At 74.8% G+C, this 57,671-nt stretch carries 45 protein-coding genes and 1 rRNA gene (1 of these 46 running past the window's edge); 35 read left to right on the forward strand and 11 right to left on the reverse strand.

Annotated features, from left to right (window positions below; all coding sequences use genetic code 11):
• The 9 genes from rrf to AB0O91_RS32315 form a co-directional block, all read left to right on the forward strand.
• Nucleotides 1-91: ribosomal RNA gene (gene rrf / locus AB0O91_RS32275) — 5S ribosomal RNA — on the forward strand; the annotation flags it as partial.
• Between the two features lie 215 nt (nucleotides 92-306).
• Nucleotides 307-1,716 carry a histidine kinase gene (locus AB0O91_RS32280; protein ID WP_363440801.1) on the forward strand — a complete coding sequence of 470 codons (1,410 nt, stop codon included), beginning with the start codon at nucleotides 307-309 and terminating at the stop codon, nucleotides 1,714-1,716.
• Nucleotides 1,668-2,333, forward strand: coding sequence for a response regulator transcription factor (locus tag AB0O91_RS32285; protein WP_363440804.1), 666 nt, complete (start codon nucleotides 1,668-1,670; stop codon nucleotides 2,331-2,333). Before AB0O91_RS32280 ends, AB0O91_RS32285 begins: the two co-directional genes overlap by 49 nt.
• 198 nt (nucleotides 2,334-2,531) lie before the next feature.
• Entirely contained in the window at nucleotides 2,532-4,148 is a 1,617-nt protein-coding gene (locus AB0O91_RS32290) for a DUF2637 domain-containing protein (protein WP_363440806.1), read from the forward strand.
• A gap of 116 nt (nucleotides 4,149-4,264) precedes the next feature.
• Nucleotides 4,265-5,554 carry an aldolase/citrate lyase family protein gene (locus tag AB0O91_RS32295; protein ID WP_363440808.1) on the forward strand — a complete coding sequence of 430 codons (1,290 nt, stop codon included), beginning with the start codon at nucleotides 4,265-4,267 and terminating at the stop codon, nucleotides 5,552-5,554.
• Between the two features lie 163 nt (nucleotides 5,555-5,717).
• Nucleotides 5,718-6,374 carry a YigZ family protein gene (locus AB0O91_RS32300; RefSeq protein ID WP_363440810.1) on the forward strand — a complete coding sequence of 219 codons (657 nt, stop codon included), beginning with the start codon at nucleotides 5,718-5,720 and terminating at the stop codon, nucleotides 6,372-6,374.
• A 230-nt stretch (nucleotides 6,375-6,604) separates the two neighbouring features.
• Complete coding sequence (locus AB0O91_RS32305) at nucleotides 6,605-8,464, forward strand: hypothetical protein (RefSeq protein WP_363440813.1); 1,860 nt, start codon at nucleotides 6,605-6,607, stop codon at nucleotides 8,462-8,464.
• Nucleotides 8,465-8,578: 114 nt separating this feature from the next.
• Nucleotides 8,579-10,282: a restriction endonuclease gene (locus AB0O91_RS32310; protein WP_363440816.1), complete on the forward strand. Its 1,704-nt coding sequence runs from the start codon at nucleotides 8,579-8,581 to the stop codon at nucleotides 10,280-10,282.
• 479 nt (nucleotides 10,283-10,761) lie between these two features.
• Entirely contained in the window at nucleotides 10,762-11,526 is a 765-nt protein-coding gene (locus AB0O91_RS32315; protein ID WP_363440819.1) for a ZIP family metal transporter, read from the forward strand.
• Nucleotides 11,527-11,640: 114 nt separating this feature from the next.
• Here AB0O91_RS32315 and AB0O91_RS32320 read toward each other — a convergent pair whose 3' ends face one another.
• Nucleotides 11,641-12,558: a LysR family transcriptional regulator gene (locus AB0O91_RS32320; RefSeq protein WP_363440822.1), complete on the reverse strand. Its 918-nt coding sequence runs from the start codon at nucleotides 12,556-12,558 to the stop codon at nucleotides 11,641-11,643.
• A 108-nt stretch (nucleotides 12,559-12,666) separates the two neighbouring features.
• Here AB0O91_RS32320 and AB0O91_RS32325 point away from each other — a divergent pair, with 108 nt between their 5' ends.
• The gene (locus AB0O91_RS32325; RefSeq protein WP_363440937.1) at nucleotides 12,667-13,608 is read left to right on the forward strand and encodes an EamA family transporter; all 942 of its coding nucleotides are present in this window, start codon (nucleotides 12,667-12,669) and stop codon (nucleotides 13,606-13,608) included.
• On the opposite strand, the gene AB0O91_RS32330 is transcribed toward AB0O91_RS32325, so the two are convergent.
• Nucleotides 13,499-14,041, reverse strand: coding sequence for a MarR family transcriptional regulator (locus AB0O91_RS32330; RefSeq protein WP_363440825.1), 543 nt, complete (start codon nucleotides 14,039-14,041; stop codon nucleotides 13,499-13,501). The two genes, AB0O91_RS32325 and AB0O91_RS32330, sit on opposite strands and share 110 nt — an antisense overlap.
• 168 nt (nucleotides 14,042-14,209) lie before the next feature.
• Here AB0O91_RS32330 and AB0O91_RS32335 point away from each other — a divergent pair, with 168 nt between their 5' ends.
• Nucleotides 14,210-14,560, forward strand: a complete 351-nt coding sequence (locus AB0O91_RS32335) for a DUF2218 domain-containing protein (RefSeq protein ID WP_363440828.1) — start codon at nucleotides 14,210-14,212, stop codon at nucleotides 14,558-14,560.
• 5 nt (nucleotides 14,561-14,565) lie between these two features.
• On the opposite strand, the gene AB0O91_RS32340 is transcribed toward AB0O91_RS32335, so the two are convergent.
• Together AB0O91_RS32340 and gabT are read right to left on the reverse strand one after the other, a co-directional pair.
• Nucleotides 14,566-15,195, reverse strand: a complete 630-nt coding sequence (locus AB0O91_RS32340; RefSeq protein ID WP_363440831.1) for a phosphatase PAP2 family protein — start codon at nucleotides 15,193-15,195, stop codon at nucleotides 14,566-14,568.
• Nucleotides 15,196-15,708: 513 nt separating this feature from the next.
• On the reverse strand, nucleotides 15,709-17,049 hold the full coding sequence (gabT, locus tag AB0O91_RS32345; protein WP_363440834.1) for a 4-aminobutyrate--2-oxoglutarate transaminase: 1,341 nt from the start codon (nucleotides 17,047-17,049) through the stop codon (nucleotides 15,709-15,711).
• Nucleotides 17,050-17,289: 240 nt separating this feature from the next.
• Here gabT and AB0O91_RS32350 point away from each other — a divergent pair, with 240 nt between their 5' ends.
• From AB0O91_RS32350 to AB0O91_RS32360, 3 genes are all read left to right on the forward strand, one after another.
• The gene (locus tag AB0O91_RS32350; protein ID WP_363440837.1) at nucleotides 17,290-19,362 is read left to right on the forward strand and encodes an ATP-binding protein; all 2,073 of its coding nucleotides are present in this window, start codon (nucleotides 17,290-17,292) and stop codon (nucleotides 19,360-19,362) included.
• A 150-nt stretch (nucleotides 19,363-19,512) separates the two neighbouring features.
• Entirely contained in the window at nucleotides 19,513-21,078 is a 1,566-nt protein-coding gene (locus AB0O91_RS32355; protein WP_363440840.1) for a PucR family transcriptional regulator, read from the forward strand.
• 177 nt (nucleotides 21,079-21,255) lie between these two features.
• Nucleotides 21,256-22,698, forward strand: a complete 1,443-nt coding sequence (locus AB0O91_RS32360; protein WP_363440843.1) for an aldehyde dehydrogenase family protein — start codon at nucleotides 21,256-21,258, stop codon at nucleotides 22,696-22,698.
• A 96-nt stretch (nucleotides 22,699-22,794) separates the two neighbouring features.
• Here AB0O91_RS32360 and AB0O91_RS32365 read toward each other — a convergent pair whose 3' ends face one another.
• Nucleotides 22,795-23,463 carry an NAD(P)H-binding protein gene (locus tag AB0O91_RS32365; protein ID WP_363440846.1) on the reverse strand — a complete coding sequence of 223 codons (669 nt, stop codon included), beginning with the start codon at nucleotides 23,461-23,463 and terminating at the stop codon, nucleotides 22,795-22,797.
• 69 nt (nucleotides 23,464-23,532) lie between these two features.
• On the opposite strand from AB0O91_RS32365, the gene dxr reads away from it, so the two are divergent.
• The 5 genes from dxr (at nucleotide 23,533) to AB0O91_RS32390 (ending at nucleotide 29,284) form a co-directional block, all read left to right on the forward strand.
• Nucleotides 23,533-24,762 (forward strand): 1-deoxy-D-xylulose-5-phosphate reductoisomerase, encoded by a 1,230-nt coding sequence (gene dxr, locus AB0O91_RS32370; RefSeq protein ID WP_363440849.1) that lies wholly within the window; start codon nucleotides 23,533-23,535, stop codon nucleotides 24,760-24,762.
• A 120-nt stretch (nucleotides 24,763-24,882) separates the two neighbouring features.
• The gene (locus AB0O91_RS32375; RefSeq protein WP_363440852.1) at nucleotides 24,883-26,187 is read left to right on the forward strand and encodes a site-2 protease family protein; all 1,305 of its coding nucleotides are present in this window, start codon (nucleotides 24,883-24,885) and stop codon (nucleotides 26,185-26,187) included.
• A gap of 145 nt (nucleotides 26,188-26,332) precedes the next feature.
• A complete protein-coding gene (ispG, locus tag AB0O91_RS32380; RefSeq protein WP_030290407.1) occupies nucleotides 26,333-27,493 on the forward strand; it encodes a flavodoxin-dependent (E)-4-hydroxy-3-methylbut-2-enyl-diphosphate synthase in 1,161 nt (386 codons plus the stop codon).
• Between the two features lie 226 nt (nucleotides 27,494-27,719).
• Nucleotides 27,720-28,595 carry a GNAT family N-acetyltransferase gene (locus AB0O91_RS32385; protein ID WP_363440939.1) on the forward strand — a complete coding sequence of 292 codons (876 nt, stop codon included), beginning with the start codon at nucleotides 27,720-27,722 and terminating at the stop codon, nucleotides 28,593-28,595.
• Nucleotides 28,596-28,705: 110 nt separating this feature from the next.
• A complete protein-coding gene (locus tag AB0O91_RS32390) occupies nucleotides 28,706-29,284 on the forward strand; it encodes a GNAT family N-acetyltransferase (RefSeq protein WP_363440856.1) in 579 nt (192 codons plus the stop codon).
• Between the two features lie 33 nt (nucleotides 29,285-29,317).
• Here AB0O91_RS32390 and AB0O91_RS32395 read toward each other — a convergent pair whose 3' ends face one another.
• Together AB0O91_RS32395 and AB0O91_RS32400 are read right to left on the reverse strand one after the other, a co-directional pair.
• Nucleotides 29,318-30,247: an aminoglycoside phosphotransferase family protein gene (locus tag AB0O91_RS32395; protein WP_363440859.1), complete on the reverse strand. Its 930-nt coding sequence runs from the start codon at nucleotides 30,245-30,247 to the stop codon at nucleotides 29,318-29,320.
• Nucleotides 30,248-30,732: 485 nt separating this feature from the next.
• Nucleotides 30,733-31,719, reverse strand: a complete 987-nt coding sequence (locus tag AB0O91_RS32400) for a ferritin-like domain-containing protein (RefSeq protein ID WP_363440862.1) — start codon at nucleotides 31,717-31,719, stop codon at nucleotides 30,733-30,735.
• A gap of 304 nt (nucleotides 31,720-32,023) precedes the next feature.
• On the opposite strand from AB0O91_RS32400, the gene rimP reads away from it, so the two are divergent.
• The 10 genes from rimP to AB0O91_RS32450 all read left to right on the forward strand — a co-directional run bounded on the left by rimP (nucleotide 32,024) and on the right by AB0O91_RS32450 (nucleotide 45,418).
• Nucleotides 32,024-32,563, forward strand: coding sequence for a ribosome maturation factor RimP (rimP, locus tag AB0O91_RS32405; protein WP_363440865.1), 540 nt, complete (start codon nucleotides 32,024-32,026; stop codon nucleotides 32,561-32,563).
• 53 nt (nucleotides 32,564-32,616) lie between these two features.
• Entirely contained in the window at nucleotides 32,617-33,618 is a 1,002-nt protein-coding gene (gene nusA / locus AB0O91_RS32410) for a transcription termination factor NusA (RefSeq protein ID WP_363440868.1), read from the forward strand.
• 95 nt (nucleotides 33,619-33,713) lie between these two features.
• Entirely contained in the window at nucleotides 33,714-34,007 is a 294-nt protein-coding gene (locus AB0O91_RS32415; protein WP_188306572.1) for a YlxR family protein, read from the forward strand.
• 230 nt (nucleotides 34,008-34,237) lie between these two features.
• The gene (gene infB, locus AB0O91_RS32420; protein ID WP_363440871.1) at nucleotides 34,238-37,387 is read left to right on the forward strand and encodes a translation initiation factor IF-2; all 3,150 of its coding nucleotides are present in this window, start codon (nucleotides 34,238-34,240) and stop codon (nucleotides 37,385-37,387) included.
• Between the two features lie 150 nt (nucleotides 37,388-37,537).
• Complete coding sequence (locus AB0O91_RS32425; RefSeq protein ID WP_030311386.1) at nucleotides 37,538-37,834, forward strand: DUF503 domain-containing protein; 297 nt, start codon at nucleotides 37,538-37,540, stop codon at nucleotides 37,832-37,834.
• Nucleotides 37,835-37,985: 151 nt separating this feature from the next.
• Nucleotides 37,986-38,426, forward strand: coding sequence for a 30S ribosome-binding factor RbfA (rbfA, locus tag AB0O91_RS32430; RefSeq protein ID WP_350517778.1), 441 nt, complete (start codon nucleotides 37,986-37,988; stop codon nucleotides 38,424-38,426).
• A gap of 2 nt (nucleotides 38,427-38,428) precedes the next feature.
• Nucleotides 38,429-39,532, forward strand: coding sequence for a bifunctional oligoribonuclease/PAP phosphatase NrnA (locus AB0O91_RS32435; RefSeq protein WP_363440875.1), 1,104 nt, complete (start codon nucleotides 38,429-38,431; stop codon nucleotides 39,530-39,532).
• Nucleotides 39,533-39,632: 100 nt separating this feature from the next.
• A complete protein-coding gene (gene truB, locus AB0O91_RS32440; RefSeq protein WP_363440877.1) occupies nucleotides 39,633-40,562 on the forward strand; it encodes a tRNA pseudouridine(55) synthase TruB in 930 nt (309 codons plus the stop codon).
• A 206-nt stretch (nucleotides 40,563-40,768) separates the two neighbouring features.
• Complete coding sequence (locus AB0O91_RS32445; RefSeq protein ID WP_363440880.1) at nucleotides 40,769-44,413, forward strand: S1C family serine protease; 3,645 nt, start codon at nucleotides 40,769-40,771, stop codon at nucleotides 44,411-44,413.
• A gap of 63 nt (nucleotides 44,414-44,476) precedes the next feature.
• A complete protein-coding gene (locus tag AB0O91_RS32450; RefSeq protein ID WP_363440883.1) occupies nucleotides 44,477-45,418 on the forward strand; it encodes a bifunctional riboflavin kinase/FAD synthetase in 942 nt (313 codons plus the stop codon).
• A 69-nt stretch (nucleotides 45,419-45,487) separates the two neighbouring features.
• On the opposite strand, the gene AB0O91_RS32455 is transcribed toward AB0O91_RS32450, so the two are convergent.
• The 3 genes from AB0O91_RS32455 to eccE all read right to left on the reverse strand — a co-directional run bounded on the left by AB0O91_RS32455 (nucleotide 45,488) and on the right by eccE (nucleotide 49,945).
• A complete protein-coding gene (locus AB0O91_RS32455) occupies nucleotides 45,488-47,707 on the reverse strand; it encodes a MinD/ParA family protein (protein ID WP_363440886.1) in 2,220 nt (739 codons plus the stop codon).
• Nucleotides 47,708-47,837: 130 nt separating this feature from the next.
• On the reverse strand, nucleotides 47,838-48,605 hold the full coding sequence (locus AB0O91_RS32460; protein WP_363440889.1) for a hypothetical protein: 768 nt from the start codon (nucleotides 48,603-48,605) through the stop codon (nucleotides 47,838-47,840).
• A complete protein-coding gene (eccE, locus tag AB0O91_RS32465) occupies nucleotides 48,605-49,945 on the reverse strand; it encodes a type VII secretion protein EccE (RefSeq protein WP_363440892.1) in 1,341 nt (446 codons plus the stop codon). The genes AB0O91_RS32460 and eccE overlap by 1 nt, the downstream gene beginning before the upstream one ends.
• A 224-nt stretch (nucleotides 49,946-50,169) precedes the next feature.
• Between eccE and AB0O91_RS32470 the strand changes: the two genes are divergently transcribed.
• The 6 genes from AB0O91_RS32470 (at nucleotide 50,170) to AB0O91_RS32495 (ending at nucleotide 56,215) form a co-directional block, all read left to right on the forward strand.
• A complete protein-coding gene (locus tag AB0O91_RS32470; protein ID WP_363440895.1) occupies nucleotides 50,170-51,903 on the forward strand; it encodes a type VII secretion protein EccB in 1,734 nt (577 codons plus the stop codon).
• Between the two features lie 181 nt (nucleotides 51,904-52,084).
• Nucleotides 52,085-52,387, forward strand: a complete 303-nt coding sequence (locus AB0O91_RS32475) for a WXG100 family type VII secretion target (RefSeq protein ID WP_363440897.1) — start codon at nucleotides 52,085-52,087, stop codon at nucleotides 52,385-52,387.
• Between the two features lie 114 nt (nucleotides 52,388-52,501).
• Nucleotides 52,502-52,795, forward strand: a complete 294-nt coding sequence (locus AB0O91_RS32480; RefSeq protein ID WP_363440900.1) for a WXG100 family type VII secretion target — start codon at nucleotides 52,502-52,504, stop codon at nucleotides 52,793-52,795.
• A gap of 98 nt (nucleotides 52,796-52,893) precedes the next feature.
• Entirely contained in the window at nucleotides 52,894-54,126 is a 1,233-nt protein-coding gene (gene mycP, locus AB0O91_RS32485) for a type VII secretion-associated serine protease mycosin (protein ID WP_363440903.1), read from the forward strand.
• 156 nt (nucleotides 54,127-54,282) lie between these two features.
• Nucleotides 54,283-54,825: a SigE family RNA polymerase sigma factor gene (locus tag AB0O91_RS32490; RefSeq protein WP_363440906.1), complete on the forward strand. Its 543-nt coding sequence runs from the start codon at nucleotides 54,283-54,285 to the stop codon at nucleotides 54,823-54,825.
• Between the two features lie 100 nt (nucleotides 54,826-54,925).
• Nucleotides 54,926-56,215 (forward strand): hypothetical protein, encoded by a 1,290-nt coding sequence (locus AB0O91_RS32495; protein WP_363440908.1) that lies wholly within the window; start codon nucleotides 54,926-54,928, stop codon nucleotides 56,213-56,215.
• 83 nt (nucleotides 56,216-56,298) lie between these two features.
• Here AB0O91_RS32495 and AB0O91_RS32500 read toward each other — a convergent pair whose 3' ends face one another.
• Nucleotides 56,299-57,671, reverse strand: partial view of an APC family permease gene (locus AB0O91_RS32500; protein ID WP_363440911.1) — the 3' portion only. It continues 31 nt past the right edge of the window; the window shows 1,373 of its 1,404 coding nt (coding positions 32-1,404); the start codon falls outside the window, past its right edge; the stop codon is at nucleotides 56,299-56,301.

A 57,671-nucleotide genomic window follows, 5' to 3' on the forward strand; every position in this document is an offset into this window, starting at 1 on the left:
GCCCGGTTACATTCCGAACCCGGAAGCTAAGCCTCACAGCGCCGATGGTACTGCAGGGGGGACCCTGTGGGAGAGTAGGACGCCGCCGAACAATCTTTCAGAAAAGGCCCACCCGGGTTACCGGGTGGGCCTTTTCGCGTTTCCGCGTCTCCACGGTTCCGGACGACCCGAGCGGCCGGGTGTTGCTCCTGCCACCGACAGGTGGACCTAGGTCCACCTCGGAATCGGGGTGCCATGGCCAGTGTCCGGAGCGGGTCGTTCGTGAACACTGATGGAGGAGGATCGGTACCGGCATCAGGAGCTTGCGTGACCACAGAGACTCGTACGAGCGGCACGTCCGTGCGTGCGCAGACCCAGGCGGCCTTCCAGGCCGGCGGCCAGGGGCTGGCCCGGCTGGTGCAGGTGATGCTGGCCGCGGTCCCGGGGTTCGTGATCCCGGTCGTGGCGGCCGTCTTCGCGGGAGTCGTGACGGCCCAGTTCCTGGAGTTCTACTACCCGGCGGCCCTGGTGGCCCTCGTGGCGGCGGCGCTCGTGGGCGGGTCGGTGGCCGCGACCTTCGTCCGCTCGACGGCGGACCGGACCCGTCGGATGCTGGAGAGCTGGTACAGCATCCGTCTGCCGGCCGTCTACCAGCCGTTGCCGGGGCTGGAGCCGGACGACCGCGGGCACTGGTGGACGGGCTACTCCTACCACCGCTCCCGGACGGTCGCGAAGTACGCGCAGCTGGTCCACTGGGGCCTGCGGGACCGCACCACCCGGGCCGAACTGCTCTGGCTGGTCGTGAACCCGCTCCTCGCCGCGGTCCTGGGCGGCGCGGTCGCCCTCCTGCTGGTGCTGGGCACGGGGTTCGCCCTGGGCGGGGTGGTGCCGGCGGACGCCTTCGGCCCGCTGAGCCCGCGGGTGATGCGGGTCACCCTGAGCCTGTTGCTGGGGGTCGGCATGGTCCTCGCGGGGATACTCCTCGCCCCGCACGCGGTGCGGGGGTACGTGGAGGCGGCCCGTCGGGTGCTGGACCAGGACGGTCGGGCCACGCACGCCCAGCTGACCAAGCGGGTGGCCGAGTTGACCGAGACCCGGGCCGACGCGGTGGGCAGCCAGGCGGCCGAGCTGCGGCGGATCGAGCGCGACCTGCACGACGGCGCCCAGGCCCGGCTGGTGGCCATCGGGATGACGCTGGGCACCATCGAGCACCTGATGGAGACCGACCAGGCCGCCGCGCGGGAGCTCCTCTCCGAGGCGCGACAGTCCTCGGCCCGGGCGTTGCAGGAGCTGCGCGACCTGGTGCGCGGCATCCACCCGCCGGTGCTCGCCGAGCGCGGACTCGGTGACGCGGTGCGTGCGTTGGCACTGGACAGTGCGCTGCCGACCGAGGTGGTCGTGAGCCTGCCGGACCGTCCGCCGGCGCCGGTCGAGGCGGCCGTCTACTTCAGCATCAGCGAGCTGCTGGCCAACGCGGCCAAGCACTCGGAGGCGGAGCAGGTGTGGGTGGACATCCTGTACCGGGCCGGGTCCCTCCGGGTCACGGTGACGGACGACGGTGTGGGTGTGGCGGATCCGTCGCGGGGCACGGGGCTGCGCGGGATCGAGCGCCGATTGGGTACCTTCGACGGTGTCCTCGCCATCGACAGCACGTCGGGCGGTCCCACCACCATCACCTTGGAGCTGCCGTGCGAGTTGTCCTCGCCGAGGACCTCTACCTCCTCCGTGAAGGCCTGATACGCCTGCTGGAAGCCCACGGTTTCACCATCGCGGCGGCCGTCGAGACCGGCCCCGAGCTGCTGGAAGCGCTGTTGACCCACCGCCCCGACGTGGCCGTGGTGGACGTCCGACTGCCCCCGACACTCACCGACGAGGGACTCCAGGCCGCACTCAAGGCGCGTCGGGAGATCCGGGGCCTGCCGGTCCTGGTGCTCTCCCAGCACGTCCAGCAGCTGTACGCGCGGGAGTTGCTGGCGGACGGGACGGGTGGGATCGGGTACCTCCTGAAGGACCGGGTGTTCAACGCCGGGCAGTTCATCGACGCGGTCCGTCGGGTGGCCGCGGGCGGCACCGCGATGGATCCGGACGTGATCGCCAAGCTGATGGAGACCACCTCGCGCCGCCCGGGCCCGCTCCTCGGGCTGTCCCCGCGCGAGCGCGAGGTGCTGGAGCTGATGGCCGAGGGCTGCTCCAACTCCGCGATCGCCGCCCGCCTCTCGGTGAGCGACGGCGCCGTGGCCAAGCACATCGCCAACATCTTCAGCAAGCTCGACCTCGCTCCGGACGAGGACGCCAACCGGCGGGTGATGGCGGTGCTGGCCTACCTCAACGGCACGGCGGAGCAGAGCCGCTGACGGTCCGACCGGTTGGTCGGCGCGGGCGGCGGGCCCGTACAGTGACACTCCAGGCTGCGGAAACGCTGAAACACGCGTACGAGTAAACTCCGGTGGGCCGAGCCCGGAGGTTGCCCAGCCGTCCGGCGGCCCGACAGGCGGGCACCGGCAGCCGAGGCGAGTACGGCAGCAGCCGACAACCAGGGGTTGATAGACGTAATGGCACGCCCAACGCTCACCAAGGCTCATCGCGGCCTGCTCGGCCTGGTCGCGGCCGGTGCCTGCATCATCTCGGGCATCGGGTTCGCGGGTTCCTACAACGCGGTGCGCGAGCTGGCCGTGGAGAAAGGTTTCGGGGCCTTCTCCTACGCCTTCCCGATCGGCGTCGACGCGGGCATCGTGGTGCTCCTCGCCCTCGACCTGGTGCTGACCTGGCTCCGGATCCCCTTCCCGATGCTGCGCCAGACCGCCTGGCTGCTGACCGTCGCCACCATCGCCTTCAACGCGGCCGCCTCCTGGGGCGACCCGCTCGGCATGGGGATGCACGCCGTCATCCCGGTGCTGTTCGTGGTCGTGGTCGAGGCCTCCCGGCACGCGGTCGGCCGGATCGCGGCGATCACCGCGGACCGGCACATGGAGTCGGTCCGGGTGATGCGCTGGGTGCTCTCCCCGGTGCCCACCTTCCGGCTCTGGCGGCGGATGAAGCTCTGGGAGCTCCGCTCCTACGAGGAGGTCATCCGGCTGGAGCAGAACCGGCTGGTCTACCGGGCGCAGCTGCGCTTCCGGTACGGCCGCGGCTGGCGGCGCTCCGCCCCGATCCAGGCGCTGCTGCCGCTCAAGCTGGCCAAGTTCGGTGTCCCGCTGGACCCGTCGCTGCTCGACCGGCTGGATGAGGAGGGCCGCGAGCGCGAGGTCAAGGAGGCGCCGGCGGAGCAGGGTTCGCAGGAGCTCCACGGCCAGGCCCAGCAGGGCCGGGCCACCGCGGCCATCGCCCCGGTGGCCACCGCCGCGGGCAGCCCGGTCCAGACCCAGGCCCAGACCCAGCCTCAGACCCAGCCTCAGACCCAGGTCCAGCCCCAGGCCGCCCAGCCCCAGTCCCCGGTGGCCCAGCCCCAGCCCCAGCCCCAGCTCCAGGGCGCCGAGCCCGAGCCCCAGCCCGAGGCCGAGGCGCAGCCCTCCGCCGCCCCGGCGCCGATGTCCGCCGAGGTCGCCGCGCCGATGCTGGCGCGCCTCCACGCCGTTCGACTGCGGGCCGCCCAGGAGCCGGAGGAGGCGGCGGACGTCGTCGCACCGCCGCGCGGCGAGGAGCTGAACGTGTGGACCGAGCGCGCCGTCCGCACCACCGGTCACCCGGCCGACGCCGCCCCGGGCGGGCGGGTGCCCGGCCAGGCCTCCCCGTGGTTCAAGCCCCCGCGTCCGCCCGCCGAGGAGACCGCCCCGGTCCCGTCGGCGCCACCGGTCCCGCAGGCCCAGTACCCGGTGGCCCAGCAGCCGCAGCCCGAGCCCGCCGTCGACCCGCAGCAGGGTCGGCCGTCGGCCCGGGCCGAGCAGCACGCCCAGCCCGAGCAGCCGGTCCCGGCCGAGGAGCCCGTCCAAGGCGACCGACCCGAATCCGCCCCGGTACCCGCGCATCTGGACCTCGACGTGGCGTACGAGGGCCTGCTCTCGTACATCGACAGCCACGGCCACCAGCCGGACGCCCAGCGCCTCGCCGAGTGGCTGACCACGGAGTACGGCGTCACCGGCAAGGGCCAGGGCGGCTCGGTCCACCCCAAGGAGGTCGCCGACCTCTACCCGAAGCTGAACGCCCGCTTCCAGGCCGCCGGGCGGGACTGAGCCCGCACCCGCGCCCCCGGGTCCACCGCTCGGTCGGCCATTGACGCCCGATCCCGCCGGAGCTACCTTCGCCTCAACAAATTGTTGAAGCGCTGGTTCGGCATGGAGGAGTGCGGATGTCGCAGGTCGAGGTCGACGGAACCGGACCGACGGGCGGGGCCTCCTTCTCCGCCGCCGCCCGCGCCGCCGTGGAGGCGCTGCTCACCCCGGTGGACGCCGACCTGGCCCGCCGCTACCCCGGTGACTCCGGCACCCGGCAGCCCGTGCACACCGTCTACGTGCCGGCCGACGCCTTCCGCGCCGACACCGTGCGGGAGTGGGGTCGCCAGGCCCTGGAGGCCTTCGACACCCACGCCGGCACCCCCGCCGAACTGGCCCGCGCCCTCGGGGTGGCCGACGACGACCTGCTCGCCGACGTGCACGCCCGGGTGCGCGCCAAGCTGGAGCGCGAGCCGGTCGAGGACCTGCGGATCGACTTCGAGGACGGCTACGGCCCCCGGCCCGACGCGGAGGAGGACGCCGCCGCCGTCCGGGCCGCCGAACTGGTGACCGCCGCCGTCGCCGACGGCAGCGTGCCGCCGTACGTCGGCATCCGGATCAAGTGCATGGAGGCGCCCGTCCGCGCCCGCGGCATCCGCACCCTGGAGCTGTTCCTCGCCACCCTGCTGGCCGGCGGCGGCCTGCCGGAGGGCCTGGTCCTCACCCTGCCCAAGGTCACCTACGCCGAGCAGGTCACCGCGCTGGTCCGGCTGCTGGAGGACTTCGAGCGCCGGGCCGGGCTGCCCGCCGGCCGGATCGGCTTCGAGATCCAGATCGAGACCACCCAGGCGATCCTGGGCCCGGACGGCCGGGCCACCGTCGCCCGGATGATCGAGGCCGCCGAGGGCCGCGCCACCGGGCTGCACTACGGCACCTTCGACTACAGCGCCTCCTGCGGCGTCGGCGCGGCCTACCAGAGCATGGACCACCCGGTCGCCGACCACGCCAAGGCGGTCATGCAGGTGGCCGCCGCCGGTACCGGCGTCCGGCTCTCCGACGGCTCGACCAACGTGATCCCCACCGGCTCCACCGAGCAGGTGCACGCGGCCTGGAAGCTCCACCACGACCTGGTCCGCCGCTCGCTGGCGCGCGCCTACTACCAGGGCTGGGACATGCACCCGGCCCACCTGCCGACCCGTTACGTCGCCGTCTACTCCTTCTACCGGGAGGGCCTGGCGGCCGCCGCCGCCCGGCTCGCCGCGTACGTCGCCAAGGCGGGCGGCGACGTGATGGACGAGCCGGCCACCGCCCGGGCGCTCAGCGGCTACCTGCTGCGCGGCCTGGACTGCGGCGCCGTCGACCCGGCCGAGGTCACCGCGCTGACCGGCCTGGACCGCGCGCAGTTGGACGCCCTCGCCGGACGCTGAGCCGTGGCGCCCGGGCCCCCGACCGGGTCCGGCGGCGCCCCCGCCCGGGCCCGGGCACCCGCCCACCCGGCCGCCGCCGGTGCGCCGATTAGGCTGGCGGTGCCGCCCCGGACCTCCGGGCGCGCGCCGCCAGCCGTCGACGTTCCGGGAGAACCACCGCGCCATGTCCGCCACGCCGGAACCGACCGCCAGGCCGTACCTCACCATCCGGCGGGCCGGCAGCCACGAGACCGAGATCAAGAAGTCCCGCTTCATCTGCCACCTCGCCCGGGTCCCCGACGAGGACGGGGCCCAGGCCTTCATCGCCGGCATCCGCAAGCAGTACTGGGACGCCCGGCACAACTGCACCGCCTTCGTGGTCGGCGAGGAGCAGCGCCGCGAGCGCTCCAGCGACGACGGGGAGCCCGGCGGCACGGCCGGGGTGCCGATGCTGGAGGTGCTGCGCCGCCGCGGCCTGACCGACACGGTCGCCGTGGTGACCAGGTACTTCGGCGGGATCAAGCTCGGTGCGGGCGGGCTGGTGCGGGCGTACGGGAACGCCGTGTCGGCGGCGGTCGACGAGGTCGGCCTGCTGGAGCGGCGGCCGGTCGCGCTGCTCGCGGTGACGGCGGACCACGTGCGCGCCGGGCGGGTGGAGAACGACCTGCGGGCGGCCGGGTACGCGGTGAGCGACCTCGCCTACCAGGCGGCCGGGGTGCGGATCGAGGTGGGCGTGCCGGAGCCGGAGGTGGCGGCGTTCCACACCTGGCTGGCCGAGGCGACCGGCGGTACCGCGCTGGCGGTGCCGGCCGGCCGGACCTTCGTCGAGGTGCCGGTCTGAGCCGCCGCCCCGCCTGCCGCGCGGGCCCGCCCGTCGGTGGCTCCCCGTAGCCGAGCCTCCGCGCCACGCGGAAGACGGCTTGAACAGATTCACCCGAACGTAGTGTCGTGGCCCGGAGTTGGAACTTCCGCTCCGGGCCGTGGCGTTTCCTGGGCAAGGATCCGGCCGAACCGGACGAAAACCATCGATGGAGGACAACGGACCCCACCCCGCACCACGGAGGTATGCGCATGACCTCAGACCGTTCGCCGTCGCCCGCCGGTGCCGACCGACCCGGCCTCCACGGCCAGGCGACGCCCTACCGGATGACCGTCACCACCGCCCTCCCGCACGCCGAGGCCGTCGCCCTGGCCGACGAACAGCTCGCCTCCTGGCTGAAGCAGGAGGGCTGCGAGGAGCCCCCGCCCACCCCACGTACCGCCCCGGGAGAGCCGCTCGGCGGAACCGCCCCCGCCACCGAGCGCCTGCGCCTGGGTGAGCGCGTCCTGCTGGACCGCGACCACGGGCCGCTGCGCGGCGGCCCCGGAGCGGGCCGCTACGACCGCCGCCGCCTGCGCACCCCGGCCCCGCACGGCACCCGACAGCTCACCCTCACCGTGGCCACCGGTGCCGGCGGCCCGACCTGGGTCCGGTTGGAGTCCGAGACGCACAACACCGGCAGCGGCGTGCGCACCCCGTGCCGGGTGCCGGTGCCCGAGCTGGCCCGCACCCTGCTCCCGCTGCTCGACGCCGCCGACGGCCCGGCCGCCGTCCACTCCGCCCCCCGGGTGATCACGGCCGACGAGGTCGACGACCTGATCGACGAGCTGTGCGACCCGGCGCGCCGCCTGCCGACCGTGGTCGCGAGCGTGCCGGTGAACCACCCGCTCGACCACTGGGTCGAGGACGTGGTCCGCCCGCTCTGCCGGCAGCTGCCCGGCCTCGCCACCGCCTACGTGCTGGATCCGGGCGCCCGCACCGGGTTCAACGTCGCGCTGGAGTTCCACACCGTGTACGGCGGCGCGGTGCGCACCTACCTGCCCGAGGTCGACCCGGCCTCCCGACAGGACAGCGCCCGACATCCGGTCCTCGCCCGTGGCCGAATAGAGCAGGACCCCCGCCGCGCCGCCGGGTTGCTCGCCCGGGAGCCGCGCCGCCTCGCGGCCGACCAGCCGCTGCCGCCGCCGCTGGCCGCCGTGCCCGTGCTGCGGGTCCCGCCCCCGCAGTTGCGCCCCGCCGCCGGGCCGGGCGCGGTGCCGAACCCCCGCGCCCTCGCCGACGAGGGCACCGGCACCTCCGGCGAGACCGGCACGACCGCGGCCCCGATCGCAGAACCGACCGCGGACGCAGCCGCGGCCACGGCCGACGAGCTGGCCGCGCTCGCCCACGAGGAGCAGCAGGACCGCGCCGAGCAGCAGGCCAGGGCCGACGAGCTGGAGCGGGTCCGGCACACCCTCCGGCTGGAGCGCCGCGACCGCGGTCCGAGCAGGGACGGCCACGAGGGCCGCACCCGGACCGGCCCGCGAGGGGCCCTGAGCGGCCGTCACTGCAGCGGGCCGCCCACCGCCCCGGCAGGGGTGCCGGCCGCCGCCGGCCGCCGCCCCGCCGCCGGGCGCCCGGGCAAGCCCGAGACCTTCACCGAACTCCTCACCAGGCTCACCGAGTTCCCGCTGCTCACCTTCACCGGGGACCAGAAGAGCGCACTCGCCCTGGACGGGCTCCAGTGCGCCGGGGCCGGCTGGGCCCGGCTCGCCTGGGACGGCCTGACGGCCCTCCAGGAGTACGCGGAGGCGGCGGTGCGCGGCTCGGCCGGCGGGGACTTCAAACAGTGGTGCGAGCACACCCCGGACGGCTGCCACCGCTTCCCGCCCCGCAAGGCGGTGCGCGGGGAGTCCCGGACGGTGTTCAGCCACACCAAGTGGAAGCGCGAACGGATGCTGCCGGTGCCGGAGAGCGTGGACGCGTCCCGGCGGGCGTTCATGGGCGCGCACCTGCGGATCGGCGGCGGCCGCACCGCGCCCCGGCTGCACTACCTGGACGACTGTTCCGGCAGTGGCCGGATCTATGTCGGCTACATCGGCCTGCACCTCACCAACACCCGGACCAACTGACCGGCTTGGCTGACCGTCGCGCCCGTTCGGTGGACAATGTCGGGCAGGGGCGGGGCCGCGGGCCGGTCGGCCGCCCCCGGAAGGCGCCGGACGAGCATGGGGGAACGACGACCGATGCAGTACTCAGCAGACGGCCAGTCGGACGGCACCGCCACCGTCCAGTTCCCCCGACCGGGCTTCCTCGCCTCGGTCTTCCGCGACCTCGGTGCGGAGCACGGCCCGGACCGGGACGGCGCCCCGGCCGGGGCCGGGTCCGCACCCGGCCGTCCCGACCCGGACCGGACCGGAGCGGGCCCGGCCGCCGAGGGCGCCGACCCCGGGCAGCCCGGTCCCGATCCCGCGGGCCCGGCCGACGCCGAGGAGGCGGTCGCGGCCCACGCCCGGGCCGCCGCCCTCACCCATCACCGCACGCTCACCGTCCAGGCCGAGCACGACCGGCTGGCCGATCTGCTGCGGCGGGCCGCGCTGCCCGTCTCGGCCATGGACTTCGAGAGCCAGCTGCGCCGCTACGAGCCCCGCCCCTACCCGGCCGACGGCCCGGAGTCCGCCGACGGCGCCGAGCCCCGGTGGTCGGACTTCGCCCCCGCCGAACCGGCCGCCGCCGACCCGGAGAGCGGGCCGTCCCGCCGTCTGCTGGACTCCGGCTACCAGCGTGAACTGGCCCAGGCCCGGCTCACCCACCAGCGCGCCCTGCGCGAGTGGCGGACCCGCCAGGCCGAAGCGGGCAGCCCGGCCGCGGACGAGTCCCGGCGCGCCCACGAGGCCGCCGAGGAGGCCCGGGCCCGCGCCGTGCGCGAGTACAACGAGAGCCTGGAGGAGTGCCGGCGCGCCTACCGGCTGGCCGAGCCGGCCGCCGTGGAGTCGCTGCTGGAACGCGCGCTGGCCGCCGCCGAGACCGCCACCCAGGACCTGCCCGCCCCCTGCCGGGCGGTCTTCCGCCCGCTCACCCGCACCGCCGTGCTGGACCTCGACCTGCCCCCGCTCGACCTGGTGCCCTCGCTCACCGGCTACCGGCTCGCCCCCGAGGGCGACGTCCTGCCGGTGCCGCGCCCGCCCGCCGACCGGTCCACCGACTACCTGCGGCTGGTCGCCCGGCTCGCCCTGCGCTCCCTCCAGGCGGCCGACGCCGTGGACACCGACGAGATACTCGCCGGCGTCGTCCTGAACGGCTGGCTGCGCGAGCCCGGCACGGACGAGCCGCTCTGCCTGCTCAGCGTGGACGCCGACCGCGACGCCCTGGCCCGCACCCGGCTGCTGCCGCCGGAGACCCCGTACGAGGAGCGCGACGGCGAGGGCGTCTACGCGGACGCCGAGCAGGACGAGGCACTGGTCCGGCTGCGCCAGCTCGGCGCGGCCGTCACCCCGGACCCGTACGCCCGGGTGGCCGTCCAGCCGGCCGCCCGGGCCGGTGCCGCCGTCCCGGCCGCGCCCGACCTGTCCGCCAACGAGTTCGCCCAGCTGGTGCGCGACCTGCTGACCAGGGGCGGGCTCGCCGAGTGGAGCGTCCGGCTGCGCGGTCCGGCCGGGCTGGTCGCCACCGGCGAGGGGGCCCCCGGCAGCGCGCTGCCGGGCCGCTGGGTGGTCTGGGCCTCCCGGGACGCCGTGGCGGTCACCGGGGAGCAGATCGAGACCCTGGCCGAGGCGGTGCGCGAGGAGTCCGCCGAACGCGGCCTACGGCTGACCACCGGCAGCTTCGCCGAGGAGGCCCTGGACCTCACCGCCGAGGAGGGGCACCGGCACATCCACCTGATCGACGGTGACGGCGTCCGCGAACTCGCCCGCACCCACCTCGGCCTGCCGCTCGCCGTCGGCCGCTGACCGGCCCGCTCCGTCCGACCGGGCCCGCTCCGTCCGACCGGGGCCGACCCGCCCGGACCGCGCGGGCACCTGCTCGGACCTGCTCGGACCTGCTCGGACCTGCTCCGGAACAGGCGTTCACCCCGACGGCCCACCTGGCGGGCGGCCCTCCGTGCCCGGACCAAGGCTGGGGGGACCGGGCCGACGGGACCGCCGCCGCCGAGCGGTCGGTCCCCGGTACCCCCGGGCGATCACCCTCGAACGGACGTCCGGTACGGTCGGCGATCGGCCCGGCCACGGGCGGACCGCAGGGGGAGAGGAATGGGCAGAGCGCTCGGCAGACCACGGGGCGGCACCGGCCGCCCACCCGGCCCGGCCGGTGGGGCAGAACCCTCGGCCACGGCCCACCCGACCGCCTCGGCGGACCCGACCCGCCCGGCGGACCCGCCCCGCCCGACGCGGACGTCGGCCGGGCCCGGACCCGCGACGGAGGGCGCCCGATGACCGCCGTCCTGGTCGCCGCCGGAGCGTTCCTGATGACGCTGATCGGCGGCTTCGTCGCCCAACGCACCGGCGACCGCCGTCACCTGGTGCTCGGTTTCGCCGCCGGACTGATGCTCGGGGTGGTCGTCTTCGACCTGCTGCCCGAGGCCCTCCACCAGGCACCGGCGGAGGTGCACGGCGTCCCCCAGGCGCTGCTGATGTTCGCGGCCGGCTTCCTCGCCATCCACGTGATCGAGCGCGCCGTCGCCATCCACCGCGGCCACGAGGGCGAGTACGCCGAGCACACCCACGGTCACCACCACGGGCACTCCCACCGCTCCGACCGCCAGGGCGTCGGTCTGACCGCCGCGTTGGCCCTGGTCGGGCACAGCGTGATGGACGGCTTCGCGATCGGCGCCGCCTTCCAGGCGGGCACCACGGTCGGCACCGTGGTGGCCATCGCGGTGGTCGCCCACGACTTCGCCGACGGCTTCAACACCTACACGATCACCCGGTTGTACGGGAACAACCGGCGCCGGGCGCTGACCCTGCTCGCCGCCGACGCCCTGGCCCCGGTCTCCGGCGCCGCGATCACCCTGGCCTTCACCATCCCGGAGCACCTGCTCGGCCTCTACCTGGGCTTCTTCGCCGGCTTCCTGCTCTACCTGGCCACCTCCGACATCCTGCCCGAGGCCCACAGCCCGCACCCCTCGCGCAGCACCCTGCTGTGCACCCTGGCCGGGGTCGGCTTCATGTGGCTGGTCATCGGCCTCGCCGCCTAGCGTCGGGCCCGCCCCCCCCGGACCGACCTCCTCGCCGGCCGGACCGACCCCCCGCCCGCCGGACCGATCCCCCGCCCGCAGCCGCAGCCGCAGCCCCGTCCGCAACCGCAGCCGCTAGCCGGTCCGGGCCTCCTGGATCGACCGCCAGCCCTCCCGCATCGCCGCCAGCGCCTCGGTGATCGCCGGCCGCCGGGTGGCCTGCGCGCGCCAGAGCGCGAACACCCGGCGGCTGGGCTGCGAGGCGATCGGGCGGGCCGCCACCCCGGCCGGCAGCGGTCCCCGGCCGAGCCGGGGCACCACGGCCATCCCCAGCCCGGCGGCCACCAGGGCGATCTGGGTCTCGAAGTCACCGACCTGGTAGTGCACGTCCGGCTCCTCACCGGCCTCGCGCAGGGTGCGGACCAGCCAGTCGTGGCAGATGTTGCCCGGCGGCACGCTGATCCAGCGCTGCCCGCACAACCGCTCCACCGGCACCGCGTCCAGGGCCGCCAGGGCGTCCCCGGCGGGCAGTACCAGGTCCACCGGATCCGTCCCGAGGTCCAGCCGGGAGACCCCCTCCTGCACCGGCAGGGGCACGGTCGGCCAGTCCTGCACCAGGGCCAGGTCCACCTCGCCCCGCGCCACCAGCTCCGCCGCCGGGTAGGGGTCGCTCTCCAGCAGCCGTACGTCCAACTCCGGGCAGCGCAGCCGCAGTTCGGCCAGCACCCGGGGCAGCAGCCCGCGCGCGCCGGTCGCGAAGCCGGCCACCAGCAGCCGGCCGACGGCCCGCCCGCGCTGCTCCTCCAGCCGCACCTCGGCCTGCTCCATCAGCCCCAGGACGGTCCGCGCGGTGGCGGCCAGTTCCCGTGCCGCATCGGTCAGCACCACGCCCCGGCCCCGCCGTTCCAGCAGCACCGTGCGGGTCTCCCGCTCCAGCTTGGCGATCTGCTGGGAGACCGCCGAGGGGGTGAAGCCGAGTGCGGCCGCGGCTCCGCCGACCGAGCCGTGCACCGCCACCGCGTGCAGCGCCCGAAGGCGCCCCAGGTCCATCATGCAGCGATCCTAAACTGTCTCCTTCAGTATTCATCGCTGGTGCTACACACTCCCGGCCGCCAGGCTCGACCCATGACCGCAACGCCCGCCGCGCCGACCGGCACGACCATGCGCCCCCGCCACATCGCCCTGGCCGTCCTGGTCGCCGCCGTGTGGGGCCTCAACTTCGTGCTGATCCACATCGGCCTGGACAGCTTCCCGCCCCTGCTCTTCTGCGCCCTGCGGTTCGCCGTGGTCGCCGTGCCGGCGGTCTTCCTGGTCGGCCCGCCCAGGGTGGCCCGGCGCTGGGTGCTGGCGGTCGGACTGGCCCTCGGGGTGGTCAAGTTCGGGCTGCTCTTCCTCGGCATGCACGCCGGGATGCCGGCCGGCCTCTCCTCCCTGGTGCTCCAGGGGCAGGCCGGCTTCACCGCCCTCTTCGCGGCCGTCCTGCTGGGCGAACGCCCGGGCCGGCAGCGGTTGTCCGGCCTGGCGATCGCCTTCGCGGGCATCGCGCTGAGCGCCTTCGACCAGGGCCTCGGCGGTCCGCTCGGGGCCTTCGTCCTGGTCGTGCTGGCGGCCGTCGCCTGGGGCCTGTCCAACGTGCTCACCCGCAGGGCCGCGCCGCCGGACGCCCTGCGCTGGATGGTCTGGGTCAGCGCCGTCCCGCCGCTGCCGCTGCTGCTGCTGTCCCTGCTGGTCGAGGGCCCGGCGGCGGACCTGAAGGCGCTGCGCGGGATGACCCTCGGCGGGCTCGGCGTGATCGGCTACGTCGGACTGCTCTCCACCCTGTTCGGCTTCGTCGCCTGGAGCCGTCTGCTGCGCAGCTACGACGCCACCGCCGTCGCGCCCTACTCGCTGCTGGTGCCGGTGTTCGGGATGTCCTCGGCCTGGCTGCTGCTCGGCGAGGAGGTCACCCCGACGGCCGCGGCGGCCGCCGTGCTGGTGGTCGCCGGGACCGGGATCACCGCGCTGCGCCCGGGGGCGCCGTCCGCGGTGGCGGCCCGGCTGCGAGGAAGCGCGCCTCGGCGGCCCGCAGGACCCGCAGCAGCACCTCCTCGTCCTCGGGGCTGACCTCGCCGAAGTACTCCTGCGCCACCTCGTCCCGGACCTGTCCGATCCGCTCCACCGCCGCGCGGCCGCCCTCGGTCAGCAGGATCCGCACCGCCCGCCGGTCGGACGGGTCGGGGCGGCGCTCGACCAGCCCGGCCTCCTCCAGCGCGTCGACCACCGTGGTCGCCGAGCGCGGGGCGATGTGCAGCTTGTCGGCCAGGTCGCTGAGCCGCATCGCCTGGTCCGGTGACTCGCAGCCGGGCACGTGGGCGAGCGTGCGCAGCGCCCGGGCCTGGCCGGGGGTGATGCCGTACGGCTCCAGCTGCCAGCTCGTCTGCCGGCGGATCCGCTTGATCGCCCGGGTCATCGCGTCCGCGAGTTCGGCCGCGGTCGCGGGCTCGGGAGCCGTGCCGGGGGAGGGGTCCGCCGGGGCGTCGGGCGGCGTGGTGGTCATCGGCGGTCTCCTCGGCTGGCGTGGGCCCAAGCGTATCGGCCGGTCCCGGGCGGGCGGTCGGCCGCGGGGAACGCCCGGAGAAATATGTTGAGCCTAGCTCAGTATCTACGTTACGGTGGCTCCGAGTGAGGGCACCCTAAGTCCCCTCCCCGCCCCCTTGGAGCCCCCATGCCCATTTCCACCGCCCGCGTCGCCACCGACCGCCCCGCCCGCTACGCCAAGCAGCTCGCCGCCCACATGAGCCGCAAGGTCGAGACCTCCTTCTCCCCGGAGACCGGCCGCGGCACCCTGGTCTTCCGGGCCGGCACCGCCACCCTGGAGGCCCGGTCCGACGCGCTGCTGCTCACCGTCGAGGGCGAGCGCGAGGACCTGCCCGCCCTGGAGGACGTGGTCGGCCGCCACCTCGTCCGCTTCGGCGCCCGCGACGAGCTCGTCGTCGCGTGGCACCGCGACAACGGCGAGGCCGGCCTCGTCCACCGCAACGAGGAGGACCCGGCGGAGAGCGCCCCCGAGGCCTGACGCCCTCAGACGTCCGGCCGGGGCAGCCACCGGTCCAGCGCCCACAGCACCAGGACGGCCAGGCACCAGGAGGCCAGCACGTCCAGCAGCCAGTGGAAGTCGCTCCACACCAGCCCCGCACCCACCCCGAGCGCCAGCGCCACCGCGGCCGCGACGAGCCCCCGGGCCGTCCGCCGCCCCGCCGCCCGGGCCAGCAGCAGCGCCGCCACCCCGTACGAGAAGGTCGCGGTCGCGGTGTGCCCCGACGGGTACCAGCCCCACTGCCCCGGCAGCAGCGGATCCCCGAGCGGGCCCGGCCGGGCGAACCCCGCCTTCGCGGGCACCACCAGCAGCGGGATCAGCACCGCGGTCAGCGCCGCCACCGGCAACGGCAGCCACCAGCGCACCGCCCCCGCCCGACGCCACCACCAGGCGGCCAGCCCCCCGGCCGCCAGCAGCACCGGGACGGCGGGCACCCCGCCGCCCAGGTCCGACAGAAAGTGGCCCAGACGGTCGAGCAGGGCGTCCGGGTGCTCCCGGTGGGACGTCCGGACGGCCGCCCGGACGGCGCGGTCCACACCGAGCAACGGCCCGTCCACCGCGACCTGCCAGGACACCACCACCAGCAGCACCGCCGCCGTCACCGGCACCGCCACCGACCGGGCCGCCCGGCCGAGGACGACGGACAGCCGCCCCGGAGCAGGGGGGAGAGCTCCGGGGCGGCTCTGATGATCGCCGTTCCGTGCGCCCCGGGGGGTGTGGGTCGGACGGTCGGTCGATCGGCCTTCGGTGTGTGCCGACCCTCCCGGGTCGGACTGGTTGTCCTCGCGGCCCCCGCGCGGCCGCGCTCCCGGGGGAGGCGCCGCGGACGGCTCCGGCCGTGGCTGGGGCTCGCTGTCCATCGGTGATGACACTACGTCAACCACCCTTCCCCGCCGAGCGCCTTCAGCGATTCCGCACATCATCTTCACCCCGGTCCGGGCGGCCCCGGACCGGCCCGCTGAGCAGGCCCGACCGTACCGCCGACCGGGCCCGACCGTACCGCGGACCGGAGCGGCCGGCCCCGGAACACCGAACGGCCCGCGGGGACCAGTGGTCCCCGCGGGCCGTTCAGCGCTGTCCGGACAACCCTCCGGAAGGGGGTCTCACGCCCCGGCGGGCGACACCGCTCAGACGGTGGCGAACGCGGCCTCGAGGATGTCCAGGCCCTCGTTCAGCAGGTGCTCCGGCATGACCAGCGGCGGCAGGAAGCGCAGCACGTTGCCGTAGGTGCCGGCGGTCAGCACCACCAGGCCCTCGGCGTGGCAGGCCTTGGCGATGGCCGCGGTGGCCTCCGCGTTCGCCTCCTTGCCGCCCGGCTTCACCAGCTCGACGGCGATCATCGCGCCGCGACCGCGGACCTCGCCGATGATGTCGAACTTCTCCTGCATCGCGCGCAGGCGGCCCAGCATGACCTCACCGATCCGCTGCGCCTTGCCGACGAGGTCCTGCTCCTTCATGGTCTCGATGGAACCCAGCGCGGCGGCGCACGCCACCGGGTTGCCGCCGTAGGTGCCGCCCAGGCCGCCCGCGTGCGCGGCGTCCATGATCTCCGCGCGACCGGTCACCGCGGCCAGCGGCAGACCGCCGGCGATGCCCTTGGCGGTGGTGATCAGGTCCGGGACGATGCCCTCGTCCTCGCACGCGAACCACTGGCCGGTGCGGCAGAAACCGGTCTGGATCTCGTCCGCGACGAACACGATGCCGTTCGCCTTCGCGAACTCCGCGATCGCCGGCAGGAAGCCCTTGGCCGGCTCGATGAAGCCGCCCTCGCCCTGGATCGGCTCGATGATGATCGCGGCGACGTTCTCGGCGCCGATCTGCTTGTTGATGATCTCGATCGCCTGCGCGGCCGCCTCCGCGGCGCAGTTCTCCGCACCGGTCAGCCAGCGGTATGGGTAGGCCACCGGCACCCGGTGGATCTCCGGGGCGAACGGACCGAAGCCCTGCTTGTACGGCATGTTCTTCGCCGTCAGGCCCATGGTCAGGTTGGTGCGGCCGTGGTAGCCGTGGTCGAACACCACGACGGCGGTGCGCTTGGTGTAGGCGCGGGCGACCTTCACCGCGTTCTCGACCGCCTCGGCGCCCGAGTTGAACAGCGCCGTGCGCTTCTCATGGTCACCCGGGGTCAGCTCGTTCAGCTGCTCAGCGACGGCCACGTAACCCTCGTACGGGGTCACCATGAAGCAGGTGTGGGTGAAGGCGGCCAGCTGCTCGCTCGCCCGGGCCACCACGGCCTCGGCGCTGTTGCCGACGTTGGTCACGGCGATGCCGGAGCCGAAGTCGATCAGCGAGTTGCCGTCCACGTCCTCCAGCACGCCGCCGTTGGCACGGGTGACGTACACCGGCAGGGTGGTGCCGACACCGGCCGCCACCGCACCCAGCTTGCGGGCCTGCAGCTCCTGCGACTTCGGACCCGGGATCGCGGTGACCAGGCGGCGCTCCTGCGGGAGCGGCGTTACGGCGCTCATGGGGTATCTCCAGACTTCTCGGCTCGGTGGTTCGCAGGCTACGGCCGCCCTCCCCGACCGGGCATGCGCCACTCGGTAGCACTGCGCCGTCCGACTTGTCCGGCGCGGCCAGCGCGAACGGTGCGACTACCCGCAGGCCCCGCTCCACTACCCTGAGCGCGGGCGTGTCGCCGGTACGGCGGCATGGGTATGGCGGCACCGACGGCGGTCGGGCCGGCGGGCGAGGGAGCGGGGCCGTACATGGCACAGGACGGGTCACACCACCACGTCGACCACACCACCACCAGACCCCCGACCCCCCTGCCCCACCAACGCCCCGGCCCACCGACCGGCGGGGCCTTCGACCTCGCCGCCTGGGCCACCGCCCCGCGTCCCGACGCCGAACCGGGCGTCTTCCGGCTCGGCTACCGCCGCGTCGACCCGGAACGCGCGGAGGCCGCCCGGGTGCCGACCTGGCCGCTGCTGCTGCGGGCAGCGCTCAACGCGGTGGTGGGGTGGTTGGCCTTCGTCTACGGGGTCGAGTTGGCCGAGGAGGGGACCACCCTCATCGGTGTCCTGCCGTCCCAGTCGGCCTTCGTCGCCACCTCCGTGGTGCTGACCCTCAACATCCTGGTGATCGGCGTGGTCATCAAGGTCTTCGGCCGGATGGGCCGCTGGCCCGAGGTCTGGCGCCGCTTCGTCGCCCCGCTGCTGTCACGGACGGTGACCGAGGAGGAGCCGGCCGAGGAGGACGGGCCGACGGCGGAGGCGGCCCGCGGGGCGGACCCGTGGGACGGGCTGCGCCGGGGCGGGGCGGGGGACGCGGCGGCGCGGCTGGCCGCGGAGACGGTCGGCGACGTCGACTACGTGCGGATCCGGCGCGCCTGGGAGTCCGCGCAGGCGGACCCGGTGTTCGTGCCGGCCTTCGCCGAGCAGGTGGCGGCCCGGGGCGCGGCGGCCTTCGCCCATCCCTCGGAGGCGCGCGAGCTGCCCGGCCGGGCCCGGCGGCACGACCTGCTGCTCGGCCAGGTCTGCCTCGGGGTGGCCCAGGACGTGCCGAAGAACCCGCTGAGCCACCGGGCGGCGGACTTCGCGCTGGACCCCGGGGTGCTGGGCACCTCGCTGCTGGCGGTCGGCCCGGCGGGCACCGGGAAGACCACGCGGCTGGCCCGGCCGGTGGCCGAGGCGCTGTGCCTGCAGGCGCTGGCCGGCACCGCCTGCGCGGTGGTGGTCGGGGCGGCGGACGCCGACCTCGGCCCGGACGCCTGGTACGACGTGGTGATCGCCCCCGGAGATCCGGCCTCGGTGTACGGGCTGGACCTGTACGGCGCCGCGCAGGACCCGGACGAGGCCGCGGCCCGACTGGCCGACGCGCTGCTGCCGGACGAGCTGACCGCCCGCGCGGAGAACGCCCGGACGGCGCTGCAACAGGTGGTGGGCCCGTTCCGGTCCGCGTACGGCCGCTACCCGGGGGTGCGCGAGCTGCGGGCGCTGCTGGGCGGCGAGGCGGACGCGCTGGCGGCGCTGGTGAAGGCACTCGGCGTGGCCGGCCGGCTGGCGGCGTACGAGCGGGACCTGGAGCACCGGGAGCGGCAGCGCGGCCGGGCGGACGATCCGGGGGCGCTGCTGGCGGACCGGCTGGGGCTGCTGGAGCGGCCCGCCTTCGAGGGGGCCTTCGCGACCGACGGCACGGGACGTCCCCCGTTCGCGATGCGGGTGCTGGACCACCCGCTGCGGGTGCGGGTGAAGCTGCCCGAGCGCAGTCACCCGGAGGCCGCCCGGATGCTCTCCCGACTGGTGGTGGGCCAGTTCGTGCAGGCCGCCGCGGCCCGGGAGGACCGCTCCCTGTTCGCGGGCCTGGTGGTGGACGACGCCTCCGCGGCCGTGGACGCGGGGACGGTCCGGGGCCTGCAGCGGATGCGCGGCGCGAACGCGGGCGCGGTGCTGCTGCTGCGCACCCTGGTGGACCTGCCGGAGGCGCTGCGGGCGCCGCTGTTCGGCGCGGTCGGCTGCCGGGTGGCGTTCCCCGGGATCGCCCCCTGGGACGGGCGGCTGTTCTCGGAGGCGTGGGGGACGCACCTGGTGCAGGAGACGGCGGTGACCCACACCCCCGACACCTCCGGCGGGGTGATGCGGCGGGCCGGCCGGGTGGGGCGGAAGGCGTTGTCGGGGACGACGGCGCAGACGGAGTCGGTGACGACCCGGGACGTGGAGCGGCTGCGGTGGTCGCCGTCGGATCTGGCGCACGCGTTGCCGGCCGGGCACGCGGTGGTGTCGTTGACGGCGGTGTCGGGGGAGCAGGTGCCGCCGTTGCTGGTGGACCTGCGGGGCTGAGCGCGGGGCGGGGAAGTCGCCTTCGAGGTGGATTCGGCAGTGCCGGTTGTCCGGTGCGTCCATAATGAGGGGGAGAGACCCTCACCTGCTTCCCTGTCCTCTCCTCGCCCGGCCGCAACGGCGCGGTCAGGTCGACCCTCCGAAGGTGCCATGCCCCCCACACTCGCCTCCGTCGTCCGCAACAGTTCGCTCCACCTGACGGTGCTCGCCGGGGCGGACCACCTGGAGCGGCCGGTCCGCTGGGTGCACACCAGTGAGCTGGACGACCCGACGCCGTTCCTGGAGGGTGGCGAGCTGCTGCTCACCACCGGTATCAAGCTGGGCCGCACGGCGGCGCAACTGCAGGCGTACGTGCACCGGTTGGCCGATGCCGGGGTGGTCGGGCTGGGGCTCGGGGTGGGGCTGTCCCACACCGAGGTGCCGCAGCCGTTGGTGGACGCGGCGCAGCAGCGCGGCCTGCCGTTGCTGCGGGTGCCGGAGCCGACGCCGTTCATCGCGATCAGCAAGGTGGTGTCGGCGGCGCTGGCCGCGGAGCAGTACGAGGCGGTGACGACGAGCTTCGAGGCGCAGGAGGAGCTGACCCGGGCCGCGCTCGGCAAGGACGGCACGACGGCCGTGGTGCGCCGGCTGGCGGCCCGGCTGGGGGGCTGGGCGGCGCTGTACGACGGGTCGGGCGCGCTGTCGGTGGTGGCGCCGGACTGGGCGGCGCGCCGGGCGGGACGGCTGGCGGCGGAGGTGGACCGGCTGCGCCGGCGCCCGGCGCCGTCGAGTGCGGCCCTGCAGGGGCGTTCGCCGGGGATAGACACGGCGGACGAGGACTACGTGGTGGTCCAGTCGCTGGGGGCGGACCGGCGGGCGCGGGGTTTCCTGGCGGTCGGGACCGAGGACCGGATCACGCCGACCGAGCGGTACGTGCTGAACGCGGCGGTGGCGCTGCTGACCCTCACCCTGGAGCGCTCGCGGGAGCTGCGGCAGGCCGAGGAGCGGATGGGCGCGGCGCTGCTGCGGATGGTGCTGGCGGGCGAGGTGGCGACGGCCCGGCAGGTGGCGGTGGGGCTGTTCGGTGGTCTGCCGGAGGGGACGGTACGGGTCCTGGTGGCCGGGGCCGGGCCGAACGCGGATGCCGCGGAGGCGTTGGTGGAGCTGGGGGACCGGGCCGAGCAGGCGGGTTCCCGGGTGGGCGAGAAGCTGTTGGTGGCGCGGGAGGACGGGGCGCACGGGCCGCGGCTGATGGTGCTGGCGCTGGACAACGGCGCCGTGCACCGGGCCTGCCTCGGCGTGGTGGAGGAGCACGAGGGCCTGTCGCTGGGCGTGTCGGCGCCCGCCGCGCTGGAGGACGCGGGCACCGCGCACGCGCAGGCGGAGCGGGCCCTGGCGGTGGCGCTGCGGGGCGGCCGGCGGTCGGTGGACCACGAGGAGGTCGGTGCGGGTTCGCTGCTGCCGCTGCTCGGGGAGGACGCGGTGACGGCCTTCGCGGAGGGGCTGCTGCGGCCGTTGCGCGAGCACGACCGGACGGCCCGCGGTGACCTGGTGGCCTCGTTGCGGGCCTGGCTGTCCCGGCACGGGCAGTGGGACGCGGCGGCGGCCGATCTGGGGGTGCACCGGCACACGCTGCGCTACCGGATGCGCCGGGTCGAGGAACTGCTGGGGCGTTCGCTGGACGACACCGACGTGCGGATGGAGCTCTGGCTGGCGCTGCGTTCCGGCGAGGAGTAGCCGGAGCGGCCTGAGCCGTCGGAGCGGCCGGGGAACGCCTGGCTGGACGTGGTGGAGTGGCCCCGGGATCGAACGCTCCTAGTCGGCCAATCCGGTGGGCCCGCCCGCGCACCTACCCTCGGGTTCGGGTCCCACGCCCGTGGGCCGTACGACGACGAGGAGAGGGCCGGTACCACGGTGACCACCACGTACGATTTCTGGCTCGCCGGCCGCCGGGCGAGTGGCGACGCCGACTTCGAGGTGCACAACAGCTGGGACGGCCGTCTGGTCGCCAGGGTCGCCATCCCGACCGAGGCGCAGGTCGAGGAGGCGCTGGACGCCGCCGCGGCCGCGCTGCCGGTGTTCGCCGCCACCCCGGCGCACCAGCGGGCCGCCGCCCTGGACCACGTGGCCAAGCGGCTGGCCGAGCGCACCGAGGAGCTCGCCCAGCTGATCACCGCCGAGAACGGCAAGCCGATCAAGTGGGCCCGCGGTGAGGTCGGCCGCGCGGTGTCGGTGTTCCGTTGGGCCGCCGAGGAGGCGCGCCGCACCAACGGCGAGACGATGCGGCTGGACACCGACCCGGGCGGCACGGGCCGTTTCGCGGTGGTGCGCCGCTTCCCGCGCGGTGTGGTGCTGGGGATCGCGCCGTTCAACTTCCCGCTGAACCTGGTCGCCCACAAGGTCGCCCCGGCGATCGCGGTCGGCGCGCCGATCATCCTCAAGCCGGCCCCGGCGACCCCGCTGTCGGCGATGGTGCTGGGCGAGATCCTGGCCGAGACCGACCTGCCGGTCGGCTCCTGGTCGATCCTGACGGTGCCGAACGACCGGATGCCGGCCCTGGTGCAGGACCGTCGTCTGCCGGTGATCTCCTTCACCGGTTCGGACAAGGTCGGCTACCAGATCATGGACTCGGTGCCGCGCAAGCACACCACCCTGGAGCTGGGCGGCAACGCCGCGGCCGTGGTGCTCGCCGACTGGTCCTCGGAGGCCGACCTGGACTGGGCGGCCACCCGGATCGCGATGTTCGCCAACTACCAGGGCGGTCAGTCCTGCATCTCGGTGCAGCGGGTGATCGCCGACGCGTCGGTGTACGACGCGCTGGTGGAGAAGGTCGTGGCGAAGGTCGGCGCGCAGGTCACCGGGGACCCGAACGACGACGCGACGGACGTCGGCCCGCTGGTCGACGAGAACGCCGCGAAGCGGGTGGAGTCCTGGGTGGACGACGCGGTCGCCAAGGGCGCCAAGCTGCTCGCCGGCGGGACCCGCGAGGGCGCGACCTACGCCCCGACGGTGCTGGCCGAGCTGCCCGCCGACGCGATCCTGGCCAAGGCCGAGGTGTTCGGCCCGGTGCTGTCGCTGCACCGGGTGGAGGGCGTGGACGAGGCCTTCGCGGCCGTCAACGACTCGCCGTTCGGCCTGCAGGCGGGCGTGTTCACCCACGACCTGCAGACCGCCTTCCGGGCCCACCGGGAGCTGGAGGTCGGCGGTGTGATCATCGGCGACGCGCCCTCCTACCGGGCCGACCAGATGCCGTACGGCGGTGTCAAGGACTCCGGCGTCGGCCGTGAGGGCGTCCGGTACGCGATGGACGACTACACGGTCGAGAAGGTCATGGTCCTGACCGGTCTCGACCTCTGAGTCCGGACCTCTGAGCGAGGAACGCAGCGCACTGGCGGGAGGGGCCCGGTTCGACGAACCGGGCCCCTCCCGCGTCCGTCCGGGCCCCTCCCGGGTTCAGCCGTCGTGCCCGGCCGCGGCGGCGACCGCCTCGGCGACGGTGGCGCTCCCGGCGACCAGCTCCAGGGTCCGTCCGGCGGTGCCGGGTTCGCGCAGCAGCGCGGCCAGCACGGCGGCCACGTCCGCCCGGTCGACCGCGCCGGGGCCGGTCGAGGGGGCGAGCCGGACCCGGCCGGTGCCGGGGCCGTCGGTGAGGCGGCCGGGGCGCAGCACCGTCCAGTCCAGCGCGGTGCGGGCGCGGACGGCGTCGTCGGCGGCGCCCTTGGCCCGCAGGTAGGTCTCGAAGACCTCGTCGGCGGGGTAGCGGGCGGTGGCGTCGGCGCCCATCGAGGAGACCATGAGGTAGCGCCGGACCCCGGCGAGCTCGGCGGCGTCGGCGAGCAGGACGGCCGCGTCGCGGTCGACGCTGTTCTTCCGGGCGGTCCCGCTGCCCGGGCCGGCGCCGGCGGCGAAGACCACCGCGTCGGTGTCGGTGAGCAGGGCGGCGAGCTGCGGGGCGGTGGCGGACTCCAGGTCGAGCAGCAGCGGCTCGGCGCCGGCGGTGACCAGGTCCGGGGCCTGTTCGGGGCGACGGATGATCCCGGCGGGCCGGTCGCCGCGGTCGGCGAGCAGCCGTTCGAGTGCGAGCGCGATCTGTCCGTGGCCCCCGGCGATGACGGTACGCATGGCTACGACGGTAGTTCGAAGGGCCGGTGGTCGTCCTGGGGAGGGCCGCGGACAGGACACAATGGGCGCATGACTTCGCTCGCCCACCCGCAGCTGCGTTTCGCGCCCATCGTGGCGGACCCCTCCGGCCCCCGGGAGCTGGTGATCCTCGGTTCCACCGGGTCGATCGGCACCCAGGCCATCGACGTCGTGCTCCGCAACCCGGGCCGGTTCCGGGTGGTCGCCCTGTCGGCGGCGGGCGGTCGGGTGGAGCTGCTGGCCGAGCAGGCGCTGCGGTTGGGCGTGCACACCGTGGCGGTGGCGGATCCGGCGGCCGAGCCGGCGCTGCGGGAGGCGCTGGCGGCGAAGGCGGCGGGCCGTCCGCTGCCGGCCGTGCTGGTGGGGCCGGACGCGGCGACCGAGCTGGCCGCGCTGGAGTGCCACTCGGTGCTGAACGGCATCACCGGGTCGATCGGCCTGGCCCCGACGCTGGCCGCGCTGCGGGCGGGCCGGGTGCTGGTGCTGGCCAACAAGGAGTCGCTGATCGTCGGCGGCCCGCTGGTGAAGGCGGTGGCGAAGCCGGGCCAGATCGTGCCGGTGGACTCCGAGCACGCGGCGCTGTTCCAGGCGCTGGCGGGGGGTACCCGGGCCGAGGTCCGCAAGCTGGTGGTGACCGCGAGCGGCGGTCCGTTCCGCACCCGGACCCGGGAGCAGCTGGCCGGGGTCACCCCGCAGGAGGCGCTGGCGCACCCGACCTGGGCGATGGGCCCGGTGGTCACGATCAACTCGGCCACCCTGGTCAACAAGGGCCTGGAGGTGATCGAGGCGCACCTGCTGTACGACGTGCCCTTCGACCGGATCGAGGTCGTGGTCCATCCGCAGTCGGTGGTGCACTCGATGGTGGAGTTCACCGACGGTTCGACGCTGGCGCAGGCCAGTCCGCCGGACATGCGGATGCCGATCGCGCTGGGGCTGGGCTGGCCGGACCGGGTGCCGGACGCGGCGCCCGGCTGCGACTGGACCAAGGCCGCGACCTGGGAGTTCTTCCCGCTGGACGACGAGGCCTTCCCGGCCGTCGAGCTGGCCCGCGAGGTGGGCACTCTGGGCGGAACGGCGCCGGCGGTGTTCAATGCCGCGAACGAGGAGTGCGTGGAGGCCTTCCTGAAGGGCCGCCTCGCCTTCACCGGAATCGTGGACACTGTTGCCAAGGTCGTGGCCGAGCACGGGACGCCGCGGGCGGGAACTTCCCTGACGGTCGAGGACGTCCTGCACGCGGAGGACTGGGCGCGCGCCCGGGCCCGCGAGCTGGCGGCGGGCTGACGGTCCGGACTCCGGACGGCGGCGTCGGGGCGCCGGTGCCACGGGTGCCGGCAGGGTTCGGCGCAGCAGGTTCGCGGTACGACGAGACGATGAGCGGAGCGGCATGACGGAGGGCCAGCGGTGGCAACGGTTTTGACGGTGGTCGGCATCCTGGTCTTCGTGGTCGGGCTGCTCATCTCGATCGCCTGGCACGAGCTCGGCCACCTCTCCACGGCCAAGCTGTTCGGCATCCGGGTGCCGCAGTACATGGTCGGCTTCGGCCCGACCATCTGGTCGCGCCGCAAGGGCGAGACCGAGTACGGCATCAAGGCGATCCCGTTCGGCGGGTACATCCGGATGATCGGCATGTTCCCGCCGGGCGAGGACGGCCGGATCACCAAGCGCAGCAGCTCGCCCTGGCGGAGCATGATCGAGGACGCCCGTGAGGCCTCCTACGAGGAGCTGCAGGAGGGCGACGAGGACCGGCTGTTCTACACCCGCAAGCCCTGGAAGCGGGTCATCGTCATGTTCGCCGGGCCGTTCATGAACCTGGTCCTGGCGTTCGGGCTGTTCCTCACGGTCATGATGGGCTTCGGCGTCACCATGGCGGTGCCCACCATCGGCTCGGTCGCCCAGTGCGTGGTGAAGGCCGGCCAGCCCACCGACACCTGCCCGAAGGACGCGCCCCCGACCCCGGCCAACGAGATCGGCCTGCGCCAGGGCGACAAGGTGCTCTCCTTCGACGGCGACCGGATCCGCGACTACGACCAGCTCCAGGCGGACATCCGCAAGTCGGCCGGCAAGCAGGTCCCGATCGTGGTGGAGCGCGGTGGTCAGCAGCTCACCTTCACGCCCACCATCGCCGTCAACGACGTGCAGAAGTACGACGGCAACGGCATGCCGGTGAAGGGCCAGACCGTGCAGGCCGGCTTCCTCGGGTTCACCCCCAGGAGTGAGACCGTCCAGCTCGGCTTCGGGCAGTCCGTCGACCGGATGTACGACATGGCCGAGAACGGGGTGCGCTCGCTCGCCGCCCTGCCCGGCAAGATCCCCGGGCTGTGGAACGCGGTGGTCGGCGACGCCCCGCGCGACCCGGACTCGCCGATCGGCATGGTCGGCGCCGCCCGGGTCAGCGGCGAGGTGTTCACGCTGCACGAGTCGGCAACCCAGCGGATCGCGATCTTCGTGAACCTGCTGGCAGGCATCAACCTGTCGCTGTTCCTGTTCAACATGCTGCCGCTGCTCCCGCTGGACGGCGGCCACATCGCGGGGGCGGCCTGGGAATCGGTCCGCCGTCGATTCGCACAGCTGTTCCGCCGGCCGGACCCGGGCCCGTTCGACGTCGCCAAGCTGATGCCGGTCGCGTACGTCGTGGCCAGCATCTTCATCGGGTTCACCCTGCTGGTGATGGTGGCCGACCTGGTGAACCCGGTGAAGATCGGCTAGGACGTTCGGGTACGGCGGGTGTGCTGGGCGCCCGGACCGTGCCGTACCGTGGAGGCCGGGTGCGCGATACGTCCGCGCGCCCGGCCTCGGCCGTCCCAACGGCCGGGCGGATGACCACACCTCAACCCCGGGGAACCCTGCGCACATGACCGCGATCTCGCTCGGTATTCCGTCCCTGCCGCTCAAGCCGCTCGCCAAGCGCCGCTACTCCCGGCAGATCATGGTCGGCAACGTACCGGTCGGCGGCGACGCCCCCGTCTCGGTCCAGTCGATGACCACCACGGTCACCTCGGACATCAACGCCACGCTGCAGCAGATCGCCCAGCTCACCGCGTCCGGCTGCCAGATCGTCCGGGTCGCCGTCCCCTCCCAGGACGACGCCGACGCGCTGCCGATCATCGCGAAGAAGTCGCAGATCCCGGTCATCGCGGACATCCACTTCCAGCCGAAGTACGTCTTCGCCGCGATCGACGCCGGCTGCGCCGCGGTGCGCGTCAACCCGGGCAACATCAAGGCCTTCGACGACAAGGTCGGCGAGATCGCCAAGGCCGCCAAGGACGCCGGGGTGCCGATCCGGATCGGCGTCAACGCCGGCTCGCTCGACAAGCGCCTGCTGGAGAAGTACGGCAAGGCCACCCCGGAGGCGCTGGTCGAGTCCGCGCTGTGGGAGTGCTCGCTGTTCGAGGAGCACGACTTCCGCGACATCAAGATCTCGGTCAAGCACAACGACCCGGTCGTGATGATCCAGGCCTACCGCCAGCTCGCCGCCGCCTGCGACTACCCGCTGCACCTGGGCGTCACCGAGGCCGGTCCGGCGTTCCAGGGCACCATCAAGTCCGCGGTCGCCTTCGGCGCGCTGCTCGCCGAGGGCATCGGCGACACCATCCGGGTCTCGCTGTCGGCCCCGCCGGCCGAGGAGATCAAGGTCGGCAACCAGATCCTGGAGTCGCTCGGGCTGCGCCAGCGCGGGCTGGAGATCGTCTCCTGCCCGTCCTGCGGCCGCGCCCAGGTCGACGTCTACAAGCTCGCGGAGGAGGTCACCGCCGGGCTGGAGGGCATGGAGGTGCCGCTGCGGGTCGCCGTCATGGGCTGCGTGGTGAACGGGCCGGGCGAGGCGCGCGAGGCCGACCTCGGGGTCGCCTCCGGCAACGGCAAGGGGCAGATCTTCGTCAAGGGGCAGGTGATCAAGACCGTTCCCGAGTCGAAGATCGTCGAGACCCTGATCGAGGAGGCGCTCAAGCTCGCCGAGCAGATGCAGGAGGAGGGTGTCGAGGCCGGTTCGCCGACCGTCGTCGCCGCGGAGTGACCGCGGGGCGGTCACGGGGCGGTCGGGGCGCGGGGCGGCCGCGGATGACCGCGGGGGCGGCCGCGGGGTGACCGCTGGGCGGTCCGGACGCGACCGCAGTGAAGTCTTCCGGAAGCGGGGCCGTCCGTTCGCGGACGGCCCCGCAGCCGTAGCCGGGTGGGGCCACGGAGTAGGGTGCGGCCAGAGTCGTCTCAGTGAGGTGCTCTCGATGATCGATCGAGGTGTGATGCTGCCCAGCTCCTTCCAGGCCGCCCGGGCGCTGGCCACCACCAGGGTGCTGGAACCCCCGGACCTCGCGGAGGCGCTGGAGATCCTGCACCGCGACCCGGTCGCCAACGCCTTCGTCGCCACCCGGGTCGAAGCCGTCGGGCTGGACCCGTGGCGGCTCGGCGGGGAGTTGTGGGGCTGGTACGACGCGGACGGCGTGCTCGACGCCCTCTGCTACGCCGGGGCGAACCTGGTCCTGGTCAACGCCGGGCCGCAGGCCGTCGCGGCCTTCGCCGAGCGGGCCCGGCGGCAGGGCCGGCGCTGCTCCTCGATCGTCGGGCCGGCCGGGCCGACCGCCGCCTTCTGGGCGCTGCTGGAGCGGAGTTGGGGGCCCGCGCGGGAAGTCCGCGGCCACCAGCCGCTGTTGGCGACCTCCGTGCCCTCGGCGGAGATCGCGCCCGACCCGCTGGTGCGGCGGGTGCGGCGCGGTGAGGTGGAGGCGCTGATGCCCGCCTGCGTGGCGATGTTCACCGAGGAGGTGGGGGTGTCGCCGCTGGCCGGGGACGGTGGGCTGCTCTACCAGGCCCGGGTGGCCGAACTGGTCACCACCGGGCGGTCGTTCGCGCGCTTCACCGAGGACGGCCGGGTGGTCTTCAAGGCCGAGGTCGGGGCCGTGACCGAGGGGGCCTGCCAGATCCAGGGCGTCTGGGTGGCGCCGGAGTACCGGGGGCAGGGGCTGTCCGAGACCGGGATGGCGGCGGTGCTGGGGGTCGCGCTGCGCGAGGTCGCGCCGGTGGTCTCGCTGTACGTCAACGACTTCAACCTGCGGGCGCGGGCCGCGTATCGGCGGGTCGGGTTCCGGGAGGTCGGGGCGTTCATGAGCGTGCTGTTCTGAGCGCTCCGGACGGCCGGACGTCGTTGTGGCCCGGTTCGCCGGTGTTTCGCCGCCCGTTGGGTTCGGATCTTCGGCCGCGCCACGCGGCGGCTGGTAGTAACGTCCGGAGCATGGATCAGCTGACCGGGGTGACGATCGGGGCCATCGACCTCGCGGCCTGGGCGCCGCAGGCGCTGGAGGTCCAGGCGGTGGCGTTCGGGCTCACGCCCGAGGAGGTCGCGGTACGGCTGCACATCGTCGGGCGGCACGCCCAGCAGCCCGGGGTGATTGCGTTCGGGGCGATGAGCGGGGGCCGGCTGGTCGGGTTCGGGTACGGGATGCCGAACCGGCGGGACCACTGGTGGAGCACGGTCATCGAGCCGTACCTGACCGCCCGGGGCTACGGGGACTGGCTGGACGGCGTGTTCGCGGTCACCGAACTGCACGTGCTGCCGGAGTTCCAGGGGCAGGGCGTGGGCTCGCGGCTGATCCGGCTGCTGTGCGAGGGCTCGGGGCTGGAGCGCAGCATCCTGTCGGCGATCGACGCGGAGACCCCGGCCCGGCGGCTCTACCGGGCGCTGGGGTACCAGGACCTGGCGCGGGCGGTGCGGTTCCCGGCGACGGACCGGCTGTACGCGGTGATGGGTGCGGGGCTGCCGTTGCGGGGGCTGGGGGGCGGGGTCGGGAGCGGGGACGGCGCGGTCGGGTAGGGACGGTCGGGGGCTGCGGCTGGGGCCGTGGGGTCAGCCGGAGAGGTGGGCGGCGAGTTCCAGGTGGAGTTCGGCGTCCTCGCGGCGGTCGGTGGCCAGGGCGCGCAGGGCCAGGTCGACGGCGCGGAACAGGGCCCAGCCGCGCAGCCGTTCGCGGTCCACGTCGAGGGCGTCGGCCAGTTGCTGGAGCCGGCGGCGGACGGCGGCGGGGGCGCCGGGGGAGCCGATCAGGGTGTCCGCGCGGTCGAGGACGAGCCGGGCCAGGTCGTAGGCGCGTTCGCCGGTCAGCGGGCGGGGGTCGATCGCCAGCCAGGGGGCGCGGTCGGCGGCGAGCACGTTGCCGTGGTGGAAGTCCCCGTGCAGCAGGAGGGTTTCGGCGGAGGAGCCGGCCAGGGCCTCGGCGGTGCTCAGGGCCTCCTGGAGGAGCGGCTGTGCGGCCGTCGTCACCGGGTGGTCGCGGTGTCCGGCCAGCCGGGCGGCGGTGTCCGCGACCCGGTCGGCGACACCGGGCAGCACCGGGTCGGCGGGGGGCTCCACCCAGAGCCGGTGCAGCAGGCTGGTGGCCTCCAGCATGGCCTTGGGCTCGGCGAGGGAACGCAGCGGGATCCCGCCGTGCAGGCGCTCCAGCAGCAGCACGCCCCCGGCGGGGTCGGCGGCTAGCAGGAGCACGGCGCCGCGGCCGGCCCAGTGGGTCAGGGCGGCGTGCTCGTGGGCGGTCTCCGGGGTGGGCAGACCGACCTTGAGCACGGCGGGGGAGAGGTCGTCGCGGTGGACGTAGGCGACCAGGCTGAGGCTGCCGCCCGGGTCCAGGACGCGTTCGAGGGTGAGGTCCCAGCGGGTGAGGTGAGCGGCGGTCGCGGCGGGCAGGGCGGACAGCCAGCGGCGGCCGGGCTCGCCGTGGGCGGCGGTGACCGTGGTCGTGAGCCGGGTGGGGACGGGGGGGATTGGTGCTGCTGCCGACATGGGTCCATTGTCGGCGAGGTGGGGGGTTCTGTGTGGGGGTGGGGCTTTCGGGAGGGTGGGTGACGCCGGGGGCGGTTCCGGGGGTGGGGGCCGCTGCGCGGGGTTCTGTGTGGGGGTGGGGCTTTCGGGAGGGTGGGTGACGCCGGGGGCGGTTCCGGGGGTGGGGGCCGCTGCGCGGGGGTTTGGGGGGGGGGGGGCTTTCGGGAGGGTGGGTGACGCCGGGGGCGGTTCCGGGGGTGGGTGCTGCGGGGGCGGGGTGATTTTCGGACTGCCGACCCTGTAGGCGTATGCCCGGCCGCCGTTGGCAGTCTGAAAATCACCCGTCACGCCCCTCTCCGCGCCCACCCCCTCCACCGCCCCCTCCCGCAGCGCGTCCCTCTCGCCTGGGTGGGGTGGGGGAGGTGGGTGGGTGGTTGCTGGGGGTGGGTGGGTGCGGGTCCTTCGGGGCGCGCGGGCTTTGGCCTGCGTGCCCCGAAGGGGTGGGGTCAGGTGGTGGGAGTGGTGGGAGTGGTGGGGGTGGGGGAGGGGTCGGTGGGGTCGGGGATGCCGGGGAAGGGGGTGTCGGGGGCGCCCCAGCGGTGGGCGCGGAGGGCGCAGTCGCGGAGGGCGGTGGCTGCGGCGGGGCGGTGGGGGGCGGGGAGGTCGGCGACCAGGTCGGCGTAGACGGTGGTGAGGCCGGTTTCCAGGTGGGCGGCGAGTTTGACGGCGCCGGCGGGGTCGGTGACGGGGAAGGGGAGGCGGTAGCCGCCGGCGGCGGGGGTGGGGGTGGCGCCGAGGGTGGTGAGGAGGCGTTGCCAGGCGTCGCGCTGAGACTGGTGGGCGGCGTAGGCGGTGCGGGCGTCGGTGCGCTGCTGGTCCTCGGGGAGGTGGGCGCCGACGACGCCGTAGCCGTAGACGGCGGCGTGTTCGGCGCTCAGGGCCTTCTGGAGGGCGGGGGCGGAGGTCCCGGGGGTGGTGCCGGTGGGTGTCGGGGTGGCGGCCGGGGCGGGGGGCTCGGCGGGGGCGCCGAGGGCGGCGGCGTGCAGGGCGTTGGCGGCGGCGACCGAGGCGAGCAGGCGGGCGAGGGGTGGGCCGGCGGCGCCGAGGTCGGCCAGGCGGGACTGGGCGGTCTGGCGTTCCAGGACGGCCAGGGCCGCGGGGGTGGTGGGGGTGGGGGGCGTGGTCGGGGATGTGGTGGTGGGCGGGGGTGTGCTGGGAGTACTGGGGGTGCCGGCGGTGAGGGCGGCGCGGTGGCGGGCGGTTTCGGCTCGGAGGGGTTGCAGCAGCGCGGTCTGCGCCCCGGGGGCGGCGAGCAGGGCGTCGTAGGCCGCCAGCAGGGTGTCGGTGGCGGCGACGGCGCGCAGCCGGACGGGCTGGTCCGGGTCGGGGCGCTGGTCGCCCCCGTCGGGGTCGTGGCGGTGGGAGCCGGTGCAGGCGGCGGTGAGGGTGAGCAGTCCGAGGGCCAGGAAGGTCCGTCGGTTGTGCGGCTGCATGGCGGGTCGCTCCGGGGCTGGTACGGGAGACGGCCTTCCCGCCTGCCCTCGTTGGCGTGAATCTTCGCAGAATCCCCATGAATGCGAGTGGCGTTCGAGGGACCCGTGCGCCGGGCGGGGCGGTGTGAGCTTGCTCGCAGTGGGTGGTGTCCGACTGGTCGGGGGAGGTCCGGAATCGGTGGTTCGCGCCTTCACCGGCTAGGCTTTGGGCCGAGCTGCCGTGACCCGGTGTGCGCCCGTGGGGCGCCGAGGGGGCGCGGGGCGACCTCTGACAACAGCAGACGCGGCCGAGGAGTCCACCCGGATGAGCACCACCCACACCGACCGGCTGCGCGCGTTGCTGGAGCCGCTGGCCGCCGAGGCCGGACTGGACCTGGAGGACGTCAAGGTCACCAAGGCGGGCAGCCGCCGGCAGGTGCAGATCGACGTCGACACCGACGGCGGCGTGGACATGGACGCCATCGCCGAGTTCAGCCGGGTGGTCGGCGAGGCGCTGGACGCCTCGGACGTGATGGGTGACGAGCCCTACCTGCTGGAGGTCGGTTCGCCGGGTGCGGAGCGCCCGCTGGTGCTGCCCCGGCACTGGCAGCGCGCCGAGGGACGGCTGGCCAAGGTCCACCTGGTCGACGGCGGGGAGCTGGTCGCCCGGGTGCTGGAGGCCGACGAGGCCGGCGCGCTGGTCGAGGTGCAGCCGGTGAAGGGGCGCGGCCGTCCGAAGGAGCGCCGTCTGGAGTACGTCGAGGTCGCCCGGGCCCGGGTCCAGGTCGAGTTCAACCGCAAGGACGACGAGACGCTCCTGGACGAGGCCGCCGACTTCGACGAGGGGGACGACGGCGCCGAGTGAGCCGGCCGCCGTACGACCATGATGAACGTGACGAAAGACGAGGAGGCGTAGCCGTGGACATCGACATGAGTGCCCTGCGCACGCTGGTCAACGAGAAGAACATCCCCTTCGACCTGCTGGTCGAGTCCATCGAGTCCGCCCTCCTCACCGCGTACCACCGCACCGAGGGCTCGCGCCGTCGCGCCCGGGTGCAGCTGGACCGCAAGAGCGGCCACGTCACCGTGTGGGCGATGGAGGACCCGGCGGAGCTGGACGAGGGCGTCGAGCCGAAGGAGTTCGACGACACCCCGAACGGCTTCGGCCGGATCGCGTCCAGCATCGGCATCCAGGTGATGATGCAGCGCCTGCGCGACGCCGCCGACGACCAGACCTTCGGTGAGTACGCGGGCAAGGAGGGCGACATCGTCACCGGTGTCGTCCAGCAGGGCAACGACCCGAAGAGCGTGCTGGTCGACATCGGCAAGCTCGAGGCCATCCTGCCGCCGCAGGAGCAGGTCCCGGGCGAGGACTACCGGCACGGCACCCGGCTGAAGTGCTACGTGGTGGCGGTGCGCCGCGGCGTCCGCGGGCCGTCGGTGACGCTCTCGCGCACCCACCCGAGCCTGGTGAAGAAGCTGTTCGCGCTGGAGGTCCCGGAGATCGCGGACGGCAGCGTGGAGATCGCCGCCATCGCCCGCGAGGCCGGCCACCGCACCAAGATCGCGGTCTGGTCGCGCCGGGCCGGGCTGAACGCCAAGGGCGCCTGCATCGGCCCGATGGGCTCCCGGGTGCGCGCCGTGATGGGCGAGCTGCACGGCGAGAAGATCGACATCGTCGACTGGTCCGAGGACCCGCGGGAGATGGTCGCCGCAGCGCTGTCCCCCGCACGGGTGACCAGCGTGGAGATCGTGGACGCCGCCCAGCGTTCCGCCCGGGTGATCGTGCCGGACTACCAGCTGTCCCTGGCGATCGGCAAGGAGGGGCAGAACGCCCGTCTGGCCGCCCGTCTCACCGGGTGGCGGATCGACATCCGTCCCGACACCGAGGGCCAGCCCGAGCCCCAGTACGAGAGCTGAGGGGCGACGGCCCGGTCGTCAGCGTTGTTCCCGGCGGCCCCCGTCGGTCCTCCGGGATCTACGGGGCGGCGCCATGTCGCTTCGGAGGGGTAGACTTGCCTTCGTCTGGCCGGACGCATGTCCGAGCACGCCCGGAACGCACCTGCGTGGGCTGCCGCAAGCGAGCGGCCAAGCACCAGCTGTTGCGTGTCACGGCGGTCGAGGGCGTCTGCGTCCCCGATCCCCGTGGCGCACTGCCGGGCCGGGGCGCTCACCTGCACCTCGATCCGGCCTGCCTCGACCTCGCGGTCCGCCGTCGGGCGTTTCCCCGGGCCTTCCGGCTCCAGGGGACGCTCGACACGGAGCGGCTCCGCGGGTTCATCGAGGAGCGGGCGGGCGGAGCCTCCTAGGCGCCCCGCCTCACGCGACGGCCGCCGCTCACCGCGGCGGAGAACCACCGCAACAAGCACAGTGCGCGGGCAGCCGCGCGCCGTGCCACCAGTCAGGTACCTCGCGATGTGGAAGTAGGTCGAGATTGCGATGAGCACTCGATGAGTACGCGATGAGTACGCGATGGGTACGCCCATGAAGTAGCGACAGTCCGGCGGACGAGACCCCCGGACTCATAGACAGGAGTGAAGTGGCTAAGGTCCGGGTTTATGAACTCGCCAAGGAGCTTGGCTTGGAGAGCAAGGCCGTCATGGCCAAGCTCACCGAGCTCGGTGAGTTCGTCCGTTCGGCGTCCTCGACGATCGAGGCGCCGGTCGTGCGCAAGTTGACTGACGCGCTTGGTGTGGCCCCCACCGGTGGTGGCGCTGCCAAGCCGGGCCCGCGGAAGCCCGCGGCGCCCCAGCCCGCGGCCGGTGCCGCGGGTGCACCCAAGCCGGGTGCCCCGACCCCGGGTCCGCGCCCCGCCGCGACCCCTGGTCCCCGTCCGACCCCTGCGGCTGCCGCGGCTCCGGCCGCTCCGGCCGCCCCCGCCCCGGCCGCGCCGCGTCCGGCCGGCGCGCCGACCCCGGGCCCGCGCCCGGCCGCGCGTCCCGCCGCTCCGGCGGCCCCGGCCGCTCCCGCGGCCGAGTTCTCCTCGCCGGCTCCGGCCGGTGACGCCCCGCGTCCGGCCGCCCAGGCCCCGCGGCCGAGCGGCCAGGCCTCCGGCGGTGCCCGTCCGGGCCCGCGTCCGGCCGGCCCGCGTCCGGGCAACAACCCCTTCACCTCCGGCAGCGCGACCGGCATGGCCCGCCCCGGCGACCGCCGTCCGGGCGCGCCGGGTGCCCGTCCGGGTGCCCCGGGCGCGCAGGGCGGCGACCGTCCGCGTCCCGGTGGCGACCGTCCGGCCCGTCCGGGTGGTGCCCCCGGTGCCGACCGCGGCGCCCCGCGTCCCGGCGGTGACCGTCCGCGTCCGGCCGGTGCCCCCGGTGCCGACCGCGGCGCCCCGCGTCCCGGCGGCGACCGTCCGGCGCGTCCGGGTGGTCCGGGTGCGGGTGCCCCGCGTCCCGGTGGTGCCCCGCGTCCCGACGGCATGCCGCGTCCGGCCGCGCCGCGTCCCGGCGGGCCGACCCCGTCCGGCATGCCGCGTCCGAACCCGGGCATGATGCCGCAGCGTCCGGCCGGCCCGCGTCCGGGCCCCGGTGGCCGTGGTCCGGGTGGCCCCGGCGGCCGTCCGGGTGGCCCGGGTGGCGCCGGCGGTGCCCGTCCCGGCTTCCAGGGTCGTCCGGCCGGTCCGGGCTCGCGTCCGGCCGGTGGCGGCGGCTTCGGCGGCCCGCGTCCGGGTGGCGGCGCCCCCGGTGGCGGCGGCGGCTTCGGCGGCCCGCGTCCCGGTGGTTTCGGCGGTCGTCCCGGTGGCCCGGGTGCCCGTGGCGGCACGCAGGGCGCCTTCGGTCGCGGCCCGGGCGGTCGCCCGGCGCGCGGTCGCAAGTCGAAGCGGGCGAAGCGCCAGGAGTACGAGGCCATGCAGGCCCCGTCCGTCGGCGGTGTGATGCTCCCTCGCGGCAACGGCCAGACCGTTCGCCTGTCGAGCGGCGCCTCGCTGATGGACTTCGCGGAGAAGATCAACGCCAACCCGGCCGCGCTCGTCTCCGTCATGTTCAACCTCGGTGAGATGGTCACCGCGACCCAGTCGGTCTCCGACGCGACCCTCGAGCTGCTGGCCGGCGAGATGGGCTTCCAGCTGGAGATCGTCAGCCGGGACGACGAGGACCGCGAGCTGCTGGAGTCGTTCGACATCGACTTCGGTGCCGACGAGGGCGACGAGGACCAGCTGGCCCCGCGCCCGCCGGTCGTCACCGTCATGGGTCACGTCGACCACGGTAAGACCCGCCTGCTGGACGCCATCCGCAAGTCCAACGTGGTGGCCGGCGAGGCCGGTGGCATCACCCAGCACATCGGTGCCTACCAGGTGGCGACGATGGTGAACGGCGAAGAGCGCCCGATCACCTTCCTCGACACCCCGGGTCACGAGGCGTTCTCCGCCATGCGTGCCCGTGGTGCCAAGTCCACCGACATCGCGATCCTGGTGGTCGCGGCCAACGACGGTGTCATGCCGCAGACGGTCGAGGCGCTGAACCACGCCAAGGCCGCCGGTGTGCCGATCGTGGTCGCCGTCAACAAGATCGACGTCGAGGGCGCCGACCCGACCAAGGTCCGCGGCCAGCTGACCGAGTTCGGCCTGGTGGCCGAGGAGTACGGCGGCGACACCATGTTCGTCGACATCTCCGCGCGCCAGGGTCTGAACATCGACCAGCTGCTGGAGGCCGTGGTCCTGACCGCGGACGCCTCGCTCGACCTGCGGGCCAACCCGGAGCAGGACGCGCAGGGTATTGCGATCGAAGCCCACCTGGACAAGGGCCGCGGCGCCATGGCGACCGTCCTGGTCCAGCGCGGTACCCTCCGCGTCGGTGACTCGATCGTCGTGGGCGACGCCTACGGCCGCGTCCGCGCGATGCTCGACGAGAACGGCAACAACCTCGCCGAGGCCGGCCCGTCCCGTCCGGTGCTGCTGCTCGGTCTGACCTCGGTGCCCCGCGCCGGCGACAGCTTCATCGTCGTCGACGAGGACCGCACCGCCCGCCAGATCGCCGAGAAGCGCTCGGCCCGCGACCGCAACGCCGCCTTCGCGCAGCGTCGGGTCCGGGTGTCCCTGGAGGACCTGGACAAGGCCATCGCCGCCGGCTCCATCGAGCAGCTCAACCTCATCATCAAGGGTGACGTCTCCGGTTCGGTCGAGGCCCTCGAGGACGCCCTCGTCAAGCTGGACGTGGGCGAGGAGGTCGAGCTCCGGGTGCTGCACCGCGGCGTCGGTGCGATCACCGAGTCCGACGTCGACCTGGCGATGGGCTCGGACGCCATCATCATCGGCTTCAACGTGCGCGCCGAAGGCCGTGCGCGCACCGCGGCCGACAAGGAAGGCGTGGACGTCCGGTACTACTCGGTCATCTACCAGGCGATCGAGGAGATCGAGAACGCCCTCAAGGGCAAGCTCAAGCCGGAGTACGAGGAGGTGCGCCTCGGCGCCGCGGAGATCCGCGAGGTCTTCCGCTCCTCCAAGTTCGGCAACATCGCCGGTGTCCTGGTCCGCGACGGCATCATCCGCCGCAACACCAAGGCCCGCCTGCTGCGCGACGGCAAGGTCGTGGCGGAGGGCCTCACCATCGAGGGCCTGCGCCGCTTCAAGGACGACGCGACCGAGGTCCGCGAGGGCTTCGAGGCCGGTGTCACCCTGGGGTCGTTCAACGACATCAAGGTCGAGGACATCATCGAGACCTACGAGATGCGCGAGAAGCCGCGCGCCTAGTCGGTGTCGGCCGGGGCCGGTCGACGGGTGGAATTCCCGTCGACCGGCCCCGGTCTCGCTGTGTAGGGTCCGGGGTAGCTGCGGACGTGCAGCACCAGCCCGTTCCGGGCTGCTCCCCGAGGCCTTCCAGGTCGGCGAGACCTGTCATACATGTTCGTGGGAACACTCACCTTCGACCTGCTGCTGGGCGACGTCCACTCGCTCAAGGAGAAGCGTTCGATCGTGCGGCCCATCGTGGCCGAACTGCAGCGCAAGTACAGCGTGTGCGCTGCCGAGACCGGGAACCAGGACCTGCACCGCCGGGCCGAGATCGGCCTCGCGGTGGTCGCCGGCGAAGCCGGGTACGTCACCGAGGTCCTGGACAGCTGTGAGCGGTTGGTCGCCGGCCGCCCCGAGGTGCAACTCCTCTCCGCGAGGAGGCGCTACCACAACGACGACGATGAATGAGAGCTGTGGAGCCGACCGACGGAAGTCGCCGTTCTCACACAGATCAGGACCGAGAGCGCCCGCAAGGCCGGGCGCGGGCCGGTACTTTGGGGCGTGGGCCCCGACGGGTGCGCAGCTCACCCGGGTACCGCCCATTGCACGAGGAGGCAACGTGACCGACACCGCTAGGGCGCGCAAGCTCGCCGACCGCATCCAGGTGGTCGTCGCCCAGACGCTGGAGCGCCGGATCAAGGACCCGAGGCTCGGGTTCGTGACCATCACCGACACCCGGGTGACCGGCGACCTGCGCGAGGCCACCGTCTTCTACACCGTCTTCGGTGACGAGACCGACCGCGAGGCCACCGCCGCGGCGCTGGAGAGCGCCAAGGGAGTGATCCGCTCCGAGGTCGGCAAGATCGGGGTGCGCTTCACTCCCACCCTGACCTTCGTCGCGGACGCGCTGCCGGAGAACGCCCGGAACATCGACGACCTGCTCGACCGGGCCAAGGCCATCGACGCGGCGGTGCGCACCACCGCCGCGGGGGCGGCCTACGCCGGCGACGCGGACCCGTACCGGGTGCCGGCGTCCGAGCGTGACGACGAGGACGAGTAGTCATGGCGGGTGAGCCGGCGCAGGCCGCCTCGCGAGCCGGATCGACCACGGGGGCGTCCTCCACCAGCACGGTGGAGGGTGCCCTCGCGGCGCTCCCCGGCCCGCGCACCGAGGAGAGCGGCTTCGAGCTGCTCTGGCAGCAGGTGGTGGCGGAGATCGGGCGGGCCCGCTCGATCGACCTGATCTGCCACATCTGCCCGGACGGCGACGCGCTGGGCTCCTCGCTGGCGGCGGCCCTGGCCCTGCGCGCGCTCGGCAAGCAGGTGCGGGTCTCCTTCGGCGACGACCCGCAGATCGTGCCCGAGTCGCTGGCCTTCCTGCCCGGCCAGGAGCTGATCGTGCCGGCCGCCGAGGTGCCGGACGTGCCCGAGCTGGTGCTCTGCTTCGACGTCGCCGCGCAGAGCCGGCTGGGCCTGCTGCACGACAAGGCCTTCGCCGCGCCCGTCCTGGTGGTGTTCGACCACCACGCCTCCAACCCGGGCTTCGGCACCCACCAGCTGATCGACCCGAGCGCGCCGGCCACCGCCGTCCTGGTGGACGAACTGCTGCGCCGGCTCGGTGTCGAGCTCGACCAGTCCCTGGCCACCTGCCTGTACACCGGGGTCGCCACCGACACCGGCTCCTTCAAGTACCGGGCCACCACGCCCGCGACCCACGAGCTCGCCGGGCGGCTGCTGGCCACCGGCATCCGGCACGACCTGATCTCCCGGCAGCTCTGGGACACCTCCTCCTTCGGCTACCTCAAGGTGCTCGCGGCCGCCCTGGACCGGGCCGTCTACGAGCCGGACGCGGCCGACGGGCTGGGCCTGGTGTGGACCTGGGTGCCCTACCAGGACCTGGCGCTGTTCAGCGTCACGGTCGAGGAGATCGAGGGGCTGATCGACATCCTGCGCCGCCCGGCCGAGGCCGAGGTGGCGCTGGTGCTCAAGCAGGACCCGGACGGCACCCTGCGCGGCTCCTCCCGTTCCAAGGGCGCGGTGGACGTGGCCGCCGCCTGCGCCGAACTGGGCGGCGGCGGGCACGTCTTCGCGGCCGGGTTCAGCGCCCGGGAGGACGTCGCCGCGGTGGTCGAGCGGTTCCGGGGCGCGCTGCGGCCCACCCGCTGACCGTCCCGGCCCGTCCGTCCGCCCGGCCGTCCCGGAGCCCACCCGCACCATTGCACGTCCGCACGTCCGCACGTCCGAGAGAAAGAACCCGAAGAACTCGATGAAGCGCAAAGGCACCGGCCCGGACGGCCTGGTGATCGTGGACAAGCCCGAGGGCATCACCTCGCACGGGGTCGTCGCCAAGCTGCGGTGGCTGGCCGGGACCCGCAAGGTCGGGCACGCCGGCACGCTGGACCCGATGGCCACCGGTGTGCTGGTGATCGGCGTCGAGCGGGCCACCCGGCTGCTCGGCCACCTGGTGCTGACCGCCAAGACGTACGAGGCGACCGTCCGGCTCGGCCAGACCACCGTCACCGACGACCGCGAGGGCGAGGTCACCGCCTCGACCCCGGCGGACGGGGTCACCCGGGAGGCGATCGACGCCGGGATCGCGGCGCTCACCGGCGAGATCATGCAGGTGCCGTCCAAGGTCAGCGCGATCAAGATCGACGGCAAGCGGTCCTACGCCCGGGTCCGTGAGGGCGAGGACTTCGAGCTCGCCGCCCGGCCCACCACGATCCACTCCTTCACGGTGCACGCGCAGCGCCCGGCGGTCGCCGAGGACGGCACCCCGGTGGTCGACCTGGACGTGACCGTCGAGTGCTCCTCCGGCACCTACATCCGGGCGCTGGCCCGGGACCTGGGCGCCGGGCTGGGCGTCGGCGGGCACCTGACGGCGCTGCGGCGCACCAGGGTCGGGCCGTACGGGGTGGAGTCGGCGCGCACCCTGGAGGAGCTGGAGGCCGCCGTCACCGGCGAGTCCGGTGCACCGCTGGAGGTGCTGCCGATCGCGGCGGCCGCGGCGGCCGCCTTCCCGCGCTGGGACCTGGACGAGGACTCGGCGGAGAAGCTCTCGCACGGCGCCCGGCTGAAGGCGCCCGGGATGGGCGTGGACGGGCCGATCGCGGTGTTCGGGCCGGACGGGCGCTTCCTGGCGCTGGTCGAGGAGAAGGCCGGGCAGGCGAAGCCGGTCGCGGTGTTCGTCGGCTGAGGCGCCCGGACCGTCCGTGTCGAAGCCCCCGTCGGGAGTCCTCCCGGCGGGGGCTTCACCTTTTCGGACGCGTTCATCCGTACGGGGGAGCGCGCGAGGTGAACACCCGTGGTGAACGGCGCGGGGGCGGTCGGGGCGTCCCGGCCGGGGGCAGGCTCCCGGCGGCGAGCGGGCGACGGGCCCGGACGACGGTCGAAGGGGCTTCCATGCCGGGGTTGGCGGAGGGCGATCCGGGGCGGTACCTGCTGCGGATCCGCGACCTCGACGGACGGCTGCACGGCCTGGGGTTCGCGGCCGACCGGCAGGGCGGGGTGCTGACCGCGCACGAGGCGGTGGTGGGCCTGGACCGGATCGTCCTGCACACCCCCGGCGGCCGGACCACGGTGCTCGGCCCGGACGCCGTGCTGCCGCTGCCGCAGCACGGGCTCGCCCTGTTGCGCACCGACGCGGTCGGCGGGCTGCCGGTGCCGGCGCTGCCGGTGGCCGCGGTCGGCGCCGGTCACGAGGTGCTGCTGTCCGCGCTCACCGGTGCGGACGACCGGGCGGTGGTGCTGCGCTGCGGGCTGGTGGGCGTCGGCCGGGCGGCGTACGGCGGGCACCCGCTGGCCGGGGTGCTGGTGCTGGACGTGCCGGCGGTGGGCGGGGTGACGGTGCCGGCCGGCTCGCCGGTGCTGGACGCCCGCAGCGGCGCCGTGGTGGCGCTGGCCGCGCCGACCCTGCGCGGGCCGCAGCACGGCGGCGCCCTGGTGGCGGTCCCCGCCGGGGGCGGGGCGGTGGTCGCGGAGGCGCTGGCCGGGCTGCTGGCGCGCAACGCGGCCGAGGTGCCCGGGTACGGTCCGGCGCTGAACCTGGCCGGGGTGCTGCGGCTGGCCGCCGCCCAGCTGGCCGCCGCCGGGGCCGGGCCGGACCGGGTCGCCGGGCTGGCCGCCGACCGGGTCGACCGCCCGGACGGCCTGGTCGGGGACGAGCCGACGGCGACCGTCACCGCCCTGGTCGGCGCCCCCGGCAGCGGACGCTCCACCGAACTCGCCGCCCTGGCCGTCCGCCGCCGCGACGGTGACCGGCCACGGCCCACGCTCTGGCTGCGCGGCGCCGACCTGCGGGCCGAGGACCGCTCGCTCGCCGAACCCGTGGAGCGGGCGCTGGCCGCCGCCGCGGCCGGGCTCGGCGTCCCCGCACCCGCGCCGGAGCCCCTCGCGGCGCTGTGCGCGGCGGCCGGACGCCCGCTGCTGGTGGTGCTGGACGGCCCCGAGGAGGCCCCGGCCGAGCCGGACCCGCGCTGGCTGCGCGGCGCCGGCCAGTGGCTGACCGGCTGCGGGGCCCGGCTGCTGACCGCCTGCGGCGAGGAGGTCTGGGAACGGCTGGCGGACGAACCCTGGGGACGCGGTGACCCCGAGACCACCCGTTCGGGTGAACCCGGGCCGGACGGCGACCTGGCCAGCGCCCCCACCGTCCGGATGGACGGCGGCGGCCCCGGCACACCGACCCTGGCCGGGCACCGGTTGGGCCCGCTGCCCGCCGAGGCGGCCGAGCGGATCCGCCGCCGCTACGGGCTGCCGCCGGACCGGCCGGTCGCCGCCGAGGACGCCCGGCACCCGCTGGCCGTCCGGCTGGCCGGCGAGCTGTGGGCGCAGGGCCTGCACGACGGCCCGGCCCGGCGCGGCGAACTGTTCGGCGCCCACCTGGACCTGCGCTGCCTGCGGGTGGCCCAGCGGCTCGCCGAGGACGGTCGGCCGCGCCGCCCGGGCGCGCACCGCCGCGGCGCCGCCCGCCCGGGCGGACCGCGCCAGCGCCGGGTGCGCCGGCTGGCGGCGGCGGTGGCCGGGCGGGTGCACGAGGCGGCCCGGCGGATGCTCGGCGCGGAGCCGGGGGCGCTGGGGCGGGAGGCCTTCGAGGAACTGTTCCCGGTCGACGGCGGATGGGCCACGGCGGTCCTCGCCGAGGGGCTGTTCGTCCCCGCCGGGCCCGGCTTCCGCTTCGCCCACGGGGAGTTCGCCGACTGGTTGCAGGGCCGGCACCTGGACCTGGACGCGGCGCTGCGGATGCTGCTCGGTGAGGCCGAGGACACCCCGCCCGGGCCGGAGGAGGCCGGGCCCGCCGTCCCCCGGCACCGGATCGGCCCGGTCGCCGCCGCGCTGCGCCGGGTCGGCGAGACCTGGGGCGCGCCCGCCCTGGACCCGTGGCTGCACCGGATCTGGCGCGCGCTGGACCTGCGGCCGCCGGGCAGCGAACCCGCCTGGTGGGCGGCCCGGCTGCTCACCACCGGGCTCGCAGCCAGTCCCGATCCGGCCGAACACCGGTCCCTGCTCGACCAGTTGGCCCGGCGGATCGCCGAACGGGCAGCCGCGCCGGACGGTCGCGCGGGGGGCGACGGGACGGGCGGTCCGGCCGGGCACGTCGGGACGGGCGGTCCGGCCGGGTTCGACAGGACCGGCCGCTTCGGTCCGGCGTTCTGGACCGGTCTCGGCCTGCCCGTCGAGGCCGAACTCGCCCTGCTGCGCCGCCTGGTGGCCGCCGACGGCCCCGGGCAGCCGTTCCTCGCCGCGGCGGCCGAACGGCTGCGCGCCGACCCGGTCGCGGTGTTCCCGCTGCTCTGCGCCTGGTTCGACGACCCGGGCGGACTGCCGGGCCGACCGGGCCGCACGGTCGCCGACCTCGCCCACGACCTGCTGTACGCCCACCGGTGGCTGGCCCTGGACGAGTTGGCCGACGTGCTGGCCGACGCCGCCCACCCCCGGGCGGACGCGCTGCTCACGGTGCTCGCCGCCGAGGAGCCGTCCGCGCTCTGCCGCGCGGTGGACCGCTGGAGCCACGACCGGCGGCCCGAACGGCACGTCGCGGCCGCCGTGCACGCGCTGCGGACCGCCCCCCACGCGGGCGGCGCCGGGGCCGAGCTGCTGCGCTTCACCGCACTGACCCTGCTCGCCCGCGAGGACGAACCGGCCCTGCACGGCGCCGCGTTGGCCCTGCTGGTGGGCGACCCGACGACCCGGGCCGGGCACCTGGACGCCGCGCTGGCCCGCTACCGCGCGGGCGGGGACGCGTTCCTCGCCCCGAGCGCGCTCGCCCCGGCCCTGGAGAGCGACCCGGAACCGGTGCTGGCCGCGCTCGCCGACCGGCTGGCCGCCCCCGGCCCGGTGCTCGGCGCGGCGCCCGCCGAGACCCTGCGGGTGCTCGCCGACGCCCGTGCCCCGGTGGCCGCCCGGCGCAGCGCCGAACTGGCCGCCCGGCTGCTGCGCCGGCACCCGGAGCTGGCCGGGCCGGTCGCCGTCGACTACCTCGGCCGACGGCTGCGGCAGGCCGCGATCGACGGCCCGGCCGCCCGGCTGGAGCTGCGGGTGCTGCTCGGCGGTGCGCTGGCCGCCCGGGCGGCGGCGGTCCGCGCGCCGTTCGCCGAGGTGCTGTCCGTCCCGGTGGCCGATCCGGCGGCGGACGCGCTGCGCTGCGAGCTGCTGGACACCCTGCTCGCCACCGAGACCGACCGGGCGGTGCTGACCCTCGCGGTGGAGCGGCTCGCCGAGCACTGCGCGGACGAGAACCCCGCCCGGGCCCGGGCCGTGCTCGCCCGGGCGACCCCGGGGCTGACCGGCGCGGACGAGCTGCTGGTGCGCTGCGCCGGGCGCTCGGCGGTGTTCGCCCGGCTGCTCGTCCGGTGGCCGCGGGACGCCGCGCCGACCGCCCCGGACGGCCCCCGGCTGGCCCGGATGCGGGCCCTGGCGGCGGCCGGCCGGGACCCGCAGTACGCCGCCGCCGAGGCCGAGCGGACGGCTCCCGAGCGGGCCCTCCGTGCACCCGTGCGGTCAACTCCCATTCCGGTGCCGGAGCCGGGCCGCGCGCATGGCACGCTATAGGGGTTCGGTTGTGAGCGTTTGAGCGTACGAGGGTACGCACCGTACGGAACAAGGAGCAGTCGGGTGCAGCGCTGGCGTGGCCTGGAGGAGATCCCCGGTGACTGGGGACGCAGCGTCGTCACCATCGGCTCGTTCGACGGGGTGCACCGCGGGCATCAGCTGATCATCGGCCGGGCGGTCGAGCGGGCCCGCGAACTCGGCCTCCCCGCGGTCGTGGTGACCTTCGACCCGCACCCGCGCGAGGTGATCCGCCCGGGCAGCCACCCGCCGCTGCTCGCGCCGCACCCGCGCCGGGCCGAGCTGATCGCCGAACTCGGCGTGGACGCGGTGCTGGTGCTGCCGTTCACCACCGAGTTCTCCCAGGAGTCCCCGGAGGTCTTCGTCCAGCAGGTGCTGGTGGACGCGCTGCGCGCCCGGGTCGTCATCGAGGGCCCCAACTTCCGCTTCGGCCACAAGGCCGCCGGGGACGTCGCGCTGCTCGCCGAGCTGGGCCGGGCGGACGACTTCCGGGTCGAGGTGGTGGACCTCCAGGTGTCCGGCACCGCCGGGGACGGCGAGCCGTTCTCCTCCAGCCTGACCCGCCGCCTGGTCGAGACCGGGGACATGGCCGGTGCCAACGAGGTGCTCGGCCGCCCGCACCGGGTCGAGGGCGTGGTGGTGCGCGGCGCGCAGCGCGGCCGCGAGCTGGGCTACCCGACCGCCAACGTGGAGACCGTGCCGCACAGCGCCGTCCCGGCCGACGGCGTCTACGCGGGCTGGCTCACCGCGCAGGGCGAGCGGATGCCGGCGGCGATCTCGGTCGGCACCAACCCGACCTTCGACGGCACCGCCCGCACCGTCGAGGCGTACGCCATCGACCGGGTCGGCCTCGACCTGTACGGCCTGCACGTGGCCGTCGACTTCCTGGCCTACCTGCGCGGGATGGAGAAGTTCGACTCCATCGAGGCGCTGCTGGACCGGATGGCCGACGACGTCAAGCGGGCCCGGGAGCTGACCGAGCTCTGACCGGGCCCGGTCCGCCCGGACGCGCCGAAGGGCCCGTCGACCCGAGGGGGTCGGCGGGCCCTTCCGTCGTCACTGCGGGGGCGCCTGCGGCGGGTAGCCGTAGCCGGGGCCCGGCTGCGGGGCGCCCGGGTGCTGGGGCCAGGGCGCCCCGGGGGCGGGCTGGGGCGGGTAGCCGTACCCGGGCGGGGGCGGCGGGGCCTGGCCGGGCGGCGGCGCCCACGGCGCTCCGGGCGCGGGTTGGGGGGCCTGGCCCGGGTAGCCCTGCTGCTGCGGGTCGACGGGGTACGGCTGCGGCTGGGCGGCCTGTTGCTGGTAGCCCGCCTGGGCCTGGTGCTGCCAGCCGGACTGCTGGGCGGCCGCCTGCTGGGCCCGGGCGATGTCCTCGCCGACCAGGGTGGCCAGTTCGAAGTACGCCTCGCGGACCTTGGGCCGCATCATGTCGAGGTTGACCTCGGCGCCGGCCGCCAGGCTCTCGTCGAAGGGCACCACGATGACGCCGCGGCAGCGGGTCTGGAAGTGCGCGACGATGTCCTCGACCTTGATCATCTTGCTGGTCTCGCGCACCCCGGAGACCACCGTGATGCTGCGCTGCACCAGGTCGGCGTAGCCGTGCGCGGAGAGCCAGTCCAGCGTGGTCGAGGCGCTGGAGGCCCCGTCCACGCTGGGGGTGGAGACGATGATCAGCTGGTCGGCGAGGTCCAGCACCCCGCGCATCGCGCTGTACAGCAGCCCGGTGCCGGAGTCGGTCAGGACGATCGGGTACTGGCGGCCCAGCACGTCGATGACCTGGCGGTAGTCCGAGTCGTTGAAGGTCGTCGACACGGCCGGGTCGACGTCGTTCGCCAGGATCTCCAGGCCCGAGTTCAGGTCCTGCGAGGTGAACTGACGGATGTCCATGTAGCTGCGCAGGTGCGGGATCGCCGTCACCAGGTCGCGGATGGTCGCGCCGGTCTGGCGCTTGACCCGGCGGCCCAGGGTGCCGGCGTCCGGGTTGGCGTCGATCGCGATCACCTTGTCCTGGCGTTCGCTGGCCAGGGTCGCGCCGAGCGCGGTGGTGGTCGTGGTCTTGCCGACGCCGCCCTTCAGGCTGATCACGGCGATCCGGTAGCAGCTCAGCACCGGGGTGCGGATGATCTCCAGCTTGCGGGCCTTCTCGGCCGCCGCGGCCTTGCCGCCGAACTGGAACCGCGGCTGCTGGCGCTGCTGCTTGGGCTGGCTGCGCAGCAGCCGGTCCGAGGACAGCTCGACGGCGGCGGTGTAGCCGAGCGGCGCGCCGTGGGCGGTCTGCTGCGGGGCGGCGGCCTGCTGGAAGGCGGCGGGCGGCGGGGTGGCGGCGCCCTGCGGCGGCCAGGGCTGTCCGGGGCCCGGCTGACCGGGGTGACCGGGCTGGCCGGGGTGCGGTTGGCCGACGGCGGGCGGCGGGTAGGCGCCGGGCTGCGGCCAGCCACCCTGGCGCGGGTCCACCGGTACGGACTGCGGCGGCGCAGGCGGTGCGGGCTGCGGCTGGACGGGCGGTGCGGGCTGCGCCGGCAACGGCTGCGGCGGGAACGGCTGCTGCGGGGCGGCGGCCGCCTGCTGGGCGGCCCAGGCGGCGTGCGGATCCCAGCCGGTCTGCGGGTCCTGCGGCAGCGGCGGGGCCTGGTGGGCCTGGGGAACCTGCGGAGCCTGGGGAACCTGCGGGGGCACCGGGGGCTGCGCGACCACCGCGTCCTGGACCGGCAACGGCGCCGGCCGGGCGGGCTGGACGGGCGTCGGCTCGACGGGCATCGGCCGGGCCGGCGGCTGCGCGAAGTCCTGCGGCGGTGCCGGCGGCCCGGGCTGCGGCAACGGCGGCGGCTGCGGGGCCGCGACCGGCGCCGGGTAGGCCTGCGGCGCGGCCGGGTGGGCCGGGTGGGCCGGGGTCTCCGGAGCGGGCGGCCAGCCGGTGGCCGCGGCGGTCGGCGGCTGCTCCGGCTGCTCCGGCCGCAGCGGCGGGACCGGCGGGGCCGCCGCCGGGAACGGGACGTGCTGCGCCTCGGCCTGCACGGGCGGAACCGGCGGTACGGGCTCGGGCTCGGGCGGCGTGACGGGTGCGGCCGCCGGGGTCGCCGCCGGGGCCGGCACCGGTGCGGCTGCCGGGCCGCCCGGCTCGGAGGTGGGCGGACCGGCCGGGACGGGTGCGGCGGGCGGCGTGGCCGGGCCCGACTGGACGTACCAGGACGGGGGAGTGTAGTCGGGCGCGTCGGACCAGTCGTCGTCGTCCTCCGCCGCGTTGTCGCCGACGTAGACGCCGTCCCGATCGCTGCTCACTGGAGCTCCCTCGTGTTCGCCGCCGCTTGTTCAGCGGTGCCGTTGCCGCAACAAAGACTAGGCCGTTCGGCTCCCCCGGTTGAAGGCGGCGTCGGTTCCGGACCGGGACCGACCGGCCCGGGAGTGCCCCTCAGTCCATCCGGCGCGGGCCGCCGAGCACCTGCTGTTCGGCCGGTCCGGCCACCGCCCGGACGTACTGACGCCGCATCCGGGTCGCCCACAGGGTGAGGTCGTCGCCGAGCGCGGGCAGCGCGGCCACGTCCTCCGCGGGCAGCGAGAGCACCCGGCCGACCAACTCGGCCTCCTGGGGCATGATCCGCTGCACGCCGACCAGGTCGGCGGCGTTCAGCACCCGGGAGGCGTTCGGGCCGAGGTAGGGGAGCAGCGTCAGGGTGGTCTGCCAGGGCGCGGCCGAGAGCCGGCTGCGCGGCGGGCGGGCACCGAGGTCGCGCACCACCAGCACCGGCGAGGCCACCGAGGCGCCCTGCGGGCCGAGCCGCCCGACCTGGTGGACCGTCACGCACGGCTGTCCGCCGCCGGCGGCCTGCGCCATCGGGCCCCAGAGCTGGGCGCGGGCGGTCTCCACCGCGACCCGGGCGCCGATCGCGGCCGCCCGCAGCGCGATGACCTGGGCCGTCCACACGCCGCCGACCAGCACCAGGTCGTACGCGCCGGGGCGGAACAGGCCGAGCACCGCGGGCAGTCCCTGCGGGTCGACGCCGATGACCACGCCGTCGTCGCCGACCGGGAAGGCCAGCGCCCCGAGGTCGGCGGCCTCCAGGACGTGCTTCTCCCGGCGGGGGCCGCGCAGCCCGAAGCCGGGCAGGATCCGCGGCCGCGGTCGGCGCCGCTCGGCGCCGGGGGTCGGGCCTGGGGCGGGGTAGGTCTGGTGGGCCATCAGGACGTTCCTCCCAGCGGCAGGGTGGCGAGCACGCCGGGGACCTGTTCGAGGTCGAGCCGGACCAGGCCGAGCCCGGTGCTCTGCGCCCGGGCCTCCACCTGGCGGCCGACCTCGACGACCTCGCTCTCGCTGCGCCCGGTCACCCGCAGGTGGCCGCTGACGGTCACCGAGCCGCCGGTGCCGGGGCCGGCGGTGAGGCTGAAGGTGCTGGCCAGCGCGGGGGTGCCGGTGATCAGGTTGACCAGGTCGGGGGCGCCGATCCGGCCGGCCGAGCCGCCGGGGCGGGTGAGCTGCGGCCAGCGGGAGATCCAGTAGGTGCTGTGCCAGCGGTCGTCGATCCGCCAGAACCGGGTGCCCTCCTGGGTGCGGCGGGTGGTGCCGCCGCCGCTGCCGGTGCCCTGGCGCCCGGCCACCGCGATCGGGTTGGCGCAGGTGGCGATGGACAGGGCGGCGATCAGCTCGCGTTCGTCCAGCACGGTGGCGTTGAACCCGGAGCCGTTCAGCCGCCCGGCCAACTGGTCGGTCACCCGCTGGAGCGCCCTGCGGGCGCCCTCCTCGCCGCCGCCGCGGGCCCGGACGGCGGTGGCCGCGCGGTCCGGGTCGAGCTTGAGGGCGATCCAGGTGAGCCGCAGCCCGGGGGTGGAGGTGCCGTCCGGCAGTTCGCGGTAGGCGCGGGCGGCCAGCGACTGTTCGGGCAGGTGCGGGGCCGGGGCGGGCTGGGTGTGCTGGACCAACTGCACCGACTCCAGGGCGATGTCGTCCACGGTGAGCGCGGAGCAGACCACGTCCAGCGGCAGCGGCAGCGCGGTGCGCGCCGGGCGCAGCGGCTGGTCCTTGGCCTGGACGAGCAGCACCGAGGTGAGGAAGGTGCCGTCGCCGACCATGCCGGTCTCCCGGCGGACCGGGCGGCCGCCGAAGTCGGCCTCGGTGGCGTGGGTGCAGGTGCGCAGCCCGGGTTCGAGCTCCAGCGCGGGGGCCAGGGCCGGGTCGGTGCCGGGCGGCGGCAGCAGCGATTTCGCCTGCCGGCGGCGGGACTTGAGGGCGGCGCGGACCCGCAGCAGCTCCGGGACGGTGCGGCCGCGCAGCGGGACGGCGGCCGGCACCAGCAGGACCAGCGCGACCGCCCCGAAGCCGGCCGCGACCGGGCGGCTGATCGTCCAGCCGACCGCGACCAAGGCGGCCGCGACCTCGACCAGGACGAGCTGCTGGAGCTTCAACCGGCCGCCGAGCAGCCCGGGTCGGGGATTGACGCGCACCTGGACCGGCCCGTCGGAGCCGGTCGCGGACGGGGGGACGGTCGCGGTGCCGCGGTGTTCTGGAGCGGTCTGGCTTGGCATCCCCCGATGGCCCTCTCTGATCCGTTGGCGCGGTCCGGTCCGATCCGTGGGCGCGGCCCGGCTGGCTGGTTCGCGGACCGTACCCGTACCGTACTCACCGTCTGCTGCCGCATCGTAGAGGGTTCGGGCCGGGTCCCGCCCGGCGGGTGCGCACCACGGGGCAGGTCGGGCCGACGGGAGGCCGACCGCGGCGGGGACACGTCTGACAGAGGGGGACGACGAGGATGGCTTCGCGCCGGGACGAGCTGAACGCGTACACCTTCGCCCGCAAACGAACGGTGGGGGCGTTCCTGCTGCCCTCCGGCGGCGGCAGCGACGAGGACGCGCCGCGACCGGTGAAGGCGGTGCTGCCGAGCGTCCTGGTCGGGGCGGTGGCGGTGGCCGGGTTCGGCCTCTGGGGGGTGTTCAAGCCGGCCGCGCCGCTCCAGTGGGACAGCGGGAAGAACATCGTCCAGGGCAAGCAGTCGACCACCCGCTACGTGGTGCTGACCGACCCGGACGGCAGGACCAAGCGGCTGCACCAGGTGCTCAACATGTCCTCGGCGCGGCTGGTGCTGCCCGCGGACGCCAAGGTCGTGGTGGTGGACGACGGGGTGCTGGACCGCTACCCCAACCACGGCCCGACCATCGGGATCCCGTACGCCCCGGACAAACTGCCGGGCAAGGACAACGCCAGCAAGCCGATGAAGTGGTCGGTGTGCGACCGCCCGGGGTCGGACGACAAGCAGGAGACCGTCAACCAGGCGGTGTTCGTGGCGGCGGGGGCGGACGCGGCGGCGCTGGCCGCCAAGGACCGGATGCTCGGCCCGGACCAGCTGGTGCTGGTGCAGCAGGCGGACGACCAGCAGGTCTCGGCGGCGGGCCAGTCGGCGGCGGGCGCCGCGGTGTTCCTGGTCGACGCGCAGGGCCGCAAGCACGAGATCGGCTCGTCGTCGGACGACAAGGAGCGCAAGGCGCTGGTCACCGCGGTCTTCGGGCCCAACGCGGTGCCGCAGCGGGTCAAGCGGGAGTGGCTGGACACCCTGGTGACCGGCAGCCGGATCGCCTTCCCGGACGTCCCGGGGATGGCCGACTCCCAGAACCCCAACTCCGGTGTGGCCCTGGGCAGCGCGGCGGACCGCCGGATCGGGCGGTTGGTGCACTACCAGGACCGCAACTACGTGGTCGGCAAGGACAGCCTCTACCTGATCACCCCGTTCCAGGCGGAGCTGATCCGGCAGAACCCGGCCTACCAGGTGCTCTACAAGTACGACCAGGACCGGAAGCCGCGCAGTGACGAGATGACCCCGGAGGACCAGTCCCGGTTCAACACGGACGTCAGGCTGCCGAAGAGCATGGACGACTGGCCGCTGAAGTCCGGTGCGCCGGTGAACAACTGGACGGACCGCCAGGACGCCCGGCTGGTCGTGTGCAGCACCTTCGACGGCACGGCGGAGGACGGCCGCACGCCCCGGCGCAGCGTCTGGGCCGGGACGTCCTACCCGGCGGCGTACAACAACGGCGCGGGCGCGGCGTACGTGACGCCCGGCCACGGCCTGTTCTACCGGGCGATGGACAACGCGGCGGCCGGCAACCAGGCCGGCAACCAGGCCGGCGGCCAGAACGGCAACCAGCCCGGCAACCAGACCGCCGGTCAGGCCGCCGGCACCGGGGCCGGCGCGGCGGGCGGCTCCGGCACCGACTTCCTGATCACCGAGACCGGCCTGCGCTACTCCGTCCCGGCCAACGGCGACGGCGGCCGCGGCCCGTCGGCGAGCCCGAGCGGTACGGCCAAGCCCGCCACCCCGGCGCCGGGGGACCAGTCGACTCCCGGCCCGGACGACCAACCCGGCGGCAACCAGGCGCGGTTGGGCTACCAGAACGTCCAGCCGCTGCCGGTGCCCAAGGAGTGGTCGAACCTGGTCCCGGCCGGTCCGCCGCTGACCGCGAAGAGCGCGGCGCAGCCGCAGAACGCCTGATCGGCCGGGCGCGGCAACGGAATTGGCCTCAGTGTCATGGTCTGGTAACTGGTCGGCGCTCGATGTTGGGTGAGTTGCGTGTGCCGACTACAGTGCTCCTGGACATCACGCCGGTGATGGGACGGGAGGACCCTGGGGTCCTCCGTACACACAATGTTGTATTCATGGGGGACGGTGGATCATGAGTGACGGCCAGTTCACGGTGACCGCGCAGGAGATGATGGACTTCGCCGGGAAGATCGAGACGGCGATCGGCCAGATCGAGGCGGAGCGCAGCGCGCTCCAGACGACGGTCGACAACATCACCAGCGGCTGGAAGGGCCAGGCGGCGGACGCCTACAAGGCCCTCCAGACGAAGGTCAACGACGACGTCAAGGCGCTGAAGGAGTCGCTGGCCGCGATCAAGCACGCCATCGAGCTCACCACCAAGCACTACGCGAGCGCCGAAGAGGAGCAGAAGGCGCTGTTCGGCCCGCAGGGCTGATCGCCGCCGCCGCGATCGCCGCAGGGCTGATCGCCACTCCGTTCCGACCGTCCGCTCGACGGGGTGCCCGCGACTGAGCGCCGGGTGCTCCGCATCCTCGTCCAGGGAGACATTGTGACCGACCACATCCTCGTCAACTTCCAGACCCTCCACCAGGCCTCGCAGGACGTGCAGACCTCGGCCAACAAGATCGACCACATGCTGAGCGAGCTGCGCAAGGAGGTCACCAAGATCTCCCAGGGGTGGCAGGGCCAGGCCCAGCAGGGCTACAAGGCCCAGCAGGACAAGTGGGACGGCGCCGCCAACGACCTGAAGGACACCTGCGGCAAGATCTCCGGTTCGCTGGAGGCCGCCGCGCAGAGCTACCACGCGACCGAGAAGAAGAACGCCGGTCTCTGGCAGGGCTGATCGACCGTTCCCGGACGGGAACGACAGGGGCGGGTACCCGGATTCCGGGCACCCGCCCCTCGGCGCGGCACGGGGTGGCGAACTTGAGGGGTGGCAGGGTGTCCGGACGCGGGTTCCGCAGGACGGCCGCGGCGCTGGCCGCGCTCACGGTGCTGGGCGGCCCGGTCGCGTCCCCGGCGTACGCGGACGGCGGGCCCGGGCTGGCCGCCGCCGGTGACTGCCCCAGGCCCGCGCCCGACGTGCCGACCGTGCCGTGGTCGCTCCAGCGGATCCTGCTGGACGAACTGTGGCAGGGCGGCCGGACCACCGGCGCCGGGGTGACGGTCGCGGTCATCGACACCGGGGTGGACGACCACAACCCGCAACTGGCCGGCAAGGTGGACGCGGGCCCCAGCCTGCTCGTCGACAAGCAGACCAACAAGGCCGCCGACGGCACCTCCAAGGACGACACGGTCGGCCACGGTACCAAGGTGGCCGGCATCATCGCCGGGAGCCGCAGCGACCGGACCGGCTTCGTCGGACTGGCCCCGGACGCCAGGATCCGGGCGATCCGGCAGAACGACAGCGAGGGCAACGGGGACGTCTCCACCCTCGCGGCGGCGATCCACGACGCCGTCGCGGCCAAGGTCCAGGTCATCAACATCTCCCAGGACGTGCGCGGTGCGGGGGACGCCCACTTCGGCGGCTACCAGGAGCTGAAGGCCCAGATCGACCTCGCCGAGCAGAGCCGCATCGTGGTGGTCGCCTCCAGCGGCAACGACGGCAAGGAGGGCGACACCTACCCGGGGGCCTTCCCGACCGTGCTGTCCGTCGGCGCCTCTGACCGCAACAACGAGCGCGCCCCGTTCTCCCAGTACGGCTCCTTCGTCAAGGTCGCCGCCCCCGGCGTCGACATGCTCTCCACCGTGCCCGGCGGCGGCCAGTGCGTGGACAACGGCACCAGCTTCGCCGCCCCGTACGTCTCCGGCCTGGCCGCGCTGCTGGTCGGCGCGCACCCGAACTGGTCGCCGGCCCAGGTGCGGGCGTGGATCGAACAGAGCGCCCAGCGCACCGAGCCCGGCCCGAACCCGTTCATCGGCTGGGGCGTGGTGGACCCGGTCAAGGCGGTCACCAAGGCGCCCGACAACCCGCCGTCCGCCGCCGCCCCGGACGCCCCCGTGCAGCTGGCCGCCGCGCCGATCGTGCCCGGGCCGGTCGGGATCGGCGAGACCCAGGCGGACCGCGACGGCCGCACCGCGACCTACGTGGTCGGCGTCGGGGCGCTGCTGGTCGCCCTGCTGATCGGCGGTGGCGTGGTGCTGCGCGACCGGCGCCGCGGCCCGGCCGACTGACCCGGCCGACCGGCCCGGCCGACCGACCCGATCGGCCCGCCCGCGACCCGTCGGCGAGGTGTTCGGGGAAATACCGTGGAACGTCTGTAACACCGGCGCCCGTTCACCGCATCCAACACGTGTCAGGGGGCACACGGACGCGGGGGAGCGACGGCGATGGGCTGGATCGGGGGCGGCCGCGAGGCCAAGGACGCCGAGTTCCTGGACCTCGTGTCCAGCCGGACCGGCCACCTCTACCGCTCGGCCTGTCTGCTCACCAGCGGCGACACCCACTACGCCGAGGACCTCGTCCAGGAGGCCTTCAGCCGGATGTACGTGCTCTGGCGGCGCAGCGCCTACACGGGCGGCCGGCACCGGATCGACAATCCGGCGGCCTACACCCACACCGTGATGGTGCGCACCTTCATCGCCCAGCAGCGCCGCCGCTCCAGCGGCGAGCGCCCGACCGAGGCCCTGCCGGAGCCGGAGGGGCACGACGCGGACAGCAGTCTGCGGCTGACCCTGCTGGACGCGCTCGGGCGGATGCCGGCCAAGGACCGGGCCGTGCTGGTGCTGCGCTACTGGGAGGACCGCAGCGTCGAGGAGACGGCCGAGATGCTGCGGACCTCCTCCGGCGCGGTCCGGACCAGGACCACCCGGGCGCTGGCCCGGCTGCGCGCCCAGTTCGGCGACGCGCTGGCCGAACTCGGCGCCCGCTGAACCGGCCCGCTGAAACGCCCTACCCGAACGTCCTAGCCGAACGCCCTTCCCACACCCAGTCCGCTGGCACTTCCGCGACCCAAGGAGACGGTGATCCGCCATGTCCGAGCCGGACAAGTTCGAAGACGATCTTCTCTACGCCCTCACCCGCACCGGTGAGGGCTTCCACCCCGAGCAGGCCGACCGGGCCGCGCTGGTCGCGGGCGGCTACCAGCGCGGCCGCCGCCGCTGGCGCCGCCGTTCGACCGCCGCGGTGGTGGGCGGCGCCGCCGCGCTGGCCCTGGTGGGCACCGGTGCGGTGTACCTGACCGGCAGCGGTTCGTCGGCCGGTACGGCGACGGTGGCCGTCGCCTCCACCGCTGCGGCGCCGTCCGCGGCCGGTACGGCCCTGACCCCGGCCTCGGCCGCCGCGCCCACCGCCAAGCCGGTCACCGGGCCCGAGGTGCTGGCGGCCTTCCAGGCCCTGCTGCCCAAGGGCCGGGTCACCGACGGCAAGGGCACCGGCACCGAGCCCACCGACAAGCCGGGCGGGGGCGTCTACGCGGGCGCCACCCTGCTGTTCGACGACGGCCAGGGCCAGGCCGCGATGGGCATCTCGCTGACCCGGCTGGCGCCGAACGACCCCAACCGGGCGCAGAACACCTGCCCGGACAAGAAGCTGGTCCCGTACGACGCCTGCACCGCCACCGGCCTGCCGGGCGGCGGTTCGCTGACCGTCCTCCAGGGCTACGAGTACCCGGACAGGCACGTCTCCACCAAGTGGTGGAACGCCAAGCTGATCGGTCAGGACGGCCGGCAGATCGAGCTGTCGGAGTGGAACGCGCCGGCCGAGAAGGGTGCGCCGGACAGCCGTCCGACCCCGCCGCTGTCGCCGGAGCAGCTCAGGGCGATCGTCACCGACAAGGCCTGGGACGCGGTCATCGCCTCGATCCCGGAGCCGAAGCCGGTCAAGCTGCCGGACCCCGGCACGGTCTACACCGCGCAGGAGATCCTGGACACCACCGCCAAGCTGCTGCCGGGCGGGCTGACCGAGACGGAGACCGGCAGCGACGGCACCGGCTACGCCAACTTCGTGCTGGACGACGGCAAGGGCAAGTCCCTGGTGCAGCTGAACGTGCAGGACTGGAGCCGCGGGAGCGACAAGACCAAGGAGGAGCTGTTCGGCACCGCCCGGACGCTGCCGGACGGCACGAAGGCGGTGGCCCGCAAGGAGGGCGGCAACCCGGGCATGTGGACGGTGGACACCCTGCACCCGGACGGCCTGCGGGTGGTGATCAGCTCGTTCAACAGCGGCACCCAGAAGACCCCGGCGACCCGCAAGGCCCCGGTGCTGACCGACGACCAGATGCAGGCGATCGCGGCCGCCCCGGTCTGGAAGCTGGGGAAGTAACCGCACGGGACGCGGCGGTGCCCCGGCCTCCTCGGGGGAGGGCCGGGGCACCGTCGGGTGGGGGAGGGGTGGGGGTCGGTGGGTCAGTCCCGCTGGTCCTCGGGCAGGGTGATCACCCAGCGGGTGTCCTGCCGGGGGCGCAGGTAGAGCAGCCAGTAGAGGGTGGCGGCGGCGGTGATGCCGCCGGTCCACAGCAGCGGCTCGGCGTCCAGCTTGGTCATGACGTAGACCAGGACGACGATCAGCAGGATCGGGACGGCCGGCCACAGCGGCATCCGCCAGGCGGCGGCGTGCTTGTGGTGGCCGCGGCGGGAGAGCAGCGAGGCGATGGCGACCAGCAGGTACATCGCGGTGACGGCGACGCCGGTGATGTTGCTGAGCAGCTCGCCCTTGACGAAGCACAGCGCGGCGCCGGGCAGGCCGACCGCCAGGGTGGCGATCCACGGGGAGCCGAACCGGCCGAGGGTGCCGAAGGCCTTGTTGACCGGCTCGGGCCAGGCCTTGTCGCGGGCGGAGGCGAACAGCACCCGGGAGTTCTGGATGACCATGACGATGCCGGCGTTGATGATGGCCAGCGCGATGCAGAGGCTGATGAAGGTGCCGACCGCGGAGTTGCTCCAGGCGGTGACCATGCCGGAGATGTCGCCGTCGGTCAGGCTCTGCAGGTCGGGGGCGCCCATGGTGATGGCCGCGACCGGGACCAGGATGATGGCGCTGGAGAGGCCGAGGGTCCACAGCACGGTGCGGGAGACGGTGCGGCGGGGGTTCTCCAGCTCCTCGGAGAGGTAGACGGCGGTGGAGAAGCCCTGGGTGGCGAACAGCGCGATGCCGAGCGCGCCGACGATGGCGCCGATGCCGACCGTCGTGGTGGTGCCGCCGTCCCCGGCGACCACGCCGTGCAGCAGGCTGGCGTGCTCCGGGTTGGCGTGCGCGAAGCCGAGCACGGAGACCACGCCGGCCGCGATGACCTCCAGCACCAGGAAGATGCCGGTGATCCAGGCGTTGGCGCGCAGGTCGAGCAGGCCGGCCAGGGTGGCCGCGAGCATCACGGCGGCGCCGGCGATCGGCTTGTCGACGTGCAGCACGGGCGCGAGGTAGTCGGCGGTGCCGAGGGCGATGACCGAGGGGACGATCATCACCACGATGAGCGACTGGATGAAGACCAGCCAGCCCGCGAGCCGTCCGGCCAGGGTGCCGACCATCGCGTACTCGCCGCCGGCGCTGGGGATCAGGGTGCCCAGCTCGGAGTAGCAGAACGCGACCGCGATGCAGAGCACCGAACCGATGGCGATGGCCAGGGCGGTGGCGCTGCCGATGCTGGAGAACAGTTCCGGCACGATCACGAAGAGCGTCGACGCGGGCGTGACGCAGGACAGCGTGAGCAGGGTGCCGCCCACGACGCCGATCGAGCGCTTGAGCTGCTGGGGCGCGACCGCCCCGTCCGCCGTGGCGGCTA

The sequence above is a fragment of the Kitasatospora sp. NPDC089797 genome (assembly GCF_040684795.1).
Taxonomy (GTDB): Bacteria; Actinomycetota; Actinomycetes; order Streptomycetales; family Streptomycetaceae; genus Kitasatospora.

Excerpts from the sequence above, each read along its gene's own strand:
- AB0O91_RS32290 (WP_363440806.1), top strand. The coding sequence starts at position 2,532 with ATGGCACGCCCAACGCTCACCAAGGCTCATCGCGGCCTGCTCGGCCTG.
- AB0O91_RS32295 (WP_363440808.1), top strand. The coding sequence starts at position 4,265 with ATGTCGCAGGTCGAGGTCGACGGAACCGGACCGACGGGCGGGGCCTCC.
- AB0O91_RS32300 (WP_363440810.1), top strand. The coding sequence starts at position 5,718 with ATGTCCGCCACGCCGGAACCGACCGCCAGGCCGTACCTCACCATCCGG.
- AB0O91_RS32305 (WP_363440813.1), top strand. The coding sequence starts at position 6,605 with ATGACCTCAGACCGTTCGCCGTCGCCCGCCGGTGCCGACCGACCCGGC.
- AB0O91_RS32310 (WP_363440816.1), top strand. The coding sequence starts at position 8,579 with ATGCAGTACTCAGCAGACGGCCAGTCGGACGGCACCGCCACCGTCCAG.
- AB0O91_RS32315 (WP_363440819.1), top strand. The coding sequence starts at position 10,762 with ATGACCGCCGTCCTGGTCGCCGCCGGAGCGTTCCTGATGACGCTGATC.
- AB0O91_RS32320 (WP_363440822.1), bottom strand. The coding sequence starts at position 12,558 with ATGATGGACCTGGGGCGCCTTCGGGCGCTGCACGCGGTGGCGGTGCAC.
- AB0O91_RS32325 (WP_363440937.1), top strand. The coding sequence starts at position 12,667 with ATGCGCCCCCGCCACATCGCCCTGGCCGTCCTGGTCGCCGCCGTGTGG.
- AB0O91_RS32330 (WP_363440825.1), bottom strand. The coding sequence starts at position 14,041 with ATGACCACCACGCCGCCCGACGCCCCGGCGGACCCCTCCCCCGGCACG.
- AB0O91_RS32335 (WP_363440828.1), top strand. The coding sequence starts at position 14,210 with ATGCCCATTTCCACCGCCCGCGTCGCCACCGACCGCCCCGCCCGCTAC.
- gabT (WP_363440834.1), bottom strand. The coding sequence starts at position 17,049 with ATGAGCGCCGTAACGCCGCTCCCGCAGGAGCGCCGCCTGGTCACCGCG.
- AB0O91_RS32350 (WP_363440837.1), top strand. The coding sequence starts at position 17,290 with ATGGCACAGGACGGGTCACACCACCACGTCGACCACACCACCACCAGA.
- AB0O91_RS32355 (WP_363440840.1), top strand. The coding sequence starts at position 19,513 with ATGCCCCCCACACTCGCCTCCGTCGTCCGCAACAGTTCGCTCCACCTG.
- AB0O91_RS32365 (WP_363440846.1), bottom strand. The coding sequence starts at position 23,463 with ATGCGTACCGTCATCGCCGGGGGCCACGGACAGATCGCGCTCGCACTC.
- dxr (WP_363440849.1), top strand. The coding sequence starts at position 23,533 with ATGACTTCGCTCGCCCACCCGCAGCTGCGTTTCGCGCCCATCGTGGCG.
- ispG (WP_030290407.1), top strand. The coding sequence starts at position 26,333 with ATGACCGCGATCTCGCTCGGTATTCCGTCCCTGCCGCTCAAGCCGCTC.
- AB0O91_RS32385 (WP_363440939.1), top strand. The coding sequence starts at position 27,720 with ATGCTGCCCAGCTCCTTCCAGGCCGCCCGGGCGCTGGCCACCACCAGG.
- AB0O91_RS32390 (WP_363440856.1), top strand. The coding sequence starts at position 28,706 with ATGGATCAGCTGACCGGGGTGACGATCGGGGCCATCGACCTCGCGGCC.
- AB0O91_RS32395 (WP_363440859.1), bottom strand. The coding sequence starts at position 30,247 with ATGTCGGCAGCAGCACCAATCCCCCCCGTCCCCACCCGGCTCACGACC.
- AB0O91_RS32400 (WP_363440862.1), bottom strand. The coding sequence starts at position 31,719 with ATGCAGCCGCACAACCGACGGACCTTCCTGGCCCTCGGACTGCTCACC.
- rimP (WP_363440865.1), top strand. The coding sequence starts at position 32,024 with ATGAGCACCACCCACACCGACCGGCTGCGCGCGTTGCTGGAGCCGCTG.
- AB0O91_RS32425 (WP_030311386.1), top strand. The coding sequence starts at position 37,538 with ATGTTCGTGGGAACACTCACCTTCGACCTGCTGCTGGGCGACGTCCAC.
- AB0O91_RS32435 (WP_363440875.1), top strand. The coding sequence starts at position 38,429 with ATGGCGGGTGAGCCGGCGCAGGCCGCCTCGCGAGCCGGATCGACCACG.
- truB (WP_363440877.1), top strand. The coding sequence starts at position 39,633 with ATGAAGCGCAAAGGCACCGGCCCGGACGGCCTGGTGATCGTGGACAAG.
- AB0O91_RS32445 (WP_363440880.1), top strand. The coding sequence starts at position 40,769 with ATGCCGGGGTTGGCGGAGGGCGATCCGGGGCGGTACCTGCTGCGGATC.
- AB0O91_RS32460 (WP_363440889.1), bottom strand. The coding sequence starts at position 48,605 with ATGGCCCACCAGACCTACCCCGCCCCAGGCCCGACCCCCGGCGCCGAG.
- eccE (WP_363440892.1), bottom strand. The coding sequence starts at position 49,945 with ATGCCAAGCCAGACCGCTCCAGAACACCGCGGCACCGCGACCGTCCCC.
- AB0O91_RS32470 (WP_363440895.1), top strand. The coding sequence starts at position 50,170 with ATGGCTTCGCGCCGGGACGAGCTGAACGCGTACACCTTCGCCCGCAAA.
- AB0O91_RS32475 (WP_363440897.1), top strand. The coding sequence starts at position 52,085 with ATGAGTGACGGCCAGTTCACGGTGACCGCGCAGGAGATGATGGACTTC.
- AB0O91_RS32490 (WP_363440906.1), top strand. The coding sequence starts at position 54,283 with ATGGGCTGGATCGGGGGCGGCCGCGAGGCCAAGGACGCCGAGTTCCTG.
- AB0O91_RS32495 (WP_363440908.1), top strand. The coding sequence starts at position 54,926 with ATGTCCGAGCCGGACAAGTTCGAAGACGATCTTCTCTACGCCCTCACC.